Origin of the sequence: Methylocapsa sp. S129 (assembly GCF_009765995.1) — a bacterium.
GTDB lineage: Bacteria > Pseudomonadota > Alphaproteobacteria > Rhizobiales > Beijerinckiaceae > Roseiarcus.
On the sequence record NZ_LMUI01000060.1, the window covers coordinates 191,232 to 248,681 of the forward strand.

Annotated in this window: 50 protein-coding genes (2 of these 50 running past the window's edge); 21 read left to right on the top strand and 29 right to left on the bottom strand. The window is 63.0% G+C overall.

Annotation, left to right across the window (positions count from 1 at the left end; all coding sequences use genetic code 11):
* Positions 1-973: the 3' portion of an MmgE/PrpD family protein gene (locus tag GSQ90_RS31305; protein WP_158818904.1), read on the top strand. The gene continues 497 nt to the left of window position 1, outside the view; 973 of the gene's 1,470 nt are visible here — the last part of the coding sequence; its start codon lies off the left edge, out of view; it ends in the stop codon at positions 971-973.
* A gap of 137 nt (positions 974-1,110) precedes the next feature.
* Here the strand turns inward: GSQ90_RS31305 and GSQ90_RS31310 are convergent, their stop codons facing one another.
* From GSQ90_RS31310 to GSQ90_RS31320, 3 genes are all read right to left on the bottom strand, one after another.
* Entirely contained in the window at positions 1,111-2,679 is a 1,569-nt protein-coding gene (locus GSQ90_RS31310) for a carboxylesterase/lipase family protein (protein ID WP_158818905.1), read from the bottom strand.
* Between the two features lie 188 nt (positions 2,680-2,867).
* Positions 2,868-3,878 carry an ABC transporter substrate-binding protein gene (locus tag GSQ90_RS31315; RefSeq protein ID WP_158818906.1) on the bottom strand — a complete coding sequence of 337 codons (1,011 nt, stop codon included), beginning with the start codon at positions 3,876-3,878 and terminating at the stop codon, positions 2,868-2,870.
* Between the two features lie 475 nt (positions 3,879-4,353).
* On the bottom strand, positions 4,354-5,088 hold the full coding sequence (locus GSQ90_RS31320) for a GntR family transcriptional regulator (protein WP_158818907.1): 735 nt from the start codon (positions 5,086-5,088) through the stop codon (positions 4,354-4,356).
* 483 nt (positions 5,089-5,571) lie between these two features.
* Here GSQ90_RS31320 and GSQ90_RS31325 point away from each other — a divergent pair, with 483 nt between their 5' ends.
* From GSQ90_RS31325 to GSQ90_RS31375, 11 genes are all read left to right on the top strand, one after another.
* Complete coding sequence (locus tag GSQ90_RS31325; protein ID WP_158818908.1) at positions 5,572-6,375, top strand: HpcH/HpaI aldolase/citrate lyase family protein; 804 nt, start codon at positions 5,572-5,574, stop codon at positions 6,373-6,375.
* A 13-nt stretch (positions 6,376-6,388) separates the two neighbouring features.
* On the top strand, positions 6,389-7,804 hold the full coding sequence (locus GSQ90_RS31330; protein ID WP_246731860.1) for an FAD-binding oxidoreductase: 1,416 nt from the start codon (positions 6,389-6,391) through the stop codon (positions 7,802-7,804).
* A 514-nt stretch (positions 7,805-8,318) separates the two neighbouring features.
* Positions 8,319-9,398 carry a LacI family DNA-binding transcriptional regulator gene (locus GSQ90_RS31335; protein ID WP_158818909.1) on the top strand — a complete coding sequence of 360 codons (1,080 nt, stop codon included), beginning with the start codon at positions 8,319-8,321 and terminating at the stop codon, positions 9,396-9,398.
* A 48-nt stretch (positions 9,399-9,446) separates the two neighbouring features.
* The gene (locus GSQ90_RS31340) at positions 9,447-10,457 is read left to right on the top strand and encodes a BMP family ABC transporter substrate-binding protein (RefSeq protein ID WP_158818910.1); all 1,011 of its coding nucleotides are present in this window, start codon (positions 9,447-9,449) and stop codon (positions 10,455-10,457) included.
* 60 nt (positions 10,458-10,517) lie between these two features.
* On the top strand, positions 10,518-12,053 hold the full coding sequence (locus GSQ90_RS31345) for an ABC transporter ATP-binding protein (RefSeq protein WP_158818911.1): 1,536 nt from the start codon (positions 10,518-10,520) through the stop codon (positions 12,051-12,053).
* A complete protein-coding gene (locus GSQ90_RS31350) occupies positions 12,053-13,081 on the top strand; it encodes an ABC transporter permease (protein WP_158818912.1) in 1,029 nt (342 codons plus the stop codon). Before GSQ90_RS31345 ends, GSQ90_RS31350 begins: the two co-directional genes overlap by 1 nt.
* An 8-nt stretch (positions 13,082-13,089) precedes the next feature.
* Positions 13,090-14,007: an ABC transporter permease gene (locus tag GSQ90_RS31355; RefSeq protein ID WP_158818913.1), complete on the top strand. Its 918-nt coding sequence runs from the start codon at positions 13,090-13,092 to the stop codon at positions 14,005-14,007.
* Positions 14,004-14,966 carry a nucleoside hydrolase gene (locus GSQ90_RS31360; RefSeq protein ID WP_158818914.1) on the top strand — a complete coding sequence of 321 codons (963 nt, stop codon included), beginning with the start codon at positions 14,004-14,006 and terminating at the stop codon, positions 14,964-14,966. Before GSQ90_RS31355 ends, GSQ90_RS31360 begins: the two co-directional genes overlap by 4 nt.
* 20 nt (positions 14,967-14,986) lie before the next feature.
* Positions 14,987-15,745 carry a glutamine amidotransferase gene (locus GSQ90_RS31365; protein ID WP_158818915.1) on the top strand — a complete coding sequence of 253 codons (759 nt, stop codon included), beginning with the start codon at positions 14,987-14,989 and terminating at the stop codon, positions 15,743-15,745.
* Complete coding sequence (locus GSQ90_RS31370) at positions 15,742-16,503, top strand: alpha/beta fold hydrolase (protein WP_158818916.1); 762 nt, start codon at positions 15,742-15,744, stop codon at positions 16,501-16,503. Before GSQ90_RS31365 ends, GSQ90_RS31370 begins: the two co-directional genes overlap by 4 nt.
* Positions 16,500-17,489 (top strand): acetamidase/formamidase family protein, encoded by a 990-nt coding sequence (locus GSQ90_RS31375; protein ID WP_158818917.1) that lies wholly within the window; start codon positions 16,500-16,502, stop codon positions 17,487-17,489. The genes GSQ90_RS31370 and GSQ90_RS31375 overlap by 4 nt, the downstream gene beginning before the upstream one ends.
* Before the next feature lie 174 nt (positions 17,490-17,663).
* Here GSQ90_RS31375 and GSQ90_RS31380 read toward each other — a convergent pair whose 3' ends face one another.
* The 13 genes from GSQ90_RS31380 to GSQ90_RS31440 all read right to left on the bottom strand — a co-directional run bounded on the left by GSQ90_RS31380 (position 17,664) and on the right by GSQ90_RS31440 (position 31,126).
* The gene (locus tag GSQ90_RS31380; protein WP_158818918.1) at positions 17,664-18,509 is read right to left on the bottom strand and encodes an urease accessory protein UreD; all 846 of its coding nucleotides are present in this window, start codon (positions 18,507-18,509) and stop codon (positions 17,664-17,666) included.
* Positions 18,506-19,147, bottom strand: coding sequence for an urease accessory protein UreG (ureG, locus tag GSQ90_RS31385; protein WP_158818919.1), 642 nt, complete (start codon positions 19,145-19,147; stop codon positions 18,506-18,508). The genes GSQ90_RS31380 and ureG overlap by 4 nt, the downstream gene beginning before the upstream one ends.
* Positions 19,144-20,850 carry an urease subunit alpha gene (gene ureC, locus GSQ90_RS31390; protein WP_158818920.1) on the bottom strand — a complete coding sequence of 569 codons (1,707 nt, stop codon included), beginning with the start codon at positions 20,848-20,850 and terminating at the stop codon, positions 19,144-19,146. The genes ureG and ureC overlap by 4 nt, the downstream gene beginning before the upstream one ends.
* Before the next feature lie 9 nt (positions 20,851-20,859).
* Positions 20,860-21,558, bottom strand: a complete 699-nt coding sequence (gene ureB / locus GSQ90_RS31395; RefSeq protein WP_158818921.1) for an urease subunit beta — start codon at positions 21,556-21,558, stop codon at positions 20,860-20,862.
* 15 nt (positions 21,559-21,573) lie between these two features.
* Positions 21,574-22,251 carry an urease accessory protein UreF gene (locus GSQ90_RS31400; protein ID WP_158818922.1) on the bottom strand — a complete coding sequence of 226 codons (678 nt, stop codon included), beginning with the start codon at positions 22,249-22,251 and terminating at the stop codon, positions 21,574-21,576.
* Positions 22,244-22,693 carry an urease accessory protein UreE gene (gene ureE, locus GSQ90_RS31405; RefSeq protein WP_158818923.1) on the bottom strand — a complete coding sequence of 150 codons (450 nt, stop codon included), beginning with the start codon at positions 22,691-22,693 and terminating at the stop codon, positions 22,244-22,246. Before ureE ends, GSQ90_RS31400 begins: the two co-directional genes overlap by 8 nt.
* Positions 22,694-22,720: 27 nt before the next feature.
* A complete protein-coding gene (locus GSQ90_RS31410) occupies positions 22,721-24,409 on the bottom strand; it encodes an asparaginase domain-containing protein (RefSeq protein WP_158818924.1) in 1,689 nt (562 codons plus the stop codon).
* A gap of 13 nt (positions 24,410-24,422) precedes the next feature.
* Positions 24,423-25,361 (bottom strand): acetamidase/formamidase family protein, encoded by a 939-nt coding sequence (locus GSQ90_RS31415; protein WP_158818925.1) that lies wholly within the window; start codon positions 25,359-25,361, stop codon positions 24,423-24,425.
* Positions 25,362-25,497: 136 nt separating this feature from the next.
* The gene (locus GSQ90_RS31420) at positions 25,498-26,544 is read right to left on the bottom strand and encodes an ABC transporter ATP-binding protein (RefSeq protein WP_158818926.1); all 1,047 of its coding nucleotides are present in this window, start codon (positions 26,542-26,544) and stop codon (positions 25,498-25,500) included.
* Between the two features lie 28 nt (positions 26,545-26,572).
* A complete protein-coding gene (locus GSQ90_RS31425; protein ID WP_158818927.1) occupies positions 26,573-27,658 on the bottom strand; it encodes an ABC transporter ATP-binding protein in 1,086 nt (361 codons plus the stop codon).
* A 14-nt stretch (positions 27,659-27,672) separates the two neighbouring features.
* Positions 27,673-28,578 carry an ABC transporter permease gene (locus GSQ90_RS31430; RefSeq protein WP_158818928.1) on the bottom strand — a complete coding sequence of 302 codons (906 nt, stop codon included), beginning with the start codon at positions 28,576-28,578 and terminating at the stop codon, positions 27,673-27,675.
* A 14-nt stretch (positions 28,579-28,592) separates the two neighbouring features.
* Complete coding sequence (locus GSQ90_RS31435; protein ID WP_158818929.1) at positions 28,593-29,549, bottom strand: ABC transporter permease; 957 nt, start codon at positions 29,547-29,549, stop codon at positions 28,593-28,595.
* Between the two features lie 92 nt (positions 29,550-29,641).
* Positions 29,642-31,126 carry an ABC transporter substrate-binding protein gene (locus GSQ90_RS31440; RefSeq protein ID WP_246731861.1) on the bottom strand — a complete coding sequence of 495 codons (1,485 nt, stop codon included), beginning with the start codon at positions 31,124-31,126 and terminating at the stop codon, positions 29,642-29,644.
* Between the two features lie 50 nt (positions 31,127-31,176).
* Between GSQ90_RS31440 and GSQ90_RS31445 the strand changes: the two genes are divergently transcribed.
* From GSQ90_RS31445 to GSQ90_RS31465, 5 genes are read left to right on the top strand one after another with little or no spacing between them, the layout of a single operon-like run.
* Positions 31,177-31,509: a hypothetical protein gene (locus GSQ90_RS31445; RefSeq protein WP_174247552.1), complete on the top strand. Its 333-nt coding sequence runs from the start codon at positions 31,177-31,179 to the stop codon at positions 31,507-31,509.
* Positions 31,510-31,561: 52 nt separating this feature from the next.
* The gene (locus tag GSQ90_RS31450) at positions 31,562-31,771 is read left to right on the top strand and encodes a hypothetical protein (protein ID WP_158818932.1); all 210 of its coding nucleotides are present in this window, start codon (positions 31,562-31,564) and stop codon (positions 31,769-31,771) included.
* Positions 31,768-33,192, top strand: a complete 1,425-nt coding sequence (locus tag GSQ90_RS31455; protein WP_210255028.1) for an amidase — start codon at positions 31,768-31,770, stop codon at positions 33,190-33,192. The genes GSQ90_RS31450 and GSQ90_RS31455 overlap by 4 nt, the downstream gene beginning before the upstream one ends.
* A gap of 17 nt (positions 33,193-33,209) precedes the next feature.
* Positions 33,210-34,607, top strand: coding sequence for an amidase (locus tag GSQ90_RS31460; protein WP_158818933.1), 1,398 nt, complete (start codon positions 33,210-33,212; stop codon positions 34,605-34,607).
* Positions 34,608-34,632: 25 nt separating this feature from the next.
* Complete coding sequence (locus GSQ90_RS31465) at positions 34,633-36,036, top strand: amidase (protein ID WP_158818934.1); 1,404 nt, start codon at positions 34,633-34,635, stop codon at positions 36,034-36,036.
* A gap of 127 nt (positions 36,037-36,163) precedes the next feature.
* Here GSQ90_RS31465 and GSQ90_RS31470 read toward each other — a convergent pair whose 3' ends face one another.
* Together GSQ90_RS31470 and GSQ90_RS31475 are read right to left on the bottom strand one after the other, a co-directional pair.
* Positions 36,164-36,583, bottom strand: a complete 420-nt coding sequence (locus GSQ90_RS31470; protein WP_246731862.1) for a MarR family winged helix-turn-helix transcriptional regulator — start codon at positions 36,581-36,583, stop codon at positions 36,164-36,166.
* Positions 36,584-36,776: 193 nt separating this feature from the next.
* Positions 36,777-37,823: a substrate-binding domain-containing protein gene (locus tag GSQ90_RS31475; RefSeq protein ID WP_158818935.1), complete on the bottom strand. Its 1,047-nt coding sequence runs from the start codon at positions 37,821-37,823 to the stop codon at positions 36,777-36,779.
* Between the two features lie 335 nt (positions 37,824-38,158).
* Between GSQ90_RS31475 and GSQ90_RS31480 the strand changes: the two genes are divergently transcribed.
* The 3 genes from GSQ90_RS31480 (at position 38,159) to GSQ90_RS31490 (ending at position 41,872) form a co-directional block, all read left to right on the top strand.
* Positions 38,159-38,866, top strand: a complete 708-nt coding sequence (locus GSQ90_RS31480) for a cysteine hydrolase family protein (protein WP_158818936.1) — start codon at positions 38,159-38,161, stop codon at positions 38,864-38,866.
* 94 nt (positions 38,867-38,960) lie between these two features.
* Entirely contained in the window at positions 38,961-40,505 is a 1,545-nt protein-coding gene (locus tag GSQ90_RS31485; protein ID WP_158818937.1) for an amidase, read from the top strand.
* A 635-nt stretch (positions 40,506-41,140) separates the two neighbouring features.
* A complete protein-coding gene (locus tag GSQ90_RS31490; RefSeq protein WP_158818938.1) occupies positions 41,141-41,872 on the top strand; it encodes a FadR/GntR family transcriptional regulator in 732 nt (243 codons plus the stop codon).
* A gap of 28 nt (positions 41,873-41,900) precedes the next feature.
* Here the strand turns inward: GSQ90_RS31490 and GSQ90_RS31495 are convergent, their stop codons facing one another.
* The 5 genes from GSQ90_RS31495 to GSQ90_RS31515 all read right to left on the bottom strand — a co-directional run bounded on the left by GSQ90_RS31495 (position 41,901) and on the right by GSQ90_RS31515 (position 48,874).
* Positions 41,901-42,707, bottom strand: coding sequence for an ATP-binding cassette domain-containing protein (locus GSQ90_RS31495; RefSeq protein ID WP_158818939.1), 807 nt, complete (start codon positions 42,705-42,707; stop codon positions 41,901-41,903).
* Entirely contained in the window at positions 42,704-44,554 is a 1,851-nt protein-coding gene (locus tag GSQ90_RS31500) for a dipeptide/oligopeptide/nickel ABC transporter permease/ATP-binding protein (RefSeq protein ID WP_246731863.1), read from the bottom strand. Before GSQ90_RS31500 ends, GSQ90_RS31495 begins: the two co-directional genes overlap by 4 nt.
* An 89-nt stretch (positions 44,555-44,643) precedes the next feature.
* Positions 44,644-45,594, bottom strand: a complete 951-nt coding sequence (locus GSQ90_RS31505) for an ABC transporter permease (RefSeq protein ID WP_158818940.1) — start codon at positions 45,592-45,594, stop codon at positions 44,644-44,646.
* A 13-nt stretch (positions 45,595-45,607) separates the two neighbouring features.
* Complete coding sequence (locus GSQ90_RS31510) at positions 45,608-47,179, bottom strand: ABC transporter substrate-binding protein (RefSeq protein ID WP_158818941.1); 1,572 nt, start codon at positions 47,177-47,179, stop codon at positions 45,608-45,610.
* A 39-nt stretch (positions 47,180-47,218) separates the two neighbouring features.
* Positions 47,219-48,874 carry an amidase gene (locus GSQ90_RS31515; protein ID WP_210255029.1) on the bottom strand — a complete coding sequence of 552 codons (1,656 nt, stop codon included), beginning with the start codon at positions 48,872-48,874 and terminating at the stop codon, positions 47,219-47,221.
* Between the two features lie 563 nt (positions 48,875-49,437).
* Between GSQ90_RS31515 and GSQ90_RS31520 the strand changes: the two genes are divergently transcribed.
* Positions 49,438-50,391, top strand: coding sequence for an acetamidase/formamidase family protein (locus GSQ90_RS31520; RefSeq protein WP_158818942.1), 954 nt, complete (start codon positions 49,438-49,440; stop codon positions 50,389-50,391).
* 6 nt (positions 50,392-50,397) lie between these two features.
* On the opposite strand, the gene GSQ90_RS31525 is transcribed toward GSQ90_RS31520, so the two are convergent.
* The 6 genes from GSQ90_RS31525 to GSQ90_RS31550 form a co-directional block, all read right to left on the bottom strand.
* A complete protein-coding gene (locus tag GSQ90_RS31525; RefSeq protein WP_158818943.1) occupies positions 50,398-51,993 on the bottom strand; it encodes a gamma-glutamyltransferase family protein in 1,596 nt (531 codons plus the stop codon).
* Positions 51,994-52,294: 301 nt separating this feature from the next.
* Complete coding sequence (locus tag GSQ90_RS31530) at positions 52,295-53,872, bottom strand: GMC family oxidoreductase (protein WP_158818944.1); 1,578 nt, start codon at positions 53,870-53,872, stop codon at positions 52,295-52,297.
* Positions 53,873-53,929: 57 nt separating this feature from the next.
* Positions 53,930-54,676 (bottom strand): SDR family NAD(P)-dependent oxidoreductase, encoded by a 747-nt coding sequence (locus GSQ90_RS31535; RefSeq protein WP_158818945.1) that lies wholly within the window; start codon positions 54,674-54,676, stop codon positions 53,930-53,932.
* Positions 54,677-54,691: 15 nt separating this feature from the next.
* On the bottom strand, positions 54,692-55,441 hold the full coding sequence (locus GSQ90_RS31540) for an MBL fold metallo-hydrolase (protein WP_158818946.1): 750 nt from the start codon (positions 55,439-55,441) through the stop codon (positions 54,692-54,694).
* 20 nt (positions 55,442-55,461) lie between these two features.
* Complete coding sequence (gene argE / locus GSQ90_RS31545) at positions 55,462-56,607, bottom strand: acetylornithine deacetylase (RefSeq protein WP_158818947.1); 1,146 nt, start codon at positions 56,605-56,607, stop codon at positions 55,462-55,464.
* A 50-nt stretch (positions 56,608-56,657) separates the two neighbouring features.
* Positions 56,658-57,450, bottom strand: the 3' portion of a protein-coding gene (locus GSQ90_RS31550) for an ABC transporter permease (protein ID WP_158818948.1). The gene runs 173 nt beyond the window's last position; the window shows 793 of its 966 coding nt (coding positions 174-966); the start codon falls outside the window, past its right edge; it ends in the stop codon at positions 56,658-56,660.

Here is a 57,450-nt window from a genome sequence, read left to right on the forward strand (position 1 = left end):
CTTTCTCAACGCGCTGGTCCTCGGCGTCGAGACCGAATGCCGGATCGGCAATGCCGTTTATCCCAACCATTATGATGTTGGTTGGCATATCACCGGCACCGCCGGCGTATTCGGATCAGCGGCCGCCGTCGGAAAATTGCTGAACCTCAACGAACTGCAAATGGTGTGGGCTCTTGGCCTCGCGGCGTCACAACCGGTGGGGCTGCGCGAATCTTTTGGCTCGATGAACAAGAGCTTCAATCCCGGGCGCGCCGCGAGCAACGGCATCTTCGCGGCGATGCTGGCGTCCAAGAACTTCACATCCTCAGACCAAATGATCGAAGCCAAGCGCGGTTGGGCCAATGTTGTCAGCACCAAGCAGGATTATAGCGAAATTCTCGGCGATCTCGGCAAACGTTACGAGGCGGCGCTGAACACTTACAAGCCGTTCGCCTGCGGAATCGTGATGCATCCGGCCATCGACGCCGCCGTTCAATTGCGCGATGAAAACCGACTCGCCGCCGACCAGATCGAACGCGTCGATCTCAAGGTGCATCCGCTGGTGCTTGAGCTGACGGGCAAGAAGACGCCGCGCGACGGTCTGGAGGCCAAGTTCAGCATTTATCATGCCGTCGCCGTCGCGCTGGTCGAAGGCGCGGGCGGCGAGAAGCAATTCAGCGACCGGGCCGCCAACGATCCTGTCGTCGTCGCTTTGCGCAGCAAGGTGCTTCCGGTCGTTACGCCAGGGATTGATCCCGCGCAGGTCGATATGACGATCGTGTTGAAGGATGGGCGGACGCTGCGCCGCTTCATCGCTCGCGCCATTGGCAGCACGGAAACGCCGATGACGGACAAACAACTGGAAGCCAAGTTCGCCGATCTGGCGGAGGGCATTCTTCCAGCCTCCGCCATCCGGCGGGTCATGGACGCTTGTTGGAACGTTGAAAGTTTGAACAGCGCAGCCGAGATCGCGAAAATGGCTGTTTCAGTCTGAAGTTTGCTCGTCATCTCCGATGAGCCATCGGCCCGTTCGCAGGATGGATCGGCCATCTAAGGCTCCCGGCGCGCCTGATCGCGCGCCGAGCGCGAAACCGATCGCTCTCCCGCGTCTTAACGTGCAAACGACGAACATCATTTCGGCAAACGCGTCGCGAGATAAGCGTCGAACAGCGCTTTCCGCTGAGGATCCAGCACCGATATCGGCCGCGTCGCGTCGCCCAGTTCCATGACGTCCTGCGCCGAGGCGCCAAAGCGCGGCCACTCAGGCAGTCCGGCTCCATTGGGATTTCCGGTCTTTGCGAAATTGGTCCAATATTGCTGCATCTGCTCCGACAATGCCCGGTCGCGATCGAACCATGGGCGATCTATGGAAGTCTGTGTCCCGAAGACATAGGCGAGTTCCGCGGAATGGAAGGCGCCGACCTTGATGGGGTCGGATCCCGGCGCAAGCCGTGTGAAGCGATAGACATAGACGGACCTGCCCGGCTCCGCGAAAGCCTGCGCCTCGCGCGCCGACGCGGCGAGCAAATAGTCGCTCTGCATCCGGTCCTGCGCCGCGGTCGCGTGCTCGTCGTCGGCTCCGGTGTAGAGCGCAGCGACCGGGTCGCCCTCGGCGCCGAAGCGCCGGCGGGCCAATGCCGTCAAACCGTCAGGCGTCGTCGCCTTGAGCAGTTCCGTGCCTTCGTCAAAATTCGCCCCAATCAACAGGGCGGCGCCATTGCTATCGTGAGCCGCGATCATTTCCGGCAGGTCATGGGGAAGCACATGCCCGTCTACGTTAGGCCGCAACCCGAATCCGACGGCATTGGCGCCCATCGCCCGAACGAGACCGGCGCTCGGGACCATACGCAGATCGGCCAAAGTCTCGCTGCCGGCAGCGCTCGCGAATTTCTCGCCTCCCTGTTCGGCCTGCGCAAGCGTCTGCAAAGGATCGGCCATGCCGAACATCGGATAGCTCTCGACGATGGCGCGCCGGAACAATCCGTGCGCGAGCGGCGAAGCCATCATTGCATTGACGCCAAAAGCGCCCGCCGACTGGCCGAAGATCGTCACATTGTCGGAATCGCCTCCGAACGCCGCGGCGTCGTCTTGCACCCAGCGGAGCGCCGCGATCATGTCGAGCAGGCCGTAATTGCCCGACACATGGTCCGAACTCTCCCGATCCAACGCGGGCAGCGCCAAAAAGCCGAGCGGACCGAGGCGATAATTGATCGTCACCACGATCACGCCCCGACGCGCCAGAGCCTCGCCGTCGAAACTCGGAAGCGAGCCGGACCCTTGCACGAAACCGCCGCCGTAGAACCAGACCATGACGGGAAGCTTTTCGTCCCGCCCATGCGCCGGCGTCCAAACGTTGAGATACAGACAGTCCTCGCTCTGTCGCTCGGAAGTGCGAAAAAATTCGTTCTGGTAGAACGAGCCGGGCGGCGGCAGCGGTTGCGGGCAGGCGGGCGCGGCATGGATCGTCTCAAGCACGCCCTGCCAAGGCGCGACAGCCTGCGGCGGCCGCCAGCGCAGCCCGGCGATCGGCGCGGCCGCAAACGGCACGCCGAGATAATGCGCGACGGCGCCATCAGCGCTTGCGGCCCCGAGGATCGCGCCGCCCTGCACCTGCGCGGTCGCGGCCTTGGCGCCTGAGGTCAACAACAAAAGCAGCGCCGCGGCGCCACAGAAGGCGGCCCAGACGCCCAACGAGCGCATAACGAACCTCCCCGCGAACTTCTCGTCGGAAGCTATACCTTCTACCTACACGCGGCCATGGGATTGGCCGGACAATCTCGTTGGGTCTCGCAATTGTGACCGAAGCGCCAAAGCTCGCCAGCGCCTTTTCGAGGCGCGCGACATCGCGCGCCTCTCCTTCACGGAAGCATGTTTCAAGACTTCGAAGGTCACTTCGCGGCTTCGATCGCCTTGACCACTTCGGCTTGCGTATATTCCACGTTGGCGACGCCGCCGACCGGCGTCGTGGCAAGATATTTGTCGAGATCGCCCTGTTCGATCGTCAGGATGCCCATCGGCACTTCCTTGGGAACTTTCTTGCCGTCGAGGATCTGCTGGGCGACCCAGAAGGCGAAAGTGACCATGCCGGGCGCTTCCGAGCCCGACCATGAATCGTAGCCGCCGGCCTTGGTCTGCTCCTTCCACCAGACGAGCTCGTCCTGCCGATTGCCGAGCATAATGAGCGGCAGCGCGCGCCCGGCGGATTTGAAGGCCTGCGCCGCGCCATAGGCGTCGCCGCCCTGGTCGATCACGGCGGCGATCGGGGGCAGCGAAGGAAGCACGGTTGCGACAGCCTTCTGCGCTGTGGTCTGGTCCCAGTTGCCGTTGACTTCGCCGACGATTTTCAGGTTGGGGTGCTTGGCGAGTTCGCTCTTCACGCCTTTGGTGATGTCTTCGTCGATGCTGGTGCCGGCCAGACCATGGATATAGAGCAGATTGCCGCCGCTTGGCGTGCGCTTGGCGATCTGGCGGACTTCTTCGGCGCCGTAGGTTCCTGCTAGATCGACGGTGACCTTGGTCGCGCAAGGTTCGGTGACGAGGCCGTCGAACGCGACGACGACGACGCCCGCGTCGCAGGCCTGCTTCACCGCGCCGTTGAGCGCTTCGGGCGACGCAGCGTCGATTACGATCGCGTCATAGCCTTGCAGGATAAGATTCTGGATCTGCGCGGCCTGGGTCGGCGCTTCCTTGTCAGCGGTGGTGAACGCGTCGGCGGCGCCGACGACTTTACCCTTCACCGCCTGCCCGCCGACTTTCGCCCAGCTTTGCAGCATCGCCTGCCGCCAGGAATTGCCGGCGTAATTGTTGGACAGCGCGATCTTCTTGCCGGACGTGTCGGCGAAAGCCGCCGTCGACAAAGAAATGGCGAGCACCGACGCCAATGTTGTCGCTCGTTTCATTTGATCCTCCCACGAAATTCATTGTTGTTCGAGATCGACCCCGCCCGGGTTTCGGTCCGGTCGCGGCGACGGCCTATGCCAGCCGCTCTGACTGCTAGCGACGCACGCGCCCTGCCCCGACTTCGGGGCTGCAACGAACGGCTGTTTAGTTAAGTCTCTGAGTTCGCTTGGCTCCTCCCCCTTTTTGGCTGCCCGCCGGACGCTTTGCGCGCCCGAACGGGCTGCATCCATTTCGCGCCATTAAGGCGCAATCAGACAGGATATTATGAACCTAAGGTACAATATGGCGCAGCATCGCGCAAGGGCGGCCAGGCGGCGCTCGATTCATGTCGGCGCGCCGACATCGGGAGAATGCGCATGCAGGCGAGTTGCTTCGAGATTTTCGACGACCGCTTTCGCCGTCTATTCGCGCTGGCCGGCTCGTCGCCTGCGAACATGGCGGTCGGCGGGTTTCGCAGACGGAGTCCGACGGAACCTAACCCTCGCCGATTCCTGCCGAGGCCGCCGGCGCCGCGCCACGCGGAGGCGCGCCGATCAAGCCCTGTTGCAAGGCCGCCAAATAGGATTCGCGCGTGCCCAGGATGTGGCGGACGAGGATCGATTCGATGCCGACAATATCGCCCACCGCAAACGCGTCCCTGATTTGCCGGTGCTCGACGAATGAGCGGTCTTGCACCCCGACAAGCGGCCCCGACAGATGGGTCCGCAGCGTCGCGATCGGCCCCGAGGCGAGCGTATAGCTCTCTTCAAGGTAACGATTGCGGCAGTTCTTGATGAACGCTTCGTGGAAAGACGTGTCCGCCCGGGAATAGGCGATGGGATCGTTGCGTCGCCTCGCCTCCTCCATGGCGGCGAGCGCCTGCTCCAGCATCGCCAGCGTCGCATCGCGTCGGCGCGCCATGGAAAAGCTCACGGCCCGCAATTCGATGACGATCCGGTATTCGCAGACATCGAGGATGTCCTGCTCGGTCGGGAAAAAGACGTAACTGCCTTTTTGCGGGATGATGTTCACCATGCCCTGCAATTGCAGCATGCTGAGCGCCTCGCGCACCGGCGTCCGGCTGACGCCAAGCTTCGTCGCCAGGCCGACCTCGGACAATTCGCTGCCCAGCGGCAGTTCGGAGTCGATAATGGCCTGCCGCAACCGCTCCGCGACAGTGACGGTGAGCGAGCGAGGCCGATTGATGGACAGTTCGGTTGGCGAGGTCATGTCCCGTTCTAAGAGCCAAATGCGCTGACGCCGACCGAAACAGGCGGAACTCCGACGCTTATGCGTTGACCGCGGCGGCGGAGACGCCCTCGCCAGCCGCGATAACCGAGGCCTTCGGGCCAATTTTCTGAATACCATATGGAAGATACATTATCAATCCGCATGCCGCCGGGCATCGACCGCACAGGCCGCCATTGGCCGGATTATACGAACAACTGCCAAAAATGAGGCTTCAAGTTCTCGCTCACGCCTAAAAGTCTTCACCTCGCCGGCAATTATTCACTTCACGCATGTCAATTGAGTTCCATTGTTTACAAAAGCACTGCACCTCAGTTATGGAAGAGGCCGTGCCGTCGGGGCGATCCGACAAACGGCGAACGGATCAGACTGCGGCCGCTCTGCGACGCCACGACGCTTGGCCGGCGATGAACGCCTGTCGCGCCAACATCAGGCTTTGCGACCGACCGCGCCAGGAGAGATGGGATGTCCAACGGCAATATACTGAAGCAGCGCCTGGCGCGGAGCGAGGCGCTGTTTGGCGCCTGGCTCGAGACGGGGAGCGCCATCAACGCGGAAATCCTCGGCCATCAGGGCTTCGATTTTCTCATTCTTGATCTTGAACACGGGCACGGGGATGTCAAAGACGCGGTCGACATGCTCCGCGCCGCCGAGGGGGCCGGAACGCCCTGCATCGTTCGCGTCCCCTCGACCGATCCGGTCTTCCTCAAACGGATTCTCGACGCGGGCGCGAATTCCCTGATGATTCCTTCGGTCGAGACGGCGCAAGAAGCGGAGGCCGTCGTGCGCGCCTGCCAATATCCGCCGCAGGGACGCCGCGGCTATGCCGCGCCGCTCGTGCGAGCCTCCGCTTACGGCAAGACCGCCGATTATATGCAGCGCGCCAACAGCGAATTATTGCTGATCATCCAGATCGAGTCCGCCGAAGCCGTCCGGCGGGCGGCGGAAATCTGCGCCGTCGAAGGCGTCGATGTTCCCTTTCTCGGCGTCAACGATATGGCGGGGTCGATCGGCCGCCTGGAGCAACTGGATAACCCGGAGGTGCGCAAACTCGTCGCGCAAGCCGAGACGGCGATGCGCGCCTGCGGTAAGCCGATGGGCACGGTGCCCAGCGCGGGCGCGACATGGCGGGAACTGCTGGAAAGCGGTTACCGCCTCGTGCCCGTGGCGAGCGACGTCAGCCTGATGCGCGACGCCGCGCTGGCCTGCGTGCGCGAGCAGCTCGGCTTCCGCGCCGGTCGCGCCAATCCGACGACGAACGCCGCTTGAGCCAGGTTTGCCGATGACAAAGACCGCTCCGTCCGTCGCCATGACTGCCGGTCAGGCCGCGATCGCACATCTTCGGGCCGCGCTGGGGGCGGCCGCGGTTCTCTCCGGCGACGACATCCCCGCGCGCAACGAACAGGATTGGAGCACGCTCGGCGCGGTCCGGCCGCTCGCCGTCGTCAGGCCGATCGATCCGCAAGGCGTCGCAACCGCGCTGCGAATTGCGTCCGAACACAAAATCGCCGTCGTTCCGCAAGGCGGCCTGACCGGGCTGGCGGGCGGGGCCACGCCCGTCGAAGGCGCGATCGCGCTTTCGCTGGAGCGGCTTGTCGGCATCGAAGAGATTGATCCCGCGACCGCGACGATGACGGTACGCGCCGGCACGACGCTCGAGGCGATTCAACGCGCGGCCGAGGAAGCTGGCTTTTTTTGCGCCCTCGATCTCGGCGCCCGCGGATCCTGCTCGATCGGGGGCAATATTTCGACCAATGCCGGCGGCAATCGCGTCATCCGCTACGGCATGACGCGGGATATGGTGTTAGGGATCGAGGCAGCGCTACCCGATGGAACGCTGCTCACCAGTCTGAACAAGATGCTGAAGAACAATGCCGGCTACGACCTCAAACAATTGTTCATCGGCAGCGAGGGAACGCTCGGCGTCGTCACGCGCGCCGTTCTGCGGCTTTTTCCCGCACCTGCCTGCACCATGGCGGCGCTGTGCGGCCTGGCGAGCTACGAGGCGGTGCTGAACCTCCTGGCGAGCGCACGCAAATCGCTGGGGCCGCTATTGTCGGCTTTCGAGGTGATGTGGCCGGACTATTGGACGGTGGCGACCGATCGGGTGCCCGGCGTGCGCAAGCCTATCAGCGGCGCCCATGCCTTCTATGTCCTGGTTGAGGCGCAGGGCAGCGACGACAGCGATCAGACGCGATTTGACGCGTGGCTGGAAAACCTCGCCGAGACCGGCCTGATCGAGAACGCGGTGGTCGCGCGGTCGCTCGCCGACGTGAAGGCGTTTTGGGCGACGCGCGACGCGGCGGCCGAATTCAAGCAGGTCCTTGGGCCTCATTCGTCCTTCGACATCGGATTGCCCACTGCGAAAATGGACGCCTATGCGAAGGATTGCCGCGAGGCGCTCGCGGTCGAGATTCCCGGCTGCCTCAGTTTCTTCTACGGCCATATCGCCGACGGAAACATGCATATCATCGCCTGTGCGCCAGGAGGCAACCTACAGCCCTTCCACGCCATCGACGCCATCGTCTACCGGCTGGTGAAGCAGCACCAAGGGACGATCTCCGCCGAACATGGAATCGGATTGAAGAAAAAACCCTTCCTGCATTTTTCAAGGAGCCAGGAAGAGTTGGCCCTGATGAGAACCCTCAAGCGCGCGATCGATCCGGATGGCCTGCTCAATCCGGGAAAAGTGCTCTAGCGAACGTTCAGGCGCTTTGCTGACCGGTCGATTGCTTTGGTGGCGGTTTTCTCGGTGAATTCGAGCGCGGGCCTATGGCGCCGCAAGAGGGATTCGAGCCCCCGCCCCTCATTACGAGCTACAGATAAGATACTTTCCGTTGGTCATCATTTGGTCACCAGCAGTCGTAACGAAACGCGCCGGAGGACAATGGCGAAGCGCGCCAACACAAAACTCACGAAGCGATCGATCGATTAGGCCGAGCCGGTTTCTCGACGTTATTTCGTCTGGGATGCGAACTCAAAGGCTTTGGAGCGAGGAAAGACCTTAGTCGCACATAGCAGCAATCTCGGCTGCGCCCTCGAAACTCCGCGACTGGCGGAGAATAGAAGCGAGCAAAACTTCCAATACGGAGAGCTGAACATAGTTGCGTTGCGGCTTTCGCTTGGCCTCATTTTTTCTCGATAATGGCCACCACCTCGCTCGTCACATGAAACCGGTTTACTAAACCGGTTTCATGTGCTTAACTGGCGCTATGAAGCAGAATTCAGCCACCATTCGCGACGTTGCGAGCGAGGCCGGCGTGTCCCCAGCGACGGTGTCTCGCTATCTCAATAAGTCGATCGTCCTGCCGCCGGACACCGCAGCGCGGATCGAACAAGCCTGCAAGAAACTCGACTACCGGCCGAACCAATTGGCTAAGCGCCTCAGCCTCGGCAGTTCCGAATTGATCGGTCTGGTGACGCCGGAGATAGCCAATCCGTTCTTCGCCGCGCTCGCCGCCGCCGCCGAGGACGAGGCGCGCCGCGCCGGCTATGCGCTGCTGATCGTCAGCACGGGCGGCGATCCACAGATGGAGATCGCCAACATCCAGCGGCTCGATTCCCATCATGTCGATGGTCTGATCGTGCTCACCAATCGCCCGGACGACGGCCGCTTACGCCAGATGATCACCGGCCGCAAGGACGTGGTGCTGCTCGACGAGGACGTGCCTGGCGCGGAAGTCGCGCGGATATTCGTCGACAACGAACAGGGCGCCTATGCCGCGACGCGCCATCTGCTCGACGCTGGCCACCGCCGCATCGCCCATATCGGCGGACCGAAGGATCTGTTCAGTACGCGCGAGCGCTTCGAGGGCTTTTCGCGCGCGATGAGAGAAGCCGGCGCGCGCCTCGACGAGGCGCTCATTCGCTTTGGCGCTTACGATCGCGATTCCGGCCTCGCCGCGATTCGAGACTTTGCGAATCTGAAAGCGCCCACCGCAGTCTTCACGGGTAGCGATTACATCGCCATTGGCGTGCTCGCCGGCTTGCGCCAGATGGGACTTTCGGCGCCGCGCGATCTTTCGATCGTCGGCTTCGACGATATGCCGTTCGTCGACATGATGCATCCGCCGCTGACCACCGTGCGCCAGCCAATCGAGGGAATGGGTCGGCTCGGCGTTCGCACGCTGCTCGCTCAGATCAAAGGCGAAGCGACGGCCAGCCTTGCGCGATTGCCGGTCGAATTGGTCTTGCGAGATTCCGTAGGACCGCCGCCTTCCCCGCCATCGTCCGGAACCGCCAAGTCCCGAACGACACGACGAGCCGAGGCCCTCGGCTCGCTTGGATCCTGACCGCAACGCCAACCTGTCCACGCTAACGTCAACTGGGAGAGTGTTATTATGAGTGGTTCGAAGATACTAATTACCGCCGCGCTCGCAGCCGTCATCGCCGGAGGGGTTCACGCCGCCGCCGCCGCCGCGGAGAAATTCAGCGCCGTATATGTCATGAGCGATAATCTCGGCGACAAGGGCTTCAACGATTCCGCCGCGGCGGGGTTCCATCGTGCAGAAAAGGAGGGGGTGCGCATCAAGCTGCTGCAGGCCTCTCCCAGCGATCCGCAGCTCTGGCGCCAGAATCTCGAAGCAACATCGAACAGCGAAACATGGAGCGTCATCTTCACCGGTCCCGGCATGCATGACAATCTGGCGGCTGTGGCGCCCAAGCACCCGAACCAGAAATACGTCTATTTCGATGACGAACTGCTGCTGCCGAATGTGCTCTCCGTCAAATATGCACAGAACGAGGGCTCCTATCTCGTCGGCGCGCTCGCCGGCGTCGTAGCCTCCGACAAGACGACATTTCCGCTGGGGACCGGAGCGAAAAAAGTCGGGATCGTCGCAGGTATGGATCTGCCGGTGATCCAGGACTTCATCCTAGGCTTCAAGCAGGGCGTCGCCACCATCGATCCGTCGATTACCGTCCAGGTCTCGTTCATCGGCAACTTCAACGATGCGCAGAAGGCTTACGAGCTGACCCGCAACATGCTGAACGGCGGCGTCGACGTCGTCTACAATGTCGCAGGACCGGCGGGGCTCGGCATTTTGAAAGCCGCCGCCGACGCCAACAAATACGCGATCGGCGTCGATTCCGACCAGAACGGCCTCTACCCGAAGAACGTCATCGCCTCGATGCTGAAGCAGATCGGCAATTCGATCTACGACACAAGCAAGCAGATCGAGGAAGGCAACGCGCCAATGGGAACGCTCGAAGTCTACGGCCTGAAGAACGACGGCGTCGCGCTCGTCTATAACGACGCGCTCGTCCCCGCCTCTGCCAAAGCCAAGGTCGAAGCCGCCAAGGCGAAAGTGCTATCGGGCGAGATCAAGGTCGACACCGCGTTCAAAAAGTAAGGCATTGTTGCAGGCGGGCGTTTTCGCACGCCCGCCTGCGCCCGATTGGAGCCTTGCGCCATGTCCGAGCCCATTGTCGTTCCGCTGCTGCGGCTTCGCAACGTCGCCAAGAGCTTTGGCGACAAGGTCGCGCTTTCGCATGTCGATCTCGATGTCGAAGCCGGCGAGGTCCATGTGATCTGCGGCGAAAACGGCGCGGGCAAAAGCACGCTCATGAATATCCTGGCCGGCATTCTGCAACCCGACGCCGGCGAGATGCTGCTCGACGGCAAGAGCGTGCGCTTCAGCGACCCGATCGAGGCCGGACGCGTCGGCATCGGCATGGTCCATCAGCATTTCAAGCTTGTCTCCTCGATGAGCGTCGCCGAGAACCTGTTCCTCAACCGGCAGCCGCTGCGCTTTGGCTTTATCAGCGACCGCCGCGTGATGCGCGAGCGCGCGCAAACGCTCATCGCCCGCTATCGTTTCGATCTTGACCCCGACGCATCGATCGCCCAGCTCTCAGTGGGCCAGCGACAGCGCGTCGAAATCCTCAAGGCGCTCGCCTTCGACGCCCGCATCCTGATCCTCGACGAGCCGACCGCCGTGCTGACGCCTCCCGAAGTCAGCGAACTGCTCGGTGTGATCGCCGATCTGAAAGCGCGCGGCCGCACGATCCTTTTTATCACCCACAAGCTTAAGGAAGTGAAAGCCGCCTCCGATCGCGTCACCGTGCTTCGGCACGGCGCCAGCGTCTCGACACGGCCGACCGCTGGTCTTTCCGAGTCCGACATCGCGCATGACATGGTCGGGCGCGATCTTGCGACGCCGCGCCGCCGGGCAGGCGGTATCGGGTCGGGCGCGCCTAAGCTGAGCCTTTCGGGCCTGACGATGACCAATGCATCGGGTCGCCGCCTCCTCGACGAAATCAACCTCGACATAAGGGCGGGCGAAATCGTCGGTGTCGCCGGCGTCGACGGCAACGGCCAGACCGAACTCAGCGAAGCGGTCGCCGGGCTACAAAATGCGCGCGCCGGCGCCGTCGCTATCGACGGCAAGGACGCGACGAACGTCAGCCCGCACGAGCGACGCGCCCGCGGTCTCGGTTTCATCCCGGAGGACCGGTTGGATCGCGGGCTTTGCGCTGGAATGACGATCGCCGAAAATGTCTCGACGGACAATTATGCTGCGCGGAAACTTACTTCTTGTGGTCTCATTCGCATGGCCGCGCGCGACGCGTTCGCCAGCGAAAAGATCCGCCAGTTCGACATTCGCGGCGCCAGGCCGGGTTTGCCCGTCGGTCAGCTTTCCGGGGGCAATATGCAGAAGGTGGTGATCGCGCGCGAGATGGAGAAGGCGCCGAATGTGCTCGTCGTCGCCCAACCGACGCGCGGACTCGATGTCGGGGCCGCCGAATTCGTGCACGGCCAGATTCTCGCGGCGGCCGACCGCGGTTGCGCGGTTCTGCTCATCTCTTCGGAGCTCTCGGAGATATTCGCGCTGTCGGACCGCATCGCGGTGATGTATCGCGGCGCCGTCCTGCGTGTGCTCGATCGCACCGACGCCACCGAACATTTGGTCGGTCTGCTGATGAACGGCGTGGACGAGGCGGCGTGATGCGCGATTCGCTACAAACCCTCTCCCGCTCGCTGCTCGGGCCTGTTGGGGCGATCGTCGCCGTGATGGCGTGCGGCTTTCTCCTGGTGCTGGCGGTGAGTGACGAGCCGGTACTCGCCTATCGCGATCTGCTGTTCGCCAATTTCGATTCCCGCTCCAATTTCGCGTTATTCGTCAACCGAATGACGCCGCTGCTGCTGATCGGCCTCGGCGTGGTGTTTTCATTTCGCGCAGGCGTCTTCAATGTCGGCGGCGAGGGTCAGCTCTATCTCGGCGCGATCGCCGCGACGGCGACCGCGCTTGCGTTTCCTCACGCGCCCGGTCCCGTGCTGATCGGCCTTTCACTTATCGCAGGAATCGCCGCTGGCGCGGCGTGGGGTTGGATTCCCGGCATCCTCAAGGTGCGACTGGCGGTCAACGAAGTCGTGACGACGCTGATGCTCAATTTCGTCGCGCTGCTGCTCACTGAATATCTCGTGATCAATGGGATGCGCGACACGACCGCCTACGGCGCGGTAAGCTACGTCCTGGCAGAGCAAGCATGGCTGCCTGATATTCCCGGCCTGCCCGGCGCGACGATCGGCGCGGTGATCGCTCTTCTGTTGGCGCCGCTCGCCTGGGTGGCGCTGTTCCGCACCGAATGGGGCGCGAACTTGCGCGCCGCCGGCGCCAATATCCGCTTCGCCGAGGCGGTCGGCGTGCGCGCCGCGCGCCAGGTCGTGATCGCGATGCTGATTTCTGGGGGTCTTTCCGGCCTCGCCGGCGCCTTCTATGTGCTCGGCATCGGTCATCGCTTCGAACAGAATTTCTCACCCGGATTCGGCTTGATCGGCATGACCGTCGCGTTGCTGGCGCGGGTGCATCCGATCGGCGTGGTGGCGACGGCGGCTTTCTACGCGCTAATTCTCAACGGGGCTGGCTATATGCAGATCGACGCCGACGTGCCGCGCTCCCTGGTCAATCTCCTGGCGGGCTTTCTGGTGCTGTTCATGACCGCGCGGTTCCGCCGCGGACAGGCGCCGGCATGAGCGCGTCGATGCAGGCTTCACAATTTCTCGCTTCGGTATTAGAGCAGACGACGCCATTGCTGCTCGCCGCGCTCGCCGCGATGATCACCACGCGCGCCAATATTCTCAACGTCGCCGTCGAGGGCATGATGCTTGTCGCGGCATTCACCGCGATCGCGGTCGGCGAGGCGAGCGGCAGCGCCAGCCTCGCGCTGATCTCCGCGATCGGCGCCTCCGCCATGATGTCGCTGATCTTCGGGTTCGTGTCGATCGTAATGAAAGCAGATTTCATCGTCGCCGGCCTTGGCCTCAACATCCTGGCCGCCGGCGGAACGCTGTTTGTTCTCGAACAGGTCTATCAGGATCCCGGCGGCTTGCGGCCGGAGGTCTTTCCCGATCTCTGGCGGGTCCCGAGCGGCGCGCTTTCGTGGTTCCCCATCGTTGGGCCGGCGTTTGAGCGTCAGAGCGTGATCGTCTTCCTCGCGCTCATCGCTGTCCCCGTTTGCTCGTTCGTCCTCTACCGCATGCCGATCGGCTACGCCCTGCGCGCGGTCGGCGAAGACGAACCGGCCGCCATCGCCGCCGGCGTGCATGCCGCGCGCATGAAACTGCTCGCGGTGCTGGCGAGCGGCCTGCTCGCCGGGCTCGCCGGCGCCCAGCTTTCGATGGATCGGCTGCATTTCTTCCTGCCCGACATGACCAGCGGACGCGGCTTCATCGGGCTTGCCGCGACGCTATTCGGCGGTGGTCTGCCGTGGGCGACCGCCGGCGCCGCCTTCCTCTTCGGCGCCTTCGGCGCGCTCGGCGACCGGCTGCAGACTTTTCAGGCGCCGCCGCAATTCGTGCTGATGGCGCCCTATATAGCGGCGGTATTGGGCCTGATCCTGTCGCGCGTGCGCGCCGCGGCCCGCAGCCGCCCCGCCCGCATCGGGGGAAGAGCGACGTGACGATTTCCATCCTTCATGATTGCGATCCCGGCAATGACGACGCGCTCGGCATTCTCGTCGCGCTCGGCTCTCCCCATCTTTCGCTCGCCGCCGTCACCACTGGCGCGGGGCATCTTGCCGCCGATCGCACGGGGCGCAACGCCGCGATCACGCTCGGCGTCGCCGGCGCCCGCGCGATTCCGGTGACGCGCGGCGCGCCGGCGCCGCTGGTGCGCGAGCGACTGATCGCCGGCGTGCTCGATCTCGACAGCGCGCTTGATGGAGAGCGTCCTGATTTGCCCGCCGTCGCGATCGACGAGACCAGGACCTCGGCCGAGACAATCGCCGATCTGGCTTCGCGCATGGCGGGTTTGACGATCGTCACGACCGGACCTTTCACCAATCTGGCGCTCGCGCTACGCAATCGGCCTTCGATCGCCGGCAAGATTGCGCGCATCGTCGCACTCGGCGGCGCCTGGGGACTCGGCAACAAGACCGCGGCGGCCGAGTGGAATGTGCTCTGCGATCCAGAGGCCGCGTCGATCGTCTTCGGAGCGGGCGTCCCGATGACGCTTCTGCCGATCGACGCCACGGCGCAGGTGATGATCGATGACGCACTGGTCGAGTCCGTCGCAGCGCTGCGCGGGCGGGCAACGCGTTTCGCCACCGAGCTTTTGCGCTCGCTGCGCGCGACCTTCAAGGGCGGCGGCCCGTTCGCAGCCCCCGACATGCCGCTCAACGATCCGCTGGCCCTGCTTGTCGCCGCCGAACCGGCGCTCGCGCGCACGATACCCGCGCGCGTCGATGTCGAACTCGCCGGGCGTTTCACCTATGGCCGCACGGTAATAGATTTCGCGGGCAAATCGGGTCTGCCGCCGAATTGTGAAATCGCGATTCAATTCGATGTCGCCGCCACGCGCCTGGCGTTTACTCGATCGCTGGCGCATCTGTCCGAAAATTCCTCGTCCTTTTCTTCCTGAGTCAACTGGAGCTTTCGCCAATGGCTAAAACGCCGCGTGTTCTCATCGCCGGGGAATCCTGGACCGTGCACAGCATCCACCAAAAAGGCTTCGACAGTTTTACAACGACCGAATATGCCGAAGGCGTCGGTTGGCTGAAGACGGCGCTGCTGGAGGGTGGTTGGCAAGTCGACTATCAACCAGCGCATGTCGCCGCCCGGGATTTTCCAATGACGGCCGCGGCGCTCGCCGCGTATGATTGCGTGATGCTTAGCGATATCGGCGCCAATACGCTGCTGATCCATCCCGACACATTCGTCCGCGCGAAGGCGCTTCCCAACCGGCTGGAGGCGGTGCGCGACTATGTGGCCAAGGGCGGCGGGTTGATCATGGTCGGAGGCTATCTCACATTTCAGGGCATCGAGGGCAAGGCGCGCTATCACGATACACCCATCGAACAAGCGTTGCCGGTGACGATCGAATCTACCGACGACCGTTGCGAAACGCCGCAAGGGGTTACGCCAATCGTCGCGTTGCCGGGCCATCCCATCGTCGCCGGCCTTTCATCGTCCTGGCCCGACCTGCTTGGCTATAACCGCTTCGCGGCGAAGCCTGGCTCGGCGATTGTCGCCAGCGTCGGCGCCGATCCGCTAATCGTCGCGGGCGCTTTCCACGAGGGACGCGCTGTCGCCTTCGCCTCGGATTGCGGGCCCCATTGGGCGCCGCCAGCGTTTGTCAACTGGCCCGGCTATGCGCCGCTTTGGCGTCAAATGGCTGGCTGGGCGGCGAAGCTTTCATGATCGCCCCGCTCAATATTATGCAATGGGGCGACCCGAGCGCCAAGAAAATAGCGGTCGCGCTGCACGGGATCACCGCCAACGGGGGCGCCTTCTTTCAGCCCGCACGCCTGCTCGCCGAGCGCGGCTGGCTGGTGATCGCACCCGACATGCGCGGTCACGGCGAAAGCGGCCGCGGCGACGGCGATTTTTCAACTGCGAGCCTGCTCGCTGACATCGCCGCCGCGGTTCCGGTCGATCCTGACGTGATGATCGGCCATTCCTTTGGCGGCTATCTCGCGCAGGCAGGCGTGCTCGCCGGATTGTTCCACCCGCGCGCGCTGGTGCTGGAGGATCCCGTTTCGCATTTCGCCGATCAGGCGGGGCCGGCGGCGATGCTCGCATGGGACGAAGCCAATCTGCCGCGCAATATCGAAGGCCTGCTCAAGCTCAATCCGAAATGGTCGCGGCTCGATGCGGCATGGAAGCTGCTGTCGTTGGAGCAGATCGATTTCAAGGACGCCGCGGCGGCTTTCGCCGGCAATGCGCCCTGGGATTTGCGGCCGCGCGCCGCGGAGATCGCCGCCAGGCAGCCGACCGCATGGGTGCTCCCTGAAATCAGCCGCTTCGTGCCCGCCGACGATCAGGCGTGGCTCAGAAGCGACGTTGGCGCAAAGGCGATGTTCGTGCTGCCTGATGTCGGTCATAGCGTGCACCGCGATGCGCCGGAGGCTTTCGTCGATATCGTGACGCAGCTATGCAAGGGGGTCGCGCCGCGATGACCGACGAGAGTTTCCCTTACGTGTTTCACTACGGCGCCGGCGAGCCGCGGATTCGTGCGAGACTTGGCGAACCGCTGTGCGTGTTCACCGAGGATTGCTTTTCCGGCAAGCTCGTCGCGGTCGATGGCAAGCCGCGCGAAGTGGCGCCGTTCCCGCGCGTCAATCCGCTGACGGGCCCGATCGCCATCGAGGGCGTGCGCGACGGCGATACCCTGGCGATTCATCTCGTCTCGCTCAAGCCGGCGCGTGATTGGGGCGTCTCGACCGTGTCGCCGAATTTCGGAGCGCTTTCAGGTACGCGCAACAATCCCAACCTGCAACCGGAACAGGCCGAGACGGTTTGGATCTGGCGCGTCGGGCTTGACGGAATGCTCACGACGACGACCACGAATGGCCGCGAAATCAGCGCGCCATTGCGGCCGTTCCACGGTTCGCTCGGCGTAGCGCCGCCGCATGGCGAAGTGCGCCTCAGCGTCGTGCCGGATTCGTTCGGCGGCAACCTCGACATTCCCGATCTCGGCGCCGGCGCAACGTTGTATCTTCGCGCCAATGTCGATGAGGCGATGGTCTATATCGGCGACGGGCACTTCGCGCAGGGCGACGGCGAACTTGCCGGCACGGCTGTAGAGGGCGCGCTCAACACCGAACTGATTTTTGCAACCTGCGGCGACGGCGAGGATATGCTATGGCCGCGGCTTGAGACCGATACAGAGATCGCAGTGATCGGCTGCGCGCGCCCCCTGGAAGACGCCGTCCGCATCGCCGCGCATGGCCTCGTGCATTGGGTCAGCCGGCTGTGCGGGCTTGAACCTGGCGATGCGCATCAGCTCGTTTCACAGAACTGTCGCCTGCGGATCGGCAATCTCGTAAATCCTCTCTACACGGTGGCAGCGTTTATCGATAAGAAACGGCTACCTCGTGCGATCTCAGATTTCGAAGATACACACCAAATGCTTCGCAGCGCGAGCAAATCCTCGACGCAATAGTCATCGTTTCGTCAGACATCGCGTCGATGCGCCACCAGGATCCTCCACCCCGGCGAACGAAGCGGTTCCAGCGTTTCTCGTATTCCGGGACATAGCGTTGGATCCAGCGCGTGATCGTGGTGTGCGCCACGGAGAGCCCCCGCAGAACCGGCCTAATCAGCAGGAGTTGTAATATCAGCCCTTGCGCCGTGACGGCGGGGGGACGCCGTAGAATTCGCAACGAATGGCGTTCCAGGCTGTTTGAATGCCGGCTCTCACGGCGCGCAGGTCGCGGCCGGCGAGGCGGACGCCGAGTCCGGCTGTCTCGTCGGGCAGTAGGCTCGCGGCGGCGTAGAGGTCAGGAATCGTCGCTAGAGTCGCGGAGAGAGCGTTGGCGAAGGCGGCCATGCTATCCCAGCGCCTGCCGGGAGCTGCTAGCGTCATCGCGCCGAAGGCCCTGAATTGTGCGGTTCTTCCCTGGCCGAGGCTGCGGATATCGATGCGATCGACCAGCACAGCGTCGTCGCCGCCGCAACGCAGGATCATGGTCGAAGCGAGGCTTCGGAAGCCTCGGCCGCGCGCTTCGGGGTCGTGGGTCGTGAAGGCGTCGGAGATCAGCGCGACGCCGCCGACGGCGCAATCGATCTCGATCGTCTGATCAAGCGCCGCGTCCGGGAACAGAATGCGCGGTTCGGGGAGATATTCGAAATAGCCGCCCTCTTCGATCCGGATGGCGATCTTCTCCTCGGTCGTGACGCCAGGAGCGGCGCGGTGGATGAGCGACGCGCCTTGTGTGGCGACATGGGCCGCTGCGCCGCCGCCGACGTGGAAGCGTTGACGCAGGCGATCTTCGCCATGCGTGGCGCCGCTGCTCGTCTGCAGAATAACGGTCAGCATATGCGAAGGCGCGCGGTCGAGCGCGAAAGTCCGCGTGAGCACGAAGGGCCAGCGGAACAGCCGGCGGTCGAGCACCGTTCGGTCGCCACGCCGTGCGAGGGCGAGATCGAGTTGCGCGCGAACCTCCGGTTGAGGCCCCGTCACGCGCGAAACAGCACGTCGCGTTCAATAGCCGAGACCACGGCGTCGATTCCCTCGCCCTTGCGGCAATTGGTGAGAAGAACCGGGCGATTGTCGCGCACGGCGAGCGCCTGCTGGCGCATCCGTTCAAGATCGACGCCGACATAGGGCGCGAGATCGGTCTTGTTGATCACGAGCGTGTCGCAGCGGATCACGCCGGGGCCGCGCTTGCGCGGAATGTCGTCGCCGCCGCCGACATCGATCACGAACATCCAGAAATCGGTCAAGTCTCGCGAGAAGGTCGAGGCGAGATTGTCGCCGCCGCTTTCGATCAGGATGAGTTCGACCCCAGGAAAGCGGCGTTCGAGATCGTCCGCCGCCTCGATGTTCAATGTCGGGTCCTCGCGGATGACCGTATGCGGACAGGCTCCAGCCTCGACGGCCGAGACGCGCGCAGGATCGATCAGCCCGGAACGCCTAATGCGTTCGGCGTCCTCGGCCGTGACGAGGTCATTGGTGATAATTGCGAGGTCGACGCCGCGCGCCATCAAGGCGGGGATCAGCCGCTCGACGAGCGCCGTCTTGCCTGAGCCGACGGGCCCGCCGATGCCGACGCGCGCCGCTGCGATTCGCGACCCGGCGGCCCTTTGCAATGGGTTCATCGCAGCATGTATCTCCGGGTGAGCGGCGCCTTCACCGCGGGTGGGCACATCAACAGCTTGCCGTCGGCGCGCACCTCGAAGGTTTGCGGATCCACGTCGACATGCGGCATGGCTTTATTTCGCACCATATCGGTCTTGCGCAGCTTGCGGACGTTCTTGATCGGCAGCATGCGCTTGCCGAGGCCGAGTTTGCGCCCGACATCGGCCTGTTCGGCAAGCTTGGAGATGAAATTGACGCCGAGCTGTTGCGGCGCGGCCCCTAGGGCGCCCCACATGCGCTTCTGGATCATCGGCTCGGCTAGGCCAAGGCTGCCGTTGCCATCGCCCATCGCGGCCCAGGCGATGAAGCCGCTCTTGATGACCATATAGGGTTTGATGCCGAAAGAGGCCCGCGGCCAAAGCACGAGGTCAGCCATTTTTCCCACTTCGATCGACCCGACATGATGATCGATGCCGACCGCGATGGCGGGATTGATAGTGAGTTTGGCGACATAGCGCTTGATGCGCTCATTGTCAGCTTTGGCCGTGGTCTCTTCAGGCAGGCGGCCGACCCGCTCCTTCATGACGCTGGCGAGCTGCCAGCAATTGGCGACATTCTCGGCGAGCCGCCCCATGCCCTGCGTGTCCGTGCCGAAAATCGAAATGGCGCCCATGTCGTGCAGAAAATCTTCCGCCGCCGCCGATTGGGCGCGCACACGCGCTTCGCCGAACGCGACATCTTCGGGGATGTTGTAGTTGAGCTGGTGGCAAATCATCGTCATCGCCAAGCCCTCCTCAAGCCCGTAGAGCGTGTAGGGGTTGGTCGGGTTGGTCGAAGACGGGATGACGTTGTCGTAGGACACCACTTTCAGCAAGTCCGGCGCATGGCCTCCGCCAGCGCCTTCGACGTGGTACATGTGGATCGTCCGCCCCTCGACAGCGGCCATTGTGTCTTCGCAAAAGCCGAATTCGTTGATCGAGTCTGTATGCAGGTGGACGGCGAAATCGTTGCGATCGGCGGCGACGAGGCTTTGATCGATGACGGCCGGGGCCGCGCCGAAATCCTCGTGAATCTTGACCGACATGCCGCCAGCAGCGACCGATTCCTCGACCGCTTCGGCGTTCGATGATCCGCGTCCGAACAAAGCGTAGTTGAGCGGCGAGAATTCGGTCGCCTGCAGGAAGCGGCCGAAGGTCGTCGTGCTGCCGCTGCCGACATCGAAGAGCGGCCCCGGCCCATTGCCGACCATGGTGGTCGTGCCGCCCGCCAGCGCATGGTCGGATTGTTCGGGGGAACCCAGATGCGCATGCGATTCGACCGCGCCCGCCGTGACGATGAAGCCGGCCCCCGACACAGGGGACGTCGTGTTTCCAACCACCATGTCGGGATGCACATTCGGCATCACGTCGGGGTTGCCGGCTTTGCCGATGCCCACGATCCGGCCGTCGCGGATGCCGATATCGGCCTTGATGATCCCGGCGATCGCGTCGACAATCGTCGCGTTCTTGATGACGATGTCGAGGATTTTATCGGACGATTTCAGATAGCCATTGATGCCCTCGCCGTCGCGCAGGTTCTTACCAGCGCCAATGAGCAGTTCATGCCCGTAAGTTGTGAAATCGTGTTCGATCTCGGCAAATAATTCGGTGTCGGCGAGACGGACGAGGTCGCCCTTCGTCGGTCCGTAGAGATCGGCATAGGCCTGCCGGCTCAATCTTGCCATGTCGCTCCCCTATGCGCCGAGATAGCCGCGGGCCTTGGCCAGCACGAGCGATTTGTCCTTCGCGCCCACCTCGTCCAAGGGTCCGTTGACGAGCCCGGCCTGTCCGCGTACGACCCGATGGCCTTCGATCGGCACGAGCCGCACCGATTTGACCACGCCGGGTTCGAAGCGGATGCCGGTTCCGGCGGGCCGGTCGATCTTCATGCCCCAGGCGGCGGCGCGGTCGAATTTCATCGCCCGGTTGACTTCGAAGAAATGCGTGTGGCTGCGCACCTGCACGTCGCGGTCGCCGGTATTGACCACGTCGATCGTCACCGCCGGCAGAGCGGCGAACATTTCGATGTCGTCCTCGGGCGAGATGATCTGGCCGGGAACGATCGTGTCGAGCAGCGGCTTCTCGCCCGGGCCGATCGGCTCGAAGAGGACCATGACCTTGGTGCCCTCGGCGAACAAGCACTCGATATAGAGCATGGGGATCATTTCGGCGACGCCCGGCTCGACGTCGTCCGTCGTCAGGAAGCGGCTCGCCATGTCGCGAATCTCGTCGTAGGCGATGTCGCGGCGGGCCGCGACCATCACTTCGTCGGTCAGGAACGCGACGGCCTCGGGATGGCTGAGCCTGATCCCGAGCCGCCGGTTGCGCCGGGCCATTTCAGCGGCCGTGAAAATGATCAGGCGGTCCATTTCCGTCGGCGACAGGTTCATCATGGCAAGGTCTCGATTTCAGGTCGTGAACAGGCGCACAGCGCGCGATCCGCCGCGCGACACCGCAATATCGATCAGCGGCGTGAAGCTGGACGGCGCCAGATCGTCGGGCAGCGGCTCCGCCAACACGTCCACGAGAGCACGGCGGGCCGTTTCAAGGGATTGCTGCGCCTCGACATGGCCGATGACGCCGAGCCGGACCGCGGCGCTGACGAGGCCATTGACGAGCGTCCAGCCAGAGACGAGTTCGGCGGCGCGGAGGTCCAACGCGGCGTCGCGATAGACGAGCGCCTGGACGACCGGCAGATGCCCCAGGCGTACGTCGCTCGACAGCAGGGCGCGGTAGCGCACGCACAGCGGGCCGCCCAGGCGTGCGGAGACCCCGAGCAAAGCCCGCCCCGCGCGGCGCGAGCCGTCGCGCATCTGCGCTGAGGGCGTGGACGCTTCGGCGAAGCGGTCGATGGCGGCGACGGCCGCCGGATCGTCGGCGCGGTGGGCGCGCGTCAGGAGGGGGCGGTCCATGCAGTTCCAGCGGAAGGCGAGATGCTCGCCAATGAAGGCGTCGAGGTCGGCTTGGCCATCCAGCAAGCCATCGGCGGCCAGACCCTCGACGCCCCAGGAAAAAGCGAAGCCGCCGGCCGGATAGGCGCTGTCACCATATTGCATCAGCGCCAGCGCCGTCGCGGTCTCAAACATCGGCGAGTTCCACGATGTCGCCCGCATCGAGGAGATGGGCGATGCGGGCGCGATAGCCTGCGAGCGGGCCGTCGAGGAGAATGGCGAGACAGTCTTCCTCGAAGCGCACCCGCCAGTGCAGGTTGCCGGCGTTCCAGCCGAGCTTCAGCGCCGCCGCCGCATGGGCTGGGCGGAGCCGCCAGACACGTTGTCGGCCGAACCGAGCGACGATCGCTTTCTCCTCATCGATGTAGAGCAGTGCGCCGTCGACAAGCTCCTCGCCGCGCGCAAGGCTCACGGCGCAGTCAGTGCCGCGATCCGTCGCGAGGCGAAAGCGCTTGCGCCCCGCTTCCTCGGAGGGAACGAACAGCAATTCGATGCCGTCATGATGCTCCAAAGCGTGCAGGCGCGCGTGATAGAGCGTGTCCGATTCATGGCCGAGAACGCCGTGGAGCCTCAACATGGGCGCGCGCTCCGCGGCTGCGGCTCGTCAATGCGTGTCGAAGACATGCTGATACTCTGCAAGAGCCGCTTTAAGCGCCACAATTTCGCTAGGAGTGGGATGGGCCGGGTCTGCGGCGGCGGGGAGGCTGCCGAACTTCATCAGGCAGGCCATCAGAAGCAACCGCGCTTTGGTCGAGGTGAGGTTCAGGCCCGCGATCGCGAAGGGGTCGAAATCGGCAAAGCCTTCGGGATAGCCGCGCCCGACCCGCACGACAGGCGCGCCGCTGAAACTCGCCCGGCGCAGCATGGCGGCCCGCAGTTCCGACGTCGCGGCGCCATAAGGCACCAGGCCTTCGATCACGAAACCGCAAAGCCGGCCACGAACGAGCCGGTCGCGGATCAGGAACGCGAGATCGGCTTCCGCCTCGGGATCGTCGCCGAAGGCGTCTGCCGCAAAGCCGCCGTCCTTGACGATGGAGACGAGGGGAATAGCCTCGGCCAGCAGACGGCCGTGGTCGTCCTTGATCGCAATGTCGACCCGGCTCAGGCCGTCTTCGCCGAGCCGGGTGGCGGAGACTGTCTTCGGCAAGCGCGTGATGTTGACTTCGGAATCGGCCGTGTGCCGATAGGCCGGAACATACATCAGGTAAGGCGCGCCCGCGTGGGTCACCTGACCCAAAATGCCGCCGTGGCCGCCGGTCGCGACATAGCCGCCGGGCCGGGCGTCGACTTTCGCGACTTCGCGCGCGGCGAAAAACTGCTGTTCCTGGATCACGACGGTACCGGCCCGGTTGCCGCCCTTCCCATCCTCCCAGATGCGCGACTGAATATAGGTGACGGAGTCGACGATGTTGGCGGGGCCGTCATTGCTGATCTGCCCTTGTGGGCGTTGCGCCGCGTTACAGGCGATCGGCAGCCGCGTATCGATCAGCAGATTGAACCAATAGGCCACCTCCTCGATCTGCGGACTGCCCTGCGTCCAGATAGCCCCGTCGTATTGCCCCGACGAGAGGATCGCCTGCACGTCGTTGGTGATCTTGGCGAGGACCGGGCGCGGCGGCGATTTGGCGAGATGGAAGGGTTTGTAGGCGAAGAAGTCCCAGCCGAGCCTTTCCGCGGGCGTGTCGCCCTCGCCCTTATCCGCGCGGCTGGCAGCCGCCAGGCCCTTGGTGAAGCCGCCGGGCGGAGCGACGCGGTAGAAATCGACCTCCGCGCGTCCGCCGATGAGATTGACCTTGCCGTCCATGCCGATGGAAAGGCGATCGATCTCCTCGAAGCTGCGCGATCCGTCAGGAAAAAAGCCTTGCCGCGTTGTGGCGCTGCCAGGCGCAGTCGCTTCTTCTTCCCATGGGGACCCGTCGCGCTGCACGGCCATGTAAGGCAGCGGGTAGAGGCCGTCTTCGGGCGTGAGTTCGATCGCATAGACGGCCTTGTCGTCGGCCGCTTGCCGAGTAGGGCTGAAGGCGCCGTCTTTGTCGATATAGCCGTCCGGCGGTCCGTAAAGTTCGGCGGCGTCGGCCTCCAGCGGATGGGCGGAGAATTGCTCGACATAGACTTTGACCGGCGCGGCCAGACGCTGCGCCCGAAGCGCGTCGAAGGCGAGGGCGCTGCCATCATCCGCCGTAAGCGGCGACAGTCCCTTCTGCACGCGCGCCTTGTTGGACGTGACGAGCGGCGGCGTGTTCTGGATCGTCGCGGTCGGCCCCGCCAGATGAGCGATACGGATCTTGGTCATGATGCGCGTCTCCTCAAATCCGGAAATTTTTCTTTTCCATCATCATGTGGACGCCCTTCGAACCATTCACGGTCTGAGTGATATGAAGGTCGCCGGCGAGGCTGCACAGCATATAGGCGTCGGCGTGCGAAAGGCCGGCCTTCTCGCCGAGCAGCGCGATCATCTCGCGAAGAGCCTTGATCGCGCATTGATCGAGATCGGGGTCCATGCCCATCGTGATGTGATGCGTTTCGGTTTCGGCCCGCGGATACGTGAAGCTCAAGTCGTTGCGGACGATGAATTCGAACTTGCCGCGCAACGCCGTCTCGATGGCCGTGATGCAAACTTCGCCATCGCCCTGGGCGCCGTGTCCGTCGCCGCATGAAAACAAGGCGCCTTCGACGAAGACGGGCAGATAAAGCGTGGCGCCGGCCATCAGCTCTTTGTTGTCGAGATTGCCGCCCGTCGCCTGCGGCGCGGTGGAGGTGATGCGTCCCCACCCCTTCGGCGGGGCGACGCCCATGACGCCGAAGAAAGGCTTCAGCTCAAGTTCAAGTCCCCAAGGCATGACGCCGACGTTGCGCGCGATGTCGAGCGGGATATTGACCTTGCGCGGCTCGTTGTAGTCGTGCGGCAACGTGCCCAGCAGAGGGAGGATAAGGTTGAAGCCCCAATCCTGCAGCAGCGATACCTCATGAATGCGGACTTCGAGCACGCTTCCCGGCTTCGCACCCTCCACGAAGACCGGGCCCGTCAGGATATGCGGCCCCTCCTGCTTCACATTCGCGTGGATGCCCGCGAGCGCTTTCGGGATATGGAACTTGGCCGGATCGGGGAGGACGTCGGGGCCGCCCGTCACGGTGTCGATCGTGACCACATCCCCGCTTGCGACCGTCATCACCGGTTTCAGGGTCGCATCGAAATACCCCCAGTGGCAATTCTCCACGCTCGGCTCAAGATGATGATTCGCCAAATCTATACCCTCCCTCTGTCGGAGATCCGCCGCCGCGACAATAGCGGCCCCGTGCTGCGTCGCCCGATAAATAGTTAATTATTCAATTATTCATATTTCAATGATTTCTCACTCATCGACCTGTGTGACATTGCCCTCAGGCTGGCTCTGCGACCCTCTCGTCGAAGGCCAGCGGGCCATCGGCGGCCTCGACCTTGAAGCAGCGCGCCATATGGCCTCGGATATCCGTGACAGGCGGCGGCATCGTGACGATGCAGTCCGGGCCCGCATATTTACAACGAGGCGCGAAACTGCAGCCGTCCGGCAAGGCTCGCAGATCCGGAGGGTTGCCGGCGATGGCTTCGAGCGGCAGGTTCCGATCCTGATCCTTGGCGGTCGCAGCAAGCATCGCCTTCGTATAGGGGTGCTGCGGATTGAGCAGGACGTCGCGCGCATTGCCATATTCGATGATCCGTCCGGCATACATGACCGCGACCTGGTCGGCGATCTGCGCCGCGACGCCGAGATCATGCGTTACGAAGATCATCGACATGCCCATCTCCTGCTGAATTTTACGCAGAAGAACGAGGATCTGAATCTGTACCGAGGCGTCGAGCGCGGTCGTGGGCTCGTCGGCGAGCAGCAGGCTTGGACGGCAGGACAGAGCCATCGCGATCACCGCGCGTTGGCGCAGGCCGCCCGACAATTCATGCGGATAGGCCTTCAGCCGCCGTTCGGGCGACGGGACGCGCACGAGTTCAAGCAGCTCCAGGGCGCGCGCCCACGCCGCTTCTTTGCTCAGGCCCTCGTGGCGTCGCACCGTCTCTGCGATCTGATCGCCGACGGTATAGAGCGGATCGAGCGCCGTCATTGGCTCCTGGAAGACCATCGAAATCAGCGAGCCGCGCAATTGCGTCATGGCTCGGTCGCTGACCGCGCCGATGTCGTGCTCGCCGACCATCATCGTGCCTTCGATGACTGTCCGCTTCTTCGGATGCAGGCGCAGGAGCGAGCGCATCATGACCGACTTGCCCGAGCCGGATTCGCCGATCACGCATAGAACCTTGCCGCGCTCCAGATTGAACGAAATGCCGTTGACGGCCCTGACGGTTGCATCCCGGCTGACGAATTTGACCCGCAGGTCTTCGACGCGCAGGAAAGGGGCCGGATGCGGCGTGGCCTGCGAAAGGTCAGGCGATGTCATGGCGTTCATCTCGCTTGGTCCTTGCTGATCAGGCTGCGGTTGCGTGGGCGGGCGCACGGCTGTGCCCCGAGTCGGGATGGACCATGTGGCAGGCCGCCAAATGCTTGTCGGCGGAAAGTTTGAGCACGTCCCCGAGCTTGGGCGTCTTGGCTTTGCAGACGTCTTCGACGAAGGCGCAACGGGTGTGGAACCGGCATCCCGAGGGGGGACTGACAGGGCTCGGCGGATCGCCGGCGAGCGGGGCGGCGTCGACGCGCGCTTCTGGGTCCATGCTGAGGCGGCACGCCAGCAACGCCTGGGTATAGGGATGTTTGGGCGCTTCGTAGATTTGGTCTGCGGGACCGATCTCGACCAATTGCCCGAGATACATCACCATCACGCGGTCCGAAATGTAGCGGACGACATGCAGGTCGTGCGAGATGAAGATATAGGTGAGGTTGAGCTGCTTCTTGATGTCCCCCAACAGATTGAGAACCTGAGCCTCCACCGATTTGTCGAGCGCCGAGACGGCCTCGTCGAGGATCAGCAGGCGCGGGGCGAGCGCCAGCGCGCGGGCGATGTTGACGCGCTGTTTTTGGCCGCCGGACAATTCATGCGGGTAGCGTTGGCCGAAGAGGTTCGGGTTGAGGCCGACCTTCTCCATCAGCGATCGGGCTTGCGCCTTGGCGGACTTGCCGGACGCCCCCTGAACCTTGGGACCATAGGCGACGGATTGTTCGATCGGCAAGCGCGGATTGAGAGATGAAGAACTGTCCTGAAACACCATCTGCAGCGCACGGCGCAGCCCGTCCAAAAGAACGCCCGTCGATCCGCCGACCAGATCGCCGTCGAGAATCAACTCACCGGCGTCTTTCTCGATCAGATGCATGAGCAGCCGCGCGAGCGTGGACTTGCCGCAGCCCGATTCGCCGACGATGCCGAGAGTTTCGCCCTTCACCACATAGAAGGACACGTCGTCGACGGCCTTGACCTCGGCGACCTTGCGGTTGAACACGCCGGCGCGGATGGGAAAGTATTTCTTCATGCCGTCGACGATCAGCATCGGCTGAGCGGGGCCGCCGCGGTCCCTTGGATCGACGGGAGCGGTCCTGGGCGTCATCATGTGGTCTGTCATCGGTCAGCCGCTCCTCAAGCTCTGACGTCCATCGCCTGACGCAACCCGTCGCTCAGCAGGTTGAAGGCGATGGAGGTGATGAGAATGGCGACGCCGGGAATCGCGCTGACTATGGGCTGGACATAGATCGACTGGCGCAGCGTCGATAGCATCAGTCCCCAATCGGCTGTCGGCGGTGAGACGCCAAGCCCTAGAAACGAGAGACCTGAAGCCAGGATGATGGAGACCGAGACGAGCGTCGAGGCGTAGACCAGCACCGGCGACATCACGTTGATCAGCACATGGGTGAACAGGATCGAGAGGGTCGAAGCCCCCGTCGAGCGCGCGGCGTCGACGAAATCCATCGTCCGCACCTGACTGGTCGCGGTTTCCGCGACGCGGCAGAGCGGCGGGATCAGGACCACCGTGAGGGTCAGCAATTGATTGGTGATTCCACCTCCGAGGCTACCCGAGATCGCGACCGCCAGAAGGACGGAGGGAAAGGCGAAGAAGACGTCCATGGTGCGCATGATCAACATGTTGACCTTGCCGCCGAAATAACCCGCCACCACGCCGAACAGGCCGCCGATGATCGTCGCGAGCGCGACCGGGAGGATGCCCATAGTGAGGGACACGCGGCCGCCGTAGAGCATCCGGCTCAGAATGTCGCGGCCCTGTTCGTCCGTGCCGAGCAGATAATTGTGGTAGCCGATAGGTCGCAGCCGATGCGCCATGCTGGACTTGTAGGGGTCCATCGGCGAAATCAACGGCGCAAACACCGCCGTCAGAACGATCGCGATGATCAGGACCAGACAGAACAGCGTGACATAGTCATAGCGCAGTCGATGCCATACGCTGCCCCAGTAGCTGCGGACCCGGACCGCAGACGCTGGACGGCTGGCGGGGGGCCTAAGGGACGAATCTGCGACGGCGTCGGTCATGGGCGCGGCCTCCATCAGCTTCGTTTGAGACGGGGGTCGATCAACGACTGGGCGAGGTCGACGACGAGATTGATCAGAACGAATGCCGTCGCCAGGACGAGGATCGTTCCCTGTAGCAGCGGAATGTCCCGGGTCAGCACGGCCTTGTTCAAGAGATAGCCGGTGCCCGGCCACGTGAAGACGGTCTCCACGAGCACCGAGCCGCCGATCAGATAGCCGAGCTGAAGGCCGAGCATCGCGACGGCCTGCGGCATGATATTGACGACGGCGTGAACGATGACCTGCGCTTCGCTGAGGCCTTTGGCGCGCAACGTCTGAATGAAATCCTGATTCAATATCTCGGCGATCGAAGAACGGGTGGTCCGGGTCATGATGCCGAGCGGCGGCAGCGCCAGCGCGATGATCGGCATGATCGCAAATTTGAAATCGGCCCATCTGAAATAACTGAAGGTCTCGGAGCCGCTTGCGCCCATGCCTGTCGCGGGAAGCCAGGACAAATCGACGGCAAAGAAGATCACCAGGATGACGCCAAGCCAGAAAGGCGGAACGCTGATGCCGAAGACCGCGACCGCCGTGATCAGCCGGTCGGCAAGAGACCCTGTGCGATAGGCTGCGATGACGCCGAAGATCATGGACACGACGAACGCCAGAACGACAGAGATCAGGGCGATGACGATAGTATTGACGAAGGCGTGCAGCACCTCGCCCGCCACCGGCACATTATCGGAGATCGACATGCCGAGGTTGCCGACGCAAACCTTGCCGAGCCAGATGAAATACTGGACCATCAGCGGTTGATCGAGGCCGTAAGCGGCGCGGAGCCGGGCGGCGTCTTGTGCGGTTGCGGTCGGAGACAACAGGTTTTGGATCGGATCGCCTGGAGCGATCTGAACCAAAGCGAAGCAGATGATGGTGACCCCGAGGAGAATCGGAATCGTTAGGACAATGCGCCGGCCCGCGTAAAGCCACATCACACGTCTCCGCAGTCACACAAAGAAGCAATCATACAGAAAAAGGGGGCTTGCCGCGGGCGAATGGAAGCCCGTGGCAATCGCTCGTTCGATTAAGGCGAAACCACGATCGGCGTGAGATCCTGGAACCAGCTCTGCGCCTGGACGAAGCCGGAGAGCTTGGGCGACAGGGCGCGCGGGTTGAGATCGTGCACGATATAAAGTTCCGCCGCATCGGCCACAGCTTGCTCGTTCATCTTCGTGAGCAACGCGTTGCGCTTGGTCGCGTCGAATTCGCCCAACGCCTCGTTGCCGAGCTGATCGACTTTCGGGTCGGCGAAGAAGCCCCAATTGCAACACGCTGGCGGGGCGTAGGCGGTCATCCATTTCTTGAGGATGCCTTGGACAGGGTCGATCGGCGCCATGGAGAAATTAATGGCGTTGAAGTCGTATTTCTTCGCGCCTGTGAGGAAGACGCCGATTAGCGCGTTCCAATCCATAGGCGCCAACTGAACGTTGAAGCCCACCGCCTCCAATTGCTCTTTGACAAGTTCATTCATGGGCAACGGTTGCATCTGGCCGGAGCCGGAGGTCGAAATGCCGACCTTGATCACGCAGGGCGTGCAACCCGCCTCTTTAAGAAGCGCCTTCGCCTTGTCTGGATTGTAGTCGTAGCTGACCGGCTTGCCATACCAGGGCTGCGAGTCGATCAGCGTCTGGGTCGCAGCAACCGCCACGCCCTGGAGCATGTCGACCATGTCCTGTCGGTTCATCGCGTAATTGGCCGCTTGACGCACGCGGATGTCGTTGAAGGGGGGAACATCCATCCGCAGCATATAGTCCCAATTATGCGGATAAGGCACGGTGATGATCTTCATGCCCGCGTCCTTCAGGCGGGGAATCGTGTCCGGCGACGGCGCTTCGACGAAATCGACCTGACCCGAGAGCAAAGCAGCAGCGCGCGTCGAGGCTTCCGGCATCGGCAACAGCACGAGGCGGTCATGTTTGGGGATGCGTTGCGGATTCCAGTATTTATCGTTTTTCACCAGTTCGAGCCGCTCGTGCGGCACGACCTTGTCAAACTTGTAGGGACCGGTTCCGGCTGGCGTCTTCATATAGACATTGTAGTCGTTGCCCGCTTTTTGCACCCCACAGTTCGAAATCATGTAGTACATCGCCATTTCATAGGGAAACAACGAGCTCGGCGCCTTGGTGTTGATCGCGATCGTGTAGTCGTCGATTTTGTCGACACTGGCGATGTTCACAACATAAGTGCCCATCTGCCCGACGTGGCGCGCGTTGAACTGCGGCGCTTTAGGGTCCATCACGCGCGCAAAATTCCAGATCGCCGAATCCGCATTCCAGGCGCAGCCGTCGTGATAGGTGACGCCTTGGCGCAGTTTGTATATCCACCGCTTGTTGTTGTTGGGATCGATGGCCCAGCTCGTCGCCAAGCCTGGAACGACATCGGCCGCCTTGGTCGAACTGGACAGATCCCAAAGCCCCAGCGCGTCATAGAGCGTATAGCCTGCGAAACGATAGCCCTCGTATCCCTGATCGGGTGCGCCCGTGTAATCGGGAATGTCCGCCGCGGTCATAGCGACGCGCAGAACAGACTCGGCGGACGCGCGTCCGCCGATGGCGCCCCATGCAAGAACAGCTATTGCGGCAATTTTCACTGCGCCGCGAATTCCACGTGACAGCATCGGCTCTCTCCCGTTCGTATCCGCAGCAAGCGGCCGGGAGGCGTTTCGCAAGGGCCGTGCCAGCCGGCCGCGCCAAGGCTTCGACAATTGCGCCAACTGATCGCGGCGCGCGCCTAAGCCGCTCATTTTTTATGATTATTCTCTCTCGCAAGAAAAATCGAAAAGAGAAATTTTTTTCGGATTCGCTGGCAAATGTGGCGAAAATCAAGCGGATCGCCAGCGCGCAAAAATGCATCAGAGTGGTCAATTGTTGTTCATTCAATATTATTGTTTGAAACTATTTTTCCGCCTATGGTGACGTCCGTAGCTTTCGGGGATCGTGAGCCGATGATCGCGCAAGACCGCCATTCCTCATCTGACGAGGCCGATATCGAACGGCGCTTTCTCAATGCGGGCGTCGTCGTCCCCGCCGATCGGGCGGAAGGCGCTTATGCCGCCGCCGTCCGATTGCTCGCCACCCTGCATTGGCTGCGCACGCCGCGCACGGCCGCTGCGGAGCCCTCCCATATTTTCGCGCCTGGAAAGAAACGCTCGTGAGCACGCTCGGGCCTCTGCACGAACTCTCGATCGCCGAGGCGGGTCGGGCGCTCCGGTCGGGCCAGGTCACCTCGCGAAATCTGACCGAGGCGGCGCTGGCGCGAATCGATGCGCTCGATCCGATGTTCAACGCCTTTGTCCTGATCACGCGCGAACGCGCCATCGTCGAAGCGGAACGCGCCGATGCGAGCTTCGCCAGTGGCGTAGACGCCGGTCCGCTCCAGGGCGTTCCCTATGCGCTGAAGGACATTTATGCGACGGCCGGCGTCCGCACGACCTGCCATTCGAATCTGCTGCGTGATAACGTGCCTGAGAACGATTGCGCGGTGCAGGAAAAGCTCGCGGCGGGCGGAGGCGTCCTGCTCGGCAAGGTTGGGACCTTTGAATTTGCGATCGGCGGTCCGAGCTTCGATCTGCCGTTTCCCCCCGCGCGCAATCCCTGGAATCCCGATCACTTCACGGGCGGATCGTCCTCAGGCTCGGCGGCGGCTGTCGCCTCCGGCATGTTGCGCATGGCGATGGGCTCGGACACGGGCGGTTCGATCCGTGGGCCGGCGGCGCTTTGCGGCGTCGTAGGGTTGAAGCCGACCTATGGACGCGTCTCGCGGCGCGGCGTTTTTCCGCTCGCCTATTCGCTCGACCATTGCGGCCCCCTGACTTGGAGCGTCGAGGACACGGCGCTCACCATGCAAGTCATCGCGGGCTACGACTCGCAGGACCCCGCTTCGGTCGACGTTCCCGTGCCGGATTTCAAAGCCGCGCTTGGCCGCAATCTCGACGGCGTCAGAATCGGTTACACTAGAAAATTCTTCATCGATAACCCGTTCTTGACAGCAGAATCCCTTAAGGCGCTCGATGCCGCGGCCGAACAGATGGCGGCGCTCGGCGCGGCCGTCGATGAGGTCGATATCTCGTCCTACGAATTGTTCGACGCTTGTGCGCAGGTCATCATGTTCGCGGAGGCCTTCGCCATACACGAGGCCGACCTGAAGACGCGACCCTACGCCTATGGACGCTATGGCTACCAGCGGCTTGTCTCGGGCGCGGTGCTCTCGGCGGCCGATCTCGTTCAGGCGCAGCGGCTGCGCCGGGAGCTGACCGCGGCGTTGAACGACGGCGCGCTGTACACGCACGATGCCCTGTTGGCGCCGAGCGGGCTGGCGACGGCCGCGCCCTTCTCCGATTTCGGCAAGGATGCGGCGCGGTGGGGCGGCATGCTGACGAACCCATTCAACGTCACCGGCAGTCCCGCGCTCGCGCTGCCCATCGGCTTTGGCGCCAACGGTCTGCCGCTCGGCGCCCAGATTGTTGGACGACCATTCGATGAACCGCTGGTGCTTCGCATCGGCGCCGCCTACGAGGCGGCCGCCGGCGTCTCCCTTCGTCGCCCCCGGATCGTCGAGACGGCGCAACCTTCCTGAACAGAGAGCGAAAATCGATGGACGCCGCGCCGCACTATGCTTCTCTGCTCGACATTGCGGCTCTGATCGCCGCGCTCGATCTGTCGCCGGTCGCGCTCACCGAACGGATGCTCAAGCGCATCGCTGAGGTGAATCCCGCGCTCAACGCCTATCTCGCTGTGACCGCCGACCGCGCATTGGCCGAAGCGGAGGCGGCGCGGGCGGAGATCCGGTCCGGGCGCTATCGCGGGCCGCTGCATGGCGTGCCGATCGCGATCAAGGATATCTTCCACACCAACGGAACGCCCTCGACCTTCGGCTCGATCGCCTACAAGGATTTCGTCGCCGAGAAAGACGCCACCCTCGTTCATCGCCTGCGCATGGCGGGCGCCGTGATCCTCGGCCGCCTCCATCTGCACGAAGGCGCTTTCGGCGAGCATCACCCGGACCTTGGGCGCTGCCTGAACCCGTGGAACAAGGCCTATTGGCCAGGCGGCTCCTCGTCGGGTTCGGGAGCGGCGACAGCGGCCGGGCTCTGTTTCGCAAGCCTTGGCACGGATACGGGCGGCTCGATTCGTTTTCCCTCTGCGGCCAACGGCGTCACGGGCTTGAAGCCGACTTGGGGCCGCACAAGCCGCGCGGGCGTCTTTCCGCTCGCCGATTCTCTCGACACAATCGGCCCGATGGCGCGAAGCGCGGCGGACGCCGCGGCGATGTTCGACGTCATGGCCGGGGCCGACCCCCTCGATCCCACCAGCCTTTCCGCGCCGGTCCCGGCCTATCTGGCTGGCCTCGACGGCGTGCTGGGCGCGCGAGGGTTCCGGCTCGGCGTCGACGCCGCCTATGTCGAGACAGGCGTCGATTCGGAGACGATCGCCGCCATCCGCGACGCGATCGCAGTCTTCCACGATCTCGGCGCGACGATCGTGCCGGTGACCGTGCCGGACCGCACCGACGCCGTCGCCGCCCAACTCATCATAACCGACACGGAGAGCGCCCGGTTTCACAAACCGGTCTATCAGGCCGACAAAGCTAAATTCGGTCCACAGCTTGCGGCCGCGATGGAGCGGGGCCTCGCCGCCGACCCAATCGCGCTGGCCAAAGCCTATATCGCGCGCGACCGATTCAAGGGCGAAATGGCGCGGTTGTTCGCCGATGTCGACGCCTTGATCTCTCCAGTCTATCCGATGGTGGGCGCACGCTACGACGAAATGGAAGCGCTTTTGTCCGACCTGCCGCGCTTTCTCGGCTATACCTCTCCGTTCAATGTCAGCGGCAGCCCGAGCCTCACCCTGCCGTGCGGCGTTGCGCGCGTCGGCATGCCCATCGGCGTGCAATTGATTGGCCCGCATCTTTCGGAAGCCGCGTTGCTGAAGGCAGGCCACGCTTATCAGCAGGCCACCGACTGGCACACCCGGCGCCCCACAGATTTTTGACCCCCGACCCGCGGAGCATAAATCCATGTCCCTGAACGACATCCACTATCAGCCGTTGACAACGGTGGCGAAGCATATCGAAGCGGGCGATATTTCGCCGGTGGAGCTCACCAAGGCCATCCTGGCGCGGATCGAAGCCCTCGATCCCGGCCTCAAGAGCTATACGACCGTGACGGCCGATCTCGCGCTCAAGCAAGCCAAGAAGGCCGAAGCCGAAATCGCAAAGGGCATGTATCGCGGGCCGATGCACGGCATCCCGATCGCGGTCAAGGACCTCTGCTTCACCAAGGGCGTCAAGACGACAGGCGGCATGACGATCTATGCCGATTTCGTGCCGACGCATGACGCCACGGTGGTGACCAAACTAGCCCAGGCCGGAGCGGTTCTGCTCGGCAAACTCCACATGACCGAGGGCGCGACGCTGGAACATCACCCCGACCTGCCAGAGCCGGTCAATCCCTGGAAGAAGGATCTCTGGACCGGCGTGTCTTCGTCTGGCTCCGGCGTCGCGGCGGCTGCGGGTATGGCCTATGCGACGATCGGCTCAGACACCGGCGGCTCGATCCGCTTTCCCTCGGCCTGCAACGGGCTTACCGGCGTGAAGCCGACCTGGGGCCGGATCAGCCGCTACGGCATCTTCGATCTTGCCGCCACCTTCGACCATCTGGGCCCAATGGCCCGGTCCGCAGGCGACGCGGCGGCCATGCTGCAATGCCTGGCGGGATGGGACCCGAACGATTCGACCTCCCTGTCGATGCCCGTTCCCGATTATCTCGCCGCGCTCGATGGCGTCTCAGGCGCGCGCGGCGTGTCGATCGGGCTGGACTGGAATTACGCCGCCGCCGATGCGGACGCTGTCACCATCGGGCTGATCAAGGACGCCGTTGCGGTGTTGGCGGATATTGGCGCGCTTACCCAACACGTCAAATTCCCTTCGGTCGACGCCCTCCTGCAATACACGATGCCCATGACCATGGCGGAAATGGCGGCCATCCATGAAAAAACCTATCCGTCACAAGCCGAAAAATATGGAACCTGGATCAAGAGCGGTCTTGAAGCCGGCCGATCGGTCAGCGCCGTCGAGCTCGGCAAGGGCATCATCGAACGCTATAAATTCCGAGGCGCCGTCACACGTATGTTCGATGATATCGACGTTTTCGTCATGCCCGTATTCCGCAAGGGCACCCCGACATGGACGGAGGTCCGCGAAGCCGTCGCGGAAGACTTCAACATCATCGGTAAATTCACCTCGCCGTTCAACGCGACGGGAATCCCCACTGTCACGCTGCCCTGCGGCTTTACCGACGACGGTCGTCCCGTCGCCTTCCAACTCGCCGGCGCGCATGGATCGGAGGCGCTGCTCTTGCGCGTGGCCCATGCCTACCAGCAGGCGACGGATTGGCATACGCGACGCCCGCCGGGGTACTGAGGGCTAAGACTGACGGCGCGCGCGAACTTGCCGCGGCCCAATCAGCCTTGATCGTGGAGGGCTCAATTCATATGGCGAAACGCGCCCGGGGAGCGGCGTTTCGCCCCCGTCTGCGCAACACTCCGCCCTATTGCAGGAGCTCGCGCAGCATGCTCTTCAATTCCGCCGCCTTGTCCGATTCCAGCACTTCGACGATGCGACGCTCTTGCGCGCTCGACACGCCGCGCAGACGCTTGAAGAGGGCCTTGCCGTCTCGTGTCGTGAGGATGAACACGCGGCGGCGGTCATTCGGGTCTGGAGCGCGATAGACCAGCCCCTCCGTCGTCATTCGGTCGATGATCTTGGTCAGAGTCGGAACCTCGATCAGGGCCTCGGCGGCGATCTCCCCCATGGCGCGCGGTTCGCGTGCGTCAAGAACTTCGAGAATGCGGAAATACTCGATCGGAACGCCGCCGGGCCGCAACCGTTCGGTGAGGTCGGCCTCGAACTGGCGGTTGAGGCTGGCGATCAAATAGGCCAACTGGTCCTTCATGCGCACTGCAGCCATAGCCTCCCCCTATCTTTTTTCGCCGTTTCTTATTTCTTCAAAATTATTGAGAAAATCAGACATCGAAATGGGGCTCTGCTACGTCAGGATCGACACGACACGCCCGTTCCGAATCTGTCTGTCTGTCCGCCTACAATTAACCGCGACAACTAGCATAATTGTCTGTGGATGACAATGTATCGTTTTCAAGCAATCAGGCACCCAATTCGGCGATTACTTTGAGCGTGACTCCATCCGCCTTCCCCAGATAGACGCAGGGCGATTGGCCGACCGGCATATCCCCCAGCATGTTGCGGGCGGCCGAACGAGAGATCGGATTGTTCAAATAGCGCGCCAGATCCTCGGCCTTCCGGGTGCCCAGATCCCGCGCCATTCCCGCGAACACGTGCAACCCCTCATAATAATAGACGCTGGCGGCGGAGACCGGCGGCGCCCATTCGCCGAAGGCGTCATGATAGCGCTCAAGAAAGCAATCATTGGAGCGGGAGTGCCGGGCCGCGAAATAATGCGCGGCGGTGAACAGATTCGTGGAGGCCTCCGCTCCGATGCCGCAAAGCACGGTCTCGTCGACGATCAGCCCAAAGCGCAGCATCTTCTCGTCGAGGCCCGCGGCGGCAAACGCACGATTGAATTCGATGGCGCATTGCCCGACCAGCGCTTGGATCACGACCTGCGCCCCGCTCCGGGCGATCCGCTTCAACACGTCGTCATCCTCGACGACCCGGTTCGGGAGAAAGGCGTGGCCGACCAGTCGTCCGCCCTGCTCGCGCGCGAGCCGCTGCGTCGTCGCCAAGGCCATCCGCGGCCAGACGTAATCATTACCGACAAAAAAGAAGCGCTCCGCGCGCTTCCGATCGCGCAGCCAATGGAGCGCGGGGCCCATCAACTCCTGATCCGTGCTGCCGATTGCAACGGTCGACGGACCGCAGGCGGTCCCCTCATATTGTGGGGTGTAGATATAGGGCGCCTTGCCCGCGATGCGTTGACTCACCGCATCGCGGAAATTGCTCGGGTGGCCGCCGATGATGACGTCCGCGCCCTCGATGTCGATCAGCGTATCGACGGCGCCGATCGCCTCGTTGACGGTGAAACCGCAATCACCGAAAACAAGTTCGATCTCCTCGCCTAAAATGCCGCCGCTGGCGTTGATCTCGGCGGCGCCAAGAGTCGCCGCGGCGTCCATCGATGGGCCCCAGATGCCGGCGACGCCGTTTCGAGCATGCAGCAAGCCAACTTTCATGACTTCACCTCTTCTGCGCGACGGGCGACGTCTTGCGGGGCTTTCGCATGGCGTGCTCCCTCGGCCCTATCGGCCGAGCAGCCACAAACAATTGCATATGCAAGGAATGATCTCATCAGATTGGTAAACCTCGCATCGGCGGGCCGGGCCTGTCAAACGAGAGATGTATTCCGGAGTGACCGCCGCACACTAAAAAGCGCCTGCACACAAAAAGGTTGATTTCGATATATTTTCGGATTTGAATGTCTGGTGTGGCGCGCGATGCGCCGTCTTCATTTCCCGACGTTTGGTCGCGGCGGCCCTCGTCGCCCTCTCCACCAGGACAAGGAACTGCGATGCACAAGATCTCCATTCCCGAACATGTCGTCGCGCGGGGCCGACGGATGCGCGACGGCAGGGAACACATTTTCGAGACCCTCGACATGAGCAAAGTCGCACATATCATCGTTGATTTGCAGGTCGGCTTCGTGGCCGAGGGCGCGCCCGTCGAAGTTCCGATGACCCGCGAGATTTTTGGTGAAGTCAACGGCATTGCGAGCGCCGTACGCGCGGCCGGCGGCTTGAATGTTTTTCTTCGCTATACCTACGACGGCCTGGAAAAAATGCCCTGGAATGTCTGGTTCAACAATTATATGAGCCGGTCTCATAGCGACGTCATGACGAAAGCTTTCGCCCGCGGCGCCGATTACTGGCAGTTGGCGCCGGAACTTGAGGTGGAAGGCGGCGACCTGATCGTCGACAAGACGCGCTTCTCGGCTTTTATTCCAGGCACCTGCGACTTGGACGAGACGTTGAAGGCGCGCGGCGTCGACACACTCATTATCACGGGCACTTTGACGAATTGCTGTTGCGAGAGCACGGCGCGCGATGCGCTGCAGATGGGCTACAACATTATTTTCGTCAGCGACGGCAACGCCACCTTGAGCGACGAAGAGCACAATGCGACTCTGATCAGCATGTCCGCCATCTTCGCCGACGTGATGGACACCAAGCATCTGTTGGGGTTGATCGGGAGCTCCGGCGCGACCAGGGCGGCCGCTTGATTGTCGATGTCGATTGAGATGCCGGACGCGCGTCACGCAATGTTCGCCGACGCCGCGCGTCCATGAACCGAACTCCTCCAGCCGAGGCCCTCCGATGAACGCTTCATCCAAGCTCTTCAAGGATATCGTCGAACTCACGATTGCGGATGTCCAGAAGGGCTTTGCCGAGGGCCGCTTCACCTCCGAAGAATTGACGCGCCTTCATCTCGCACGGATCGAGAAATACGAGCCCTCCTACAACGCCTTCACTTCGATGAATCCGGCAGCCCTCGCTGACGCCAAGGCGATCGACGCACGCCGGACCGCAGGCGAGGCGCTGGGGCCTCTGGCCGGCGTGCCGGTCGTCGTCAAAGAGGCGATGGATTTTGCTGGGCTTCCGTCGACCGTCGGCTGGGCGCCGCTCGCCAGCGCCGCGGGCGGCGTCGACCTGATCCCGGAGCGCGATGCGCCTGTCGTCGCCCGGCTGCGCGCCGCCGGCGCGATCATCCTCGGCAAAACCAACATTCCGGCTTTCAGTCACGACGGCGCGCGCGCCAATACGAGCTGGGACGGCCCCACCTTCAACGCCGTCGACCGCGCAATCGCGCCCGGCGCGAGTTCCAGCGGCACCGCTACGGCGGTGGCGGCGAGTTTTGCGGTCGTAGGGCTTGCCGAAGAGACGGGCGGCTCCATCCAGAATCCCGCCGCCGCGCAGAGCCTCGTCAGCGTCAAGCCGACCTTCGGTTTGGTTCCGAACACCGGCGTTGCGCCGCTCGCAGGATCGACCCGCGACGTCGTCGGCCCCCATGGCCGCACCGCGACGGATACGGCGATCCTGCTCGACGCGCTTGCCGGCTACACGGTCGAGGATCCCAAGACCGTTGCGTCAATCGGGATGATTCCAGCGGGCGGCTATACCAGCGCGCTCCGCACCGACGCGCTCAAAGGCGCGCGGTTGGGTCTCTATGGCCTCGGCTGGCGCAAGCAGCCCCTCTCCGCTGAGGCGCAAGCCTTGTATGACGCTGCACTCGCCGAATTGAAGGCGCAAGGGGCTATCCTCGTCGATGACCCGTTTGCGGGGACAGATTTCGCCGATCTTGCGCAGGGAGGCGAATTCGACGATCGGGGCCTTGAGTCGATCGCTTATGACATGGAGAATTACCTGCACAGGCTCGGCCCTTCCGCCGCCGCCCATTCCTTCGCCGCGTTGAGAGCGCTCGTCCCGGAAGATCCCTTTGCGTCCGAGGGCATTCTCGGCACGCACGTCAAGACGCTGCCCGTTTTGCGGAAATCGCTCGAAGACCCAACGGCGCCGCCCGATCTCAGCGCGTTTCTCGCCTTGCGGGAGCGCCATCTCAAGATATTCAACGCGGTGATGGCGCAGCATCGCCTCGACGCGCTCGCCTTTCCTCAATCGTTCGCCGAATTGCCCGGCGTCTTCGACGCCGCGACCTATCCGGCCACGACAGTCTCCGAAATCAACATCGCGGGTCTTCCCGGCGTGACCGTCCCGGCTGGGCAGTTCCGCAACCGATCCCCGTTTAGCCTCATCTTCGTGGGCCCGATGTGGAGCGAAGCGCCGCTTCTCGGCCTCGCCTATGCTTACGAGCAGGCGACCCACCATCGGATCGTGCCGAAACTGGTCGAGAAAAGCCTCTGAACCGCGTTGCGGTCTTGAACGAGGGCTCGAAGCCGATGAAGATCGAGAGCTGACCGACCTCATGCGGATTCGCCAATATCTGGATGGCGAGCGGGGCGGTTGGCGATAGACATCGCCGCCATCCCCTTTGCCGAGATGAAATGGCAGAGCGCGGTCCGGATTATCCTCAGCATCTTTCCCCCGATCGACCTGTTCGAGGATATTGCAGTCCCAACCGCCTGACCGCTCCTGATCTCCGCCATCGGGACGACTATGCGGAAAGCCATACCCTCAGCGCGCGTCTGTGGGCTTGCGGCTCCGATGGTCTCGCCTATCCGAGCCTTCGTGCCAAGTGTGTTGGGTTCCCATCCCGATCACGTTGCAAATCCGGTCCAGGGTCGGCGGCTCGACTACCATCGGGATGGAGTGCGCGTGGATTTGCGCCGAGATTTGGGTAGCGGGGCAGGTCTATTGGATTGTTTGGATAAGTCGTGTCAACGCTCAAACGCGTCTTCCGACGCCTCCGTGCAGCAAGCTCGCCTTTCGTGGATTGCCCCTTTTTGAAATTGTCGGCTTAGATAACTCGCTGCCCAACCCCAATTGCCTTGATGAAGGTTCCACGTTTCGATTTGCATGCTTCTGAAAGTCTTCTGCCAATGACCCCTATCCGCCCATCGCGTTCCGGTCTCGCGCTTGCACATATCCGCGCGTTGCTCGACGCCAATCTGGAGCAGCCGGAATGGCGCCTGCCCTCAGAACGCGATCTCGTCGAAAAGACTGGCGCGGGTCGACGCGCCGTCCGAGTGGCGCTGGAGGTGCTGGAGGCGGAGGGGCGGCTGTGGCGACATCAGGGCAGAGGCACTTTCGCCGGGCAGCGGCCCGACATCCGGCCGCATCTCGTCGCGACGATAGCGGACCGCACGAGCCCTTTGGAAGTCATGGAGGCGCGGCTGGAGATCGAGCCGGGATTGGCGAGGCTCGCCGCCGCAAAAGCTTCCCCTGAAGTCCTGTCGTCGATGCGGCTCATCTTGCGGCGGCTCGGCGCCAGCGAGGACCACGATTCGATCGAGCGCTGGGACGGCGCGTTCCATCGCCTGATCGCGGAGACAGCCGGCAATCGGTTATTACTGACGATATTCGATATCATCGACCACATTCGCTCTTCGCCGTCGTGGCAGCGGCCCCGCGCTCTGGCGCGCAACACCGATCGTCTCAAGACTACGCAGATGCAGCATGCTGCGATTGTCGACGCGATCGGGCAGCACGACGGCGCCGAGGCAGAACGGACGATGCGACATCATTTGCTGACGCTGCAATCCAATCTCCAGCAGGTTCTGCTCGGCAGGCGCGCCACGGCGCCTGAACCCTCCCTTTCGCCAGAATCCTGATCGGCGTGGCCGCGTTTTGTTCCTCGTCTCAACCTGACGATCTGGGCGCCGCGCGGAGCGCTGACGCCAGCAATAGACGCGTATATTCGTGTTGAGGATCGGCGAAAATGCGTTCGGCGGGCGCCTGCTCGACAATCTGGCCGTGGTTCATGACCGCGACTTCGTGCGCGATGGTCTCGACCACCGCAAGGTCATGCGAGATAAATATGTAAGTCAACCCGAGCCGCGTCTGCAGCTCGGCAAGCAATATGAGCACCTGAGCTTGGACCGACACGTCGAGAGCGGAAACCGGCTCGTCCAACACAATGACCTCCGCCTGCGCCGCAAGCGCGCGGGCGATGCCGATGCGTTGCGACTGGCCGCCCGAAAACTCATGCGGATAACGGTCGGCGAAGTCGGCGCGCAGGCTCACGAGATCCATGAGTTCTGCGACGCGCTTATTGCAGGCGGTCCGATCCATCCCATGCAACGCGCGAAGCGGCGCCGCGAGGATCTCGCGCACCGTCTTACGTGGGTTAAGTGAGCCGAGCGGATCCTGAAACACCATCTGCACACGCCGATGCAAGGAGCGCCTGTCGTGTCTGGCGAGGGCTGGAATGGACTGCCCGTCGATCTCCAACCGACCAGCGCTCGGTTCCAGCAGACCGACCATCATCCGCGCCAGCGTCGATTTTCCGCAGCCGGATTCACCTACGATTCCAATCGTCTGGCCGCGGTTGATAGCGAGCGACACACCGTCTACCGCACGCAACGCTGGCGAGCGCGGTCCAAACAGCCTCCGGCCTCGAGGAAACTCCCGCACCACAGCATCCGCACGCAGAATAATATCGGTCATGCGTCGTTCACCCGAATACACCGAGCGTAATGGTCAGACTCCACGGCATCGAGCGTAATCTCTCCAATGCTACAACGGGGCGCCGCGCGATGACAGCGCGGGGCGAAAGCGCAACCAGGCGGCAGCGCATCCGTCGAAGGGGGCAAGCCAGGGATGGGCGTCACCTGCCGGCCCCGGCGGCCCAGTTCCGGCACGCATGCGAGGAGGCGTTGCGTATAGGGATGGCGCGGTCGCTCCAGCACCTCGGCGACCGGGCCGCTTTCGACAACGCGGCCGCCATACATCACGTGGACGCGATCGCAAACGGCCGCGATGACGCCGAAATCGTGGCTGATGAAAAGCAGCGCGGCGCCTCGCTCCCGTCGAAGCTCATTGAGGAGTTTCAACACCTGCGCCTGGGTCGTAACGTCCAGCGCCGTCGTCGGCTCGTCGGCGATGATCAGTTCGGGATCGTTGGCGAGCGCGATGGCGATGCCGACGCGTTGCCGCTGGCCGCCGGACAGTTCATGGGGGTAGGCGTTGGCCTTATGCTCGGGGTCAGGAATATGTACCGACTCCAACAAGGCGACCGCCAATCGCATTGCCTCGGCGGCGCTCTTTCCCTGGTGTCGGCGGATGCTTTCGGCGATCTGCTCGCCTATTCGAATCAGAGGATTGAGCGTGCTCTGCGGGTCCTGGAACACGTAAGCGATGCGTCGGCCGCGGATCTCCTGAAGGCGCGACAGCGTCGCGCTCGCCAGTTCCTCGCCGTAGTGAAGAATCTCACCGCCGACGATTCGCCCCGGCGGCGTCGCGACAAGACCCAGTATCGACAGGGCGGTGACCGTCTTGCCAGAACCGGATTCGCCGACGATGCCGACCGACTCGCCGGGCGCGATCGCCATGTCCACCCCATCGACCGCCGCGTAAATTGCCCGGCCGATTCGGAAATGCGTGCGCAGGCCGCGAATGGCCAGCGGCAAGCGGGCCGCGGCGCCCGGAAGCGGCAAGCCCTTGCTTCGCTCCTCCAACGAGACGGCGTCGGTGCGAGCGTGAGTGCGGGCAAGGCCTCCAGACTTCAACTTAGGGTCCAAGACATCGCGCAGACCATCGCCAATGAGATTGATGCCGATCGCCAGCAGCAAGATGACGAGGCCGGGAATCGTGGCGACATGCGGCGCGACCTGCAGAAGATTGCGACCCTCGCCAAGCATGCCGCCGAGATCGGCCTGCGGCGGCTGCGCGCCAAGCCCGAGGAAGCTGAGACCGGCCGTCTCCAGAATCATCCAGCCGATCGTCGTCGACAGGCCGATGACGATGCCGGGCATCACGTTGGGAAGCAATTCCCAAAAGACGATGCGCGCATCCGAAAGGCCGGAAAGCCGAGCGGCCGCCATGAAGTCGGTACGCACGATCGACAGCGCCGCGCCACGCACGCCGCGTGCGAAAAACGGGACGTTGACGATGGTGATTGCGATCATCGCATTCACCAACCCAGGGCCAAGCGCCGCGACGATGGCGAGCGCCAGCAGCAGATACGGGAAGGCCATCAGCATATCGATCCCACGCATCAGCAGCGTGTCGATCCAGCCGCCCCGAAACGCCGCCAGCAATCCGATCGCCGAACCGATCAAGCTTGCGATCAGCGCCGCGAACACGCCCACCGCGAGGCTGAGCCGCGTACCCCAGATCAGACGCGAAAGAATGTCGCGTCCGACCTGGTCAGTGCCGAGGAAGTGGCCGGGCGTTAGTGGCGGACGCAACCGCTGCGCGACATTCGCCACATGCGGCGGCGCCAATGGCAGGATTGGCGCCGCGACAACCACGACTACGATCAAACTGAGCAGCAACAAGCCGAAACTCGCCATCCGATTTTGAGTCAGGCGCGCGAAAGCGGATGGTCGGTCGCGCGGGTACGACAAACGCGCGGGCATCGTGGCGTTTAACGCGGGTGCGCTCACGACGCGCGTATCCGCGGATCGATCAAGCTCTGAGCCAAGTCGGTCAACAAGTTGATGAGCACATAAGCGGCGGCCACGATGAGCACGCCACCCTGAACCAGCAGGATGTCACGGGTGGAGATAGCGCTTACCAGCATCCGGCCGATGCCTGGCCATTGAAACACCGTTTCGACATAAACCGCTCCGCCCAGCACGAAGCCGGCTTGCAGACCGATCACCGGAATGATGCCGACGAGCGCGTTGCGGAAAGCGTGCACGAATATGACACGCGATTCCGTCAATCCCTTCGCGCGTGCGGTGCGGACATAGTCTTGCCGCAACACTTCAAGCATAGCGCCACGGGTCAACCGGACCAGCACGGCGCCCGCCACCGCCGCCAATGTCGTCGCCGGTAGAAGCAGATGGCGCGCGATATCGCCGATCCCGCCGCCGCCGAACATCTCGGACATGCCGCCGACCGGAAGCCAAGCAAGGCGGACGCCGAACCACAGGATCAGCAGCATGCCAAGCCAGAAGGATGGCGTGGAGATTCCAATCAGAACCGAAATAGTGATCAGTTTGTCCGGCCATTCATTCTGACGCACGGCGGCGACAATCCCCAGCAGAATGCCGCCGGCGCTCGCCATCACAAGAGCGGCTCCGGCAAGAAGCAGGGTGGGAAACAGGCGCGCCATGATCTCGTCCATCACGGGTTTGTGAAGGATATAGGATCGTCCGAGATCGCCGTGCAGGAGATGGCTGACCCAGACGACATATTGTATCGGGAGCGGCTGATCGAGCCCGAGCTGACGCGTAACGTCGGCGATGTTTTCAGGCGTCGCGAAAGTTCCAAGAATGGCGCGAGCCGGGTCGCCGGGGATCAGCGAGATCACAAGAAACACGATCACGCTGACCCCGAGCAGAACGGGGACAACCATAAGCAGCCGTCGGAAAATCAGACCAGGCATTCCTTGGCTCTGTCTAGACCTTGCTCGCGCCATAGAAGCGGGTCGTGAACGAGGGATGCAGTTCGAATCCTTTCACGCGCGCCGAAGATACGGCGTTCTGTTTCCAGTTTGCGACAAACACCCACGGCGCTTCATCATAGACGATATCCTGAAGCTGCTTATAGATCACGGCGCGCTTAGCGGGATCGGTCTCGGCGCGGCCCTGGTCGATCAGCGCGTCCACCTTCGGATTGGAGAAGCCGCCAGAATTGACGGCGCCGCCGGTGCGCAGAGCCAATGCCGGATGCATATCCGGATCCTGGGTCATGAACGACAGTTCCGCCACCGCGACCGTCGGCGGCAGGCTCGGGATAATCTTGCCAAGGAAGGTGTTCCACTCATAGGTTTCGATCTTGGCGCGGATGCCGACGGCCTCGAGATCCGCCTGGATCGCCGTCCCCATCAGCACCGGCGAAAGCATGCCCGATCCGCTTTCGGTCACGTAGAAAGTCACATCGACGCCGTTGCCGTAGCCTGCTTCGGCCAGCAATTGCTTGGCCTTAGCGGGATCATAGGGATAGGGTTTCAACGCATTGTCATAGGCCCAGATGAACGCGGGCGGCGTCACGCTGCTGGCGACAGTCGCCGTATCTTTGAGCACGTCCTTGACCATCGCTTCTTTGTTGATCGCGTAGTTGATCGCCTGGCGCACGCGTTTGTCGTCGAACGGCTTGGTTTTGGTGTTCAGCACAAGATACCAGAGATGCGGTCCTGGCTGCTGATAGTAAGTGAACGCTTTCGAAGCCGTGAAGGTCGCGATATTATCGGGGGGCACCTCGATGGTGACATCCGTCCCTCCCGATAGCATCTCGCTGACGCGCGCGTTCTCGTCGACAATCGGCCGGAACACCAGACCAGAAAGCGCCGGGGCGCCGCGCCAGTAGGACTTGTTGGCCTCCAGAACGAAACGCTGGCCGCTGACCCATTCGACGAATTTGAACGGTCCCGTTCCGCCGCCGTGGCGGGCGAAATCCTTGCCGTACGTCTTGACCGCCGCCGGCGAAATCCCGGCCAAGCCGCCGATCGCGCCGGCGAGCATCGACAGAGCGGGGGCGTAAGGCTCCTTCAAGTGAAGAATAACTTGATAAGGTCCAACAACCTCGGTCCGTTCGATCGGACCGAGCGTGAACACAAACGGGAATGGCCCGGTGTCGTGGAACGGATGGCTCGCGTCGAGCACCCGATCGAAGTTGAATTTTACAGCGTCGGCGTTGAAATCGGTTCCGTCGTGAAATTTGACGCCCTTGCGTAGATTGAAAGTGTAAGTTTTGCCGTCGGGAGAGATTACCCAGGATTCCGCAAGCCCGGGCTCTACATCGAGACTGCCGTCCTTGTAATGCAGCAGGCTGTCGTAAATGTTGCACAATATCCGGAAGTCGCTGATCGTCACGGCCTGCGCGGGATCGAGCGTCTGCAATTCGGCGACGTGGCCGACGATCAGAACATCCGTAGGCGTGTCCGCCAGCGAAAACCGCGGAAGACCGACCGTCGAAATGGCGGCGGCTCCAGCGAGCAAGGTGCGGCGTGTCAGCTTGGCATTGTACATCGCAAAACCTCCAAACAAAGCTATCGGGACTACGAACTTTCAAGCATCCAGCGGCGGCCGGCGCGCGGCGACGCCAAGACGCGCCTCCAGCGCCGCGCCGATGCGGATGAGAACGCCCTCGTCGAAAAGCCGGCCGTAGAGGCTGATCGCGTGGGGAACGAGAAACTCCTCGCCCTCGCCATCGACGCCTTGGTCCAAGCGCGCCTTGGCCAGAGAAAGGCGCTGACGTGTCGGCGACTTGCGGAATCCGCTGCGCATCGCCAGGCAGGGATGACCGGTAAAATTCGTGATGATCAGCATGGGTCCCGCAAGACATGGCCCGATGATCGCGTCGACGCTGTGGAACGTCGCATCCATGTCTTGCATGATGCGGCGGCGGAGCCGGTCGAGCTGGATATGGTCCACGGCCGACAAAAATCGCGCCTTGCGGAAAGTGTTCGGCCACGCCCCTGGTTCCTGCCAGGTCAGTCGATCGTCCAGATCGTCCAGCGTCAGTCGTTCGAACGAAGCGGCGGCCTCGGCAAACAGTGTATTCATCAACGAATCGTAAGGCAGGTCGGGACGCGTCAGCTCGACCAACGTCAATCCGAGCGCGCGCGCCTCGTCGAGCATCGCGCGGTCCAGCGCATTGACGCCCTCGCCGTCGAAATCGGTGGGATAGTAGCCAAGGCGCAATCCGGCGATCGGCGCCGACGCGTCATAGCCGAACGGCGCATCGATGCTGCAGGGGTCGGCGACGTCGCCGCCATTAATCGCGGCGAGCACCAGCGCGGTGTCGGCGACGCTCCTGCACATCGGGCCGATCTTGTCGAGCGTCCAGCAAAGAGGCATGGCGCCGGTCCGCGGCACCCGGCCGAAGGTCGGCCGTAACCCCGTCACGCCGCAGCGGAGAGACGGCGCCACGATAGACCCCAGCGTTTCCGTGCCGAGGCTGAATCCAACCAGTCCGGCTGCAGTGGCGGAACCGGAGCCTGCGCTGGAGCCGCTTGAGCCTTCAGCGAGATTCCACGGATTGCGGGTGACGCCGCCGTACCAGATGTCGCCATAAGCGAGAGCGCCAAGCGTGGTCTTGGCGACGAGCACGGCCCCTGCTTCGGTCAGGCGGCGGACCACCGTGGCGTCCGTTGTGGGCACCCGCTCGGAGAACGGCTCCGCGCCCCATCCGGTGACGATCCCTCTTGTATCGAGGAGATCCTTACAGCCCCAGGGAATGCCGTGCAGCGGTCCCAAATAAGTTCCGGCGGAGAGCAACGCATCCGCCCGGCGCGCCTGCGACATCGCGAGATCGGCGGTGACGGCGGCAATGCATTCCAACCGTGGCGCGAGACGTTCAATGCGATCGAGATAAAGACTGGCCAGACGCTCGCAACTGATCGCCCGCGCTGCGATCCACCCCGCCAATTTGGTCACCGGCGCAAAGGCGATGTCCTCGGCCTTATCGGGCAACGGTCCAGGATCGATCGCAGTGGCGCGAATTGACGTTGAAGACGGCGCCGTCCAGCCGAGCAGTCGAGGATCAAACCGGGTTGCCGGCGCAAGATCATAAGGTAGCGGCGTTTCGCGCCGTCGCACGGCGAGATCGATCTGCCCGGCGAGATTGTCGACCATGGCGGCGCGTTCTGTCTCGGAGTAACGTACACCCAAGGCGTCCTCGGCCGCTGCGATAGCCTCAATGCTCAGAGAACGATCAACCAAAGCAGCTCTCACTCAACATTTGTTCGCAGGATTCCGGCGCGACGCCGGACCGCGGCCGAATGTTTTTGGTCAAGCAAAGCGTGTGCCATCTTTAGGAGACCATTGCCATATTGGTCCCCTAAATATCAAATATTATACAGACTACTAGAATTAAATCATCACGAGACGAACTCTCCTTACGCCCCGAGCGTTCAAAATTACGTGCCATGTTTGGGCGATCTCGCTTGATCAACAGGAGCTTATGACATTCCTGAATTCGGCGGCCGATAAGGATACCAATATAGAATTGGTTACGTTCATAAGACCGTGAGCGCATGGCGCGCCGAAGGGGCGCTTGAAAATTTATCTCGCGGCAACGAAGCTGAGAATGCCACCGCGCGTGGCATGTCGTTTGCTACCAATTTTCTGAGAGTGGCGAGCCGCCGGGTCGACGCAAGAAATCGCAACCCGCGATCTTAGCAACTGGCGGTTTTTTTCTCATTGTCGCGTGCGTTTTGGCTTAAATGTTGCGCTTCGCGCGCCGAGACGATTTTGAAATCGACGCCGTCCGTCACAGGATTCAAATGGCCCTGCATAAGATTCAAGCCTCTCCGGAAAATGTAAGGATCGGGGTGTTTGACGCTGCCATCCCGCCGATTCTCACCGTGGCGTCCGGCGACACCGTCGTTCTCGTATGCGTGTCGGGCGACGCGAGCACTTATCCGCCAGCGAGCTCCGGTTTCGTCGTGGGGCCCGCGCTGCGCGCGATCAATGACGCGGCGCCGGTCAGACATCCCGGCCACATCATCACCGGTCCCATTGCGATCGCGGGAGCGGCGCCAGGCGATACGCTCGAAGTGCGCATCGACGCGATTGAATATGGCGCGGACTGGGGCTTTTGCGGCTTCCGTCCATTAGGCGGCACGCTGCCCGAAGACTTTCCCGAGAAATATCTCACCCATATAGCGGTGGACTGTGCGCGGGGCGTGGGGCGTCTTGCCCACGGGTTGGAGCTGAAGCTTGCACCGTTCTTCGGTGTGATGGGTGTGGCGCCGCCCCCCGCCTATGGCCGCATTTCGACGATCGAACCGCGCGAGCATGCGGGCAACATCGACAACAAGGAACTGGTCGCGGGAACCACTCTGTTTCTCCCCGTCTGGGCCGCCGGCGCTCTGTTTTCGGCGGGCGACGGCCACGGCGTTCAAGGCGACGGCGAAGTCTGCATCAATGCGTTGGAAATGTGTTTGACCGGCACGTTTACGCTCATCTTGCACCGCCGCGCCGACGGGGCGGAGCCAATGCTTTATCCGCGCGCGGAGACGCCAAGCCACTTCATTTCCATGGGCATGCATAGCGACCTGGATCAGGCGATGAAGCAGGCCTTGCGAGAGATGATCCGCTTCATTTGCAGCCGAACAACCCTGTCGCGCCAGGACGCCTATCAACTCTGTTCGCTGGCTGTGGACTTTCGCGTCACGCAGACCGTGAACGGCGAGAAAGGCGTTCACGGCATGCTGAAACGGGGCTTGCTGTTCTAACCCATGCTACCAAGCAAGGGCCTGCCCATCCTTGCGCGGATCGGAACCGCACACGTAGCCGTCCGCGTTACGCATCACGATCTGGGCGCCGCCGAACGCGAATAGCGCTTCCGGCCGTTCGACGGTGATTTCATGGCCAAGCGCTTTAAGCGCCTCGATCAGGTGCGGGTTCATTCCCGGCTCCACCGCGACGCGACGGCCGGCAAGGACGCGCCAGCGGGGCGCGTCGGCCGCAGCCTGTGGGTTTTGCCGATACGCAAGAATACGAAGAGCGAGTTGCAGATGCCCTTGCGCCTGCATCGGTCCGCCCATGAGGCCGAAAGCCATCAGGGGGGTCCCGTCTGGGTTCATGATGAAACCTGGAATGATCGTGTGAAACGGACGCTTGCGCGGCCCGACCTCGTTAGCGTGCCCAGGCCGTAGATTGAAACCGGCGCCTCGGTTCTGCAGGCTGATTCCGGCGCCGGGAATCACGACTCCCGAACCAAAGCCCATATAGTTGGACTGAATGAACGAAATCATCATGCCGTCGCGATCGGCTGCCGACAGGCAGACCGTGCCGCCGCGCGCTGGCGTTCCATGGCCGGGGTCGCCGGCGCGGGCGGGATCGATCAGCGCAGCGCGTTGGGCGAGATAGGCATCGTCGAGCAAGCGTGACGCAGCAATTTTCATCGCCTTCGGGTCTCCAAGATATTCGTCAAGATCGACCATCGCCAGCTTCGTCGCTTCGATGGCCAGGTGAACCGTCGCCGGGTCGTCGACGCCATGCGCGCCAAAGCCAATCGCCTCCAATATTCCGAGCCCGATCAGCGTGCCGACGCCCTGTCCGTTCGGCGGCAGTTCATGCACCACAGCTCCGGAAAAGGCGCGCGACAACGTGCCGACCCAATCGGCGCTGTGCGTGGCCAGATCCTCCAACGTCATGGCGCCGCCTAACCTTTGGGCATTAGCGACGATCGCGCGCGCCAGTTCGCCGCGATAAAAGGATTCTCCCGCAGATTCAGCAATACTTTCCAGCGTGCGGGCGTGCCCTTCGGAGCGGAAGATCTCGCCGGCGCGCGGCGCGCGGCCGTGAGGAAGGAAACATTCGGCAAATCCGGGCTGGCCGCTCAACGTCTCCGCGGCGCGCGCCCATAGCATTGCGATGATCGGCGTGACGGCGAAGCCCTCGCGCGCATAACGGATCGCCGGCGCGGCGATTTCCGTCAACGGCAAGCGTCCGAAACGACGCGCGAGCGCCGCCCAACCGGCGACAGCGCCGGGAACGGTCACCGCCTCCCAACCCAGGGCAGGCATCGCGTCGCGCCCGAGGAAGCGGGCGGGCGTCCAGGCGGCCGGCGAACGGCCGGAGGAATTCAAGCCGTGAAGTTCAGAGCCATCCCACACGATCGCGAAGGCGTCGCTGCCGATGCCGCAGCCCGTGGGCTCCACGACTGTCAGCGCCATCGCGGCGGCGATTGCAGCGTCCACGGCATTGCCGCCGCGCATTAGCATCGCCATCCCAGCCTGAGATGCGAGCGGATGGGAGGTTGCGATCGCATCACGTCCGAACACCGGCGAGCGCGCAGAGGGGTAGGCGACGTTGAAATTGAGCGCGTGCATGAAACGATCCCGGTTGGACGGCCGCGCAATCCAGAATACGCCGGCGCCCGATGCGCCTGAAGAGCAAAATAGGCGCCGCGCAACGTGACGCCGCCCGACGGCGCGGTCGACAAATCTAGCCCCGATGTGCGGCTCGCAGTCAAGCGAGCATGGTCGGCGTGCGCAATCTGGACCAAAGCGCATCGTCGTCGACTGGGATCGCGCAGCATCGGCGCGAGCGGCGCGGATAGGCAAAGGTTAAGAAGTGTCGTCGAGGAACAGGGCGGAGGGCATGGGCATCGTGCTACGTGGTTGCGAGCGCTCAGCGAAGTTGTGCGGCCATCTTTTCGCCGATCATGATCGTAGTTAGGGCGGTATTCGCGCGACAATCCCGCGGCATGATGGACGCATCGATCACGCGCAGACCGTCAAACCCATGCACGCGGCATTCGGGGTCTACTACAGCGAAGGTCGTTCCCTTGGGTCCGATGCAACACCCGCCGGCGCCATGCTGGCCGTCGTTGCAGTCGGTGAGAAGCCACGCATCGATGTCGCTGTCCGTCGCGGCCACGAGATCGGATAGGGGCCGTCCAGTATTTCCGACTTGGATGTCGGTGCAGATATGCTGGAAGGGCGGCTGCTGACCGAAACTTGCAATCCGGCGCGCGCCGTCCCGCATGCGGGCGAGATCGAGGGCGTCCCCCAGCATGTTCTCATCGATATCGGGATGGCGAGAGGGGTCGGTCCCCGTGATCTGCACTGTTCCGCGACTGCGGCATTCGTAGAGCATGACATGAAGGCCAGCTTCCCCGAACTGCGCCATGTCCTGGGCAACGCCGACTCCACCGTGATTCACCGCAACCAAGAACATGTCGTTGAACGCGGCGCCGGGAAATCCCGAGCTGTATTTGACGCAGCAGTTGATGTGCCGGGCATTGGGATCGCTCGCCCGCAGGTCGGGCTTCAGCTTGAGCTCCAGGCGGACAAAAGGATGATCGAAGAACCCCTGCCCCACCGGAAGGTCAGCCCGCACAGGAATTCCGAGTTTTGATAGCCAGGTAGCGGGCCCGATGCCCGAGCGCTGCAATATCGCCGGCGAATGGATGGCGCCCGCCGATAGGATAACCTCGTCGGCTTGGAATGACTGCGGGCCGGCAGGAAGAACAACTGCGACGCCAGTACAGCGCGTTCCGTCAAACGAAAGGCGATCGACCAGCGCATCTCCCAAGATGGTCAGGTTGCGCCGACCGCGCGCGCCTTCGAGGTAGGCGTCGTTGTTGGAGACACGCCGGCCGCCGCGGCTGTTCATAGCGAAGGTACATACCCCCGCGGCGTCGGGCGCATTGAGGTCGTCGCGCCACGGGTAGCCTTCGGCCAAAGCTACCTCGCGTAGTGCGAGATCGACCGGGCCCCAGTCTGACAGCGGCGCCCGATAGATTGGGATCGGACCGCCCGAGCCATGCCCAGGCTGGTTGCCGAACATCAGGTCGTCTTCGAGCGCCGCGAAATAGGGCAGCACCTCTTGGCTCGACCAACCAGATGCGCCATATGATGTCCATTCGTCGAAAGATTCCAACACTCCCCGAATCGCGAGCTGGCCGTTGACAGCGGTGCTGCCGCCCACGCCTTTGCCGCGCCAATAAAGACGGGGCTCCTGACAGTGCGTGCGGCGCGCCATCAGGTCGTCGAACATGTAGCGTCGCTGGAAATTGGCCGGCAAAAGCAGGTTGAACGGGTTTGGGCTTGCCATTTCATCCGGCTGCTCGGCGCTGCGGTAGTCCGGCCCGGCGTCCAGCAGCAGGATGTTGCGCCGGCCGCTCTCGCTCAGGCGGGCGGCCAAAACGGCGCCGGCCCCACCCGCGCCCACGATGATCACGTCGAAATGTTGCCCGTCCTGCATTGCCTTGCCCTTTTTGGAGGTTGCGTTCGGAAGAATGAACGACGTAATAGCGACGGCTCAGCTCAAAATCTGCGCTAGCATGCCGCCATCGACCACGAGATCCGTCCCAGTGACGAAGCCGCTGTCCGGTGACGCCAGAAACAGGGCCGCCGCAGCGATGTCAGCAGGTTTGCCAGGAGCGCCCGCAGGCACGACACGTTCGATCGTCTGCCGGACCTCAGGCGTATCGAAACGCTCCTGCGTCGCCGGCGTAGCGATCGGTCCAGGCGCGATCATGTTGACTGTGATGCCGTAGCGGGCGAGGTCGATCGAGGCCGACCGCGTCAGCATCCGGATCCCGCCCTTGCTACTGGCATAGGGTGCGGCGAACCGCTCAGACGCGAAAGAATTGACCGAACCAACCAGGATCACGCGACCGCGCGTTCCGGTCGCCACCATGCGGGAGGCTGCGGCGCGGGAGGCGAGGAAAGCGCCGGTCAGGTTAGTGTCGATGTAGCGCTTCCAGACCTCTAGCGTGAGCTCATGGAACGGACCACTCAAACCGAGTACCGCTGCGCAATGAACAAGGATCTCTATGGCTCCGCAATCGGCCGTGACCCTATCGAACGCGGCCTCGACCGCGCCCTCGTCCCCTACGTCACAATGATAGCGGCGGATCATCCCGAAGGGCTGCTCGCCATGTGGCGCCTTGATATCCAAGACAGCCACGTGCGCACCCTCGCTAGCAAAAGCGTTCGCCACAGCCGCACCGATGCCGCTCGCGCCACCGGTGACGACCACGACCTTGTCTTGGAATTTCGGCATGGAATCGGTCCTCGGTTAGAGCGGAATGAAGTCGACGGCGCGCGGCGTCTTGAGCTGACTCATATGCGTGATGGCCGCCTCGACGTGGCGGCGTCCATCGGTCCGCACGAACAAGCCGTGACCAGGGAGCAGCAAATCGAAGTTGAAGGTCGCCAAGCGCCGAATGCTTTCGGCGGAATGACCGACATCAAAATCGTAGGTGGCCTGATAGATGATCCGCCCGGAGTGCATCATCGCGTCACCGGTCACCAGTGCTGCGCGGTCCGGCTGCTCGACCAAGAAGGCGGTATGGTCGAGGCTATGGCCCGGCGTCGGGATTGCGGTGATCCGGCAATTGCCGATGTTTGTCGTCTGGTTGGACGACAAGGCAATGTCCGGCGCGGGCCGCCGGTAGACATAGTCCGGTGGGTACACCCCAGCTTTTCGGGCTGCTGCGAGACTGAAGGCGTCTTCGCCCTTGCCGAGAAGTTCCACCGTCGGCGCGCTGCAAAGCAGTTTGCACCCAGTCCTTTGCTTGATTTCGGCGGCGCCGCCCGAATGGTCAGCGTGGGCATGGGTAAGGAAGACATGCGTCAGCCTGTCTGGGGAGAGCCCGTCTTCGCGCAATACTGCGAAAATGCGGTCCACGTCCAAGCCGGCGCCCGTGTCGAAGAGGACCAGATCCTGCCCGGCGTCGACTAGCCAGCAATTGCAATCAAGGTCACCGGTCAAGGAGCATCCCTGAACTCCGGAGGCGACTAGATAGATGTTCGGCGCGACGCGCATGCCGGCTCCTTGTCGTTATCCTATCCGCGGGCGCAGTATTCGATCAGGCGGCGCAGGAAGATCATGCAGTCTTCCAACTGGTCGATTGCGATCCACTCGTCCGGCGTATGGGCCTGCTGGATGTCCCCGGGACCGCAGACCGCAACTGCATGTCCGGCCTCCTGATAGATGCCTGCCTCAGTGCCGTAGGACACCGCCATGGTCGCGTTGCGCTCAAGAAGTTTCAACGCGAGCCCCGCCGCTTCTGATTGAGGATCGGCCACGAGGGGCGGTGTATCGTAGATACACCGCGTCTCGATGGTGGGAACGAAGCCGCCGTCGCGCCGCAGACTCGCGATACGGTCTTCGACATGGACGTCAAAGGCATGGCGAATTGCCGTGAGCTGCGACGGCAGCACGGGCCGGATTTCCCAGTCGAATGCGCAGGTCGGGGCGACGATATTGCGGACCTGGCCGCCGTGGATGGTCCCTACGTTGATTGAAGGAAACGGATAAGGGAAATGAGGGTCCGGCGCTCCTAGCTTCTGGTCGATGCCGAGCTTGACAAGGAACCCGACCAGTTCGGCCGCGAGTTCGATCGCGTTGAAGCCGAGATGGACCTGCGACGAATGTGACGATCGACCGACGACTTCCGTCGTGAAGCCGACCGACCCTTTGTGACGGTCAACAACCGCCATACCTGTCGGCTCACCGACGACAATAACGCCCGGCCGAAATGTCTCGTCCTCCATGAAGTCGACGAGTTCTCGCGCGCCGATGCAGCCCACCTCCTCATCGAAGGTGATCGCGACGTGAATGGGTCGCGAAAGTGTCGTGGGATCGATCCGCGAAGCCGCCGCCATGACACAAGCGATAAAACCCTTCATGTCGGTTGTGCCGCGACCGTAAAGCCGACCCGCCTCACGCGTTAAAGTGAATGGCGGCCGCGTCCAGTCCTGGCCGGTCACCGGCACGACATCGATATGGCCGGACAGGACGACCCCTTCTGCAGCGGCCTCCCCGAACGTGACCCACAGGTTCTCCTTGTCCGCCCCACGGCTCGGTAGCCGCCGCACCGAGGCGCCGAGTCGATCAAAATGATCGGCGATATAGGCGATCGCTTCGCGGTTCGAGACAGAGGTGACGGACTCGAAGGCGACGAGGCGGCCCAGGATGTCGATCGCCATTTCGATCGGCTCGCCCGTCTGGTTGCCGGCGGGCGATGTTTTACTCGGACTCATCCAATCGCTTCCTTGAAGATCCGGCCTCTGAGGCGGGTGATGCCGACGTCGCAGACCAGGGCGGTGATCACGAGCGCGCCCTTCATGAAGTCCAAGCTCGACGGATCAATGCCGACGACACGCAGGGCGTTCGAGAACAGGCTGACGATGAGGGCCCCCGCCACGACCCCGACGACAGTCCCCCGCCCCCCGAAGATGCTTGTCCCCCCGAGCACGCAGGCCGCGATAGCGTCGAGAAGCAGCGACTGACCGCCAAGGTTCGGCGTGACGATGGGGGTGCGGGCGATCAGCATGACGGCAGCCAGGAACGTGAAGCAGGAGGCGGCGACGTACGAAAGCAGCAGGACCGCCCGAATCGGAACGTTGGCGAGGGCCGCGGCGGCGGCGTCGGACCCGGTCGCATAGACACGTAGACCGAAGCGCGTATGGTGAACCAGGACATAGGCGATGGCGACAACAACGACTGCGGCAATGACCGAGATGGGTAGGCCGCCGAGCCGGCCGGTCCCGAGCTGCTTTAGCGAGGGCTGTGAAAGAACATAAACACCACGCGTCGCGAGGAGGAGCGACACGCCCTGGACGCCTGACATGGTGGCCAGAGTGGCGACGAATGCCGGAATCCGAAAAATCGTGACCAGGGCGCCATTGACCGCGCCGACCCCGACAATCGTCGCAAGCCCCGTGCCGAGCGCAATCGGGAGCGCCGCGCCCCCGCTCAGGACGCTCGCGACGACAATGCTGCCCAGGGTGACAGAAACGCCTGCCGACAGATCGATGCCACCTGTGAGC

What these genes read in the sequence shown, in the direction of transcription:
- GSQ90_RS31475 (WP_158818935.1), bottom strand. Translation starts at nt 37,823, where the DNA reads ATGAAAGTTGGCTTGCTGCATGCTCGAAACGGCGTCGCCGGCATCTGG.
- GSQ90_RS31520 (WP_158818942.1), top strand. Translation starts at nt 49,438, where the DNA reads ATGGCCCTGCATAAGATTCAAGCCTCTCCGGAAAATGTAAGGATCGGG.
- GSQ90_RS31340 (WP_158818910.1), top strand. Translation starts at nt 9,447, where the DNA reads ATGAGTGGTTCGAAGATACTAATTACCGCCGCGCTCGCAGCCGTCATC.
- ureE (WP_158818923.1), bottom strand. Translation starts at nt 22,693, where the DNA reads ATGTTGAGGCTCCACGGCGTTCTCGGCCATGAATCGGACACGCTCTAT.
- GSQ90_RS31445 (WP_174247552.1), top strand. Translation starts at nt 31,177, where the DNA reads ATGCAAGAACAGCTATTGCGGCAATTTTCACTGCGCCGCGAATTCCAC.
- GSQ90_RS31435 (WP_158818929.1), bottom strand. Translation starts at nt 29,549, where the DNA reads ATGTGGCTTTACGCGGGCCGGCGCATTGTCCTAACGATTCCGATTCTC.
- GSQ90_RS31480 (WP_158818936.1), top strand. Translation starts at nt 38,159, where the DNA reads ATGCACAAGATCTCCATTCCCGAACATGTCGTCGCGCGGGGCCGACGG.
- GSQ90_RS31485 (WP_158818937.1), top strand. Translation starts at nt 38,961, where the DNA reads ATGAACGCTTCATCCAAGCTCTTCAAGGATATCGTCGAACTCACGATT.
- GSQ90_RS31365 (WP_158818915.1), top strand. Translation starts at nt 14,987, where the DNA reads ATGGCTAAAACGCCGCGTGTTCTCATCGCCGGGGAATCCTGGACCGTG.
- GSQ90_RS31335 (WP_158818909.1), top strand. Translation starts at nt 8,319, where the DNA reads ATGAAGCAGAATTCAGCCACCATTCGCGACGTTGCGAGCGAGGCCGGC.
- GSQ90_RS31540 (WP_158818946.1), bottom strand. Translation starts at nt 55,441, where the DNA reads ATGCGCGTCGCGCCGAACATCTATCTAGTCGCCTCCGGAGTTCAGGGA.
- GSQ90_RS31460 (WP_158818933.1), top strand. Translation starts at nt 33,210, where the DNA reads ATGGACGCCGCGCCGCACTATGCTTCTCTGCTCGACATTGCGGCTCTG.
- GSQ90_RS31510 (WP_158818941.1), bottom strand. Translation starts at nt 47,179, where the DNA reads ATGTACAATGCCAAGCTGACACGCCGCACCTTGCTCGCTGGAGCCGCC.
- GSQ90_RS31345 (WP_158818911.1), top strand. Translation starts at nt 10,518, where the DNA reads ATGTCCGAGCCCATTGTCGTTCCGCTGCTGCGGCTTCGCAACGTCGCC.
- GSQ90_RS31370 (WP_158818916.1), top strand. Translation starts at nt 15,742, where the DNA reads ATGATCGCCCCGCTCAATATTATGCAATGGGGCGACCCGAGCGCCAAG.
- GSQ90_RS31500 (WP_246731863.1), bottom strand. Translation starts at nt 44,554, where the DNA reads ATGGCGAGTTTCGGCTTGTTGCTGCTCAGTTTGATCGTAGTCGTGGTT.
- GSQ90_RS31495 (WP_158818939.1), bottom strand. Translation starts at nt 42,707, where the DNA reads ATGACCGATATTATTCTGCGTGCGGATGCTGTGGTGCGGGAGTTTCCT.
- ureG (WP_158818919.1), bottom strand. Translation starts at nt 19,147, where the DNA reads ATGAACCCATTGCAAAGGGCCGCCGGGTCGCGAATCGCAGCGGCGCGC.
- GSQ90_RS31350 (WP_158818912.1), top strand. Translation starts at nt 12,053, where the DNA reads ATGCGCGATTCGCTACAAACCCTCTCCCGCTCGCTGCTCGGGCCTGTT.
- GSQ90_RS31490 (WP_158818938.1), top strand. Translation starts at nt 41,141, where the DNA reads ATGACCCCTATCCGCCCATCGCGTTCCGGTCTCGCGCTTGCACATATC.
- GSQ90_RS31330 (WP_246731860.1), top strand. Translation starts at nt 6,389, where the DNA reads ATGACAAAGACCGCTCCGTCCGTCGCCATGACTGCCGGTCAGGCCGCG.
- GSQ90_RS31430 (WP_158818928.1), bottom strand. Translation starts at nt 28,578, where the DNA reads ATGACCGACGCCGTCGCAGATTCGTCCCTTAGGCCCCCCGCCAGCCGT.
- GSQ90_RS31535 (WP_158818945.1), bottom strand. Translation starts at nt 54,676, where the DNA reads ATGCCGAAATTCCAAGACAAGGTCGTGGTCGTCACCGGTGGCGCGAGC.
- GSQ90_RS31470 (WP_246731862.1), bottom strand. Translation starts at nt 36,583, where the DNA reads ATGGCTGCAGTGCGCATGAAGGACCAGTTGGCCTATTTGATCGCCAGC.
- GSQ90_RS31325 (WP_158818908.1), top strand. Translation starts at nt 5,572, where the DNA reads ATGTCCAACGGCAATATACTGAAGCAGCGCCTGGCGCGGAGCGAGGCG.
- GSQ90_RS31530 (WP_158818944.1), bottom strand. Translation starts at nt 53,872, where the DNA reads ATGCAGGACGGGCAACATTTCGACGTGATCATCGTGGGCGCGGGTGGG.
- GSQ90_RS31410 (WP_158818924.1), bottom strand. Translation starts at nt 24,409, where the DNA reads ATGACCAAGATCCGTATCGCTCATCTGGCGGGGCCGACCGCGACGATC.
- GSQ90_RS31525 (WP_158818943.1), bottom strand. Translation starts at nt 51,993, where the DNA reads ATGCACGCGCTCAATTTCAACGTCGCCTACCCCTCTGCGCGCTCGCCG.
- GSQ90_RS31465 (WP_158818934.1), top strand. Translation starts at nt 34,633, where the DNA reads ATGTCCCTGAACGACATCCACTATCAGCCGTTGACAACGGTGGCGAAG.
- GSQ90_RS31450 (WP_158818932.1), top strand. Translation starts at nt 31,562, where the DNA reads ATGATCGCGCAAGACCGCCATTCCTCATCTGACGAGGCCGATATCGAA.
- ureB (WP_158818921.1), bottom strand. Translation starts at nt 21,558, where the DNA reads ATGATGAACCTGTCGCCGACGGAAATGGACCGCCTGATCATTTTCACG.
- ureC (WP_158818920.1), bottom strand. Translation starts at nt 20,850, where the DNA reads ATGGCAAGATTGAGCCGGCAGGCCTATGCCGATCTCTACGGACCGACG.
- argE (WP_158818947.1), bottom strand. Translation starts at nt 56,607, where the DNA reads ATGGCGATCGACATCCTGGGCCGCCTCGTCGCCTTCGAGTCCGTCACC.
- GSQ90_RS31315 (WP_158818906.1), bottom strand. Translation starts at nt 3,878, where the DNA reads ATGAAACGAGCGACAACATTGGCGTCGGTGCTCGCCATTTCTTTGTCG.
- GSQ90_RS31375 (WP_158818917.1), top strand. Translation starts at nt 16,500, where the DNA reads ATGACCGACGAGAGTTTCCCTTACGTGTTTCACTACGGCGCCGGCGAG.
- GSQ90_RS31440 (WP_246731861.1), bottom strand. Translation starts at nt 31,126, where the DNA reads ATGACCGCGGCGGACATTCCCGATTACACGGGCGCACCCGATCAGGGA.
- GSQ90_RS31310 (WP_158818905.1), bottom strand. Translation starts at nt 2,679, where the DNA reads ATGCGCTCGTTGGGCGTCTGGGCCGCCTTCTGTGGCGCCGCGGCGCTG.
- GSQ90_RS31400 (WP_158818922.1), bottom strand. Translation starts at nt 22,251, where the DNA reads ATGTTTGAGACCGCGACGGCGCTGGCGCTGATGCAATATGGTGACAGC.
- GSQ90_RS31320 (WP_158818907.1), bottom strand. Translation starts at nt 5,088, where the DNA reads ATGACCTCGCCAACCGAACTGTCCATCAATCGGCCTCGCTCGCTCACC.
- GSQ90_RS31505 (WP_158818940.1), bottom strand. Translation starts at nt 45,594, where the DNA reads ATGCCTGGTCTGATTTTCCGACGGCTGCTTATGGTTGTCCCCGTTCTG.
- GSQ90_RS31420 (WP_158818926.1), bottom strand. Translation starts at nt 26,544, where the DNA reads ATGACATCGCCTGACCTTTCGCAGGCCACGCCGCATCCGGCCCCTTTC.
- GSQ90_RS31355 (WP_158818913.1), top strand. Translation starts at nt 13,090, where the DNA reads ATGCAGGCTTCACAATTTCTCGCTTCGGTATTAGAGCAGACGACGCCA.
- GSQ90_RS31425 (WP_158818927.1), bottom strand. Translation starts at nt 27,658, where the DNA reads ATGACAGACCACATGATGACGCCCAGGACCGCTCCCGTCGATCCAAGG.